54 protein-coding genes are annotated in these 54,002 nt (G+C 53.5%); 25 read left to right on the top strand and 29 right to left on the bottom strand.

Translation table 11 applies throughout. The features are described 5' to 3' along the window. A partial coding sequence (locus AC2FNV_RS15610) for a saccharopine dehydrogenase family protein (RefSeq protein ID WP_496773804.1) occupies positions 1-1,058 on the top strand: 1,058 nt, incomplete at its 5' end. A 243-nt stretch (positions 1,059-1,301) separates the two neighbouring features. Here AC2FNV_RS15610 and AC2FNV_RS15605 read toward each other — a convergent pair. The 5 genes from AC2FNV_RS15605 to AC2FNV_RS15585 all read right to left on the bottom strand — a co-directional run bounded on the left by AC2FNV_RS15605 (position 1,302) and on the right by AC2FNV_RS15585 (position 4,359). Beyond that, positions 1,302-1,601: a DUF1127 domain-containing protein gene (locus tag AC2FNV_RS15605; protein ID WP_170603097.1), complete on the bottom strand. Its 300-nt coding sequence runs from the start codon at positions 1,599-1,601 to the stop codon at positions 1,302-1,304. Then, positions 1,564-1,791, bottom strand: coding sequence for a DUF1127 domain-containing protein (locus AC2FNV_RS15600; protein WP_170603095.1), 228 nt, complete (start codon positions 1,789-1,791; stop codon positions 1,564-1,566). The genes AC2FNV_RS15605 and AC2FNV_RS15600 overlap by 38 nt, the downstream gene beginning before the upstream one ends. Positions 1,792-1,961: 170 nt before the next feature. After that, positions 1,962-3,041: a hypothetical protein gene (locus AC2FNV_RS15595; RefSeq protein WP_170610545.1), complete on the bottom strand. Its 1,080-nt coding sequence runs from the start codon at positions 3,039-3,041 to the stop codon at positions 1,962-1,964. Positions 3,042-3,183: 142 nt separating this feature from the next. Beyond that, positions 3,184-3,501 (bottom strand): DUF3775 domain-containing protein, encoded by a 318-nt coding sequence (locus AC2FNV_RS15590; RefSeq protein WP_170603091.1) that lies wholly within the window; start codon positions 3,499-3,501, stop codon positions 3,184-3,186. A gap of 84 nt (positions 3,502-3,585) precedes the next feature. Continuing rightward, positions 3,586-4,359: a DUF1365 domain-containing protein gene (locus AC2FNV_RS15585; RefSeq protein WP_170603677.1), complete on the bottom strand. Its 774-nt coding sequence runs from the start codon at positions 4,357-4,359 to the stop codon at positions 3,586-3,588. Positions 4,360-4,508: 149 nt separating this feature from the next. On the opposite strand from AC2FNV_RS15585, the gene AC2FNV_RS15580 reads away from it, so the two are divergent. The 3 genes from AC2FNV_RS15580 to AC2FNV_RS15570 are packed head-to-tail and all read left to right on the top strand — an operon-like array spanning position 4,509 to position 6,265. Then, entirely contained in the window at positions 4,509-5,165 is a 657-nt protein-coding gene (locus AC2FNV_RS15580; RefSeq protein WP_170603089.1) for a sigma-70 family RNA polymerase sigma factor, read from the top strand. Positions 5,166-5,175: 10 nt separating this feature from the next. Next, positions 5,176-5,826: a ChrR family anti-sigma-E factor gene (locus AC2FNV_RS15575; protein WP_170479425.1), complete on the top strand. Its 651-nt coding sequence runs from the start codon at positions 5,176-5,178 to the stop codon at positions 5,824-5,826. A gap of 37 nt (positions 5,827-5,863) precedes the next feature. Beyond that, on the top strand, positions 5,864-6,265 hold the full coding sequence (locus tag AC2FNV_RS15570; protein ID WP_367648129.1) for a hypothetical protein: 402 nt from the start codon (positions 5,864-5,866) through the stop codon (positions 6,263-6,265). A 3-nt stretch (positions 6,266-6,268) separates the two neighbouring features. Here AC2FNV_RS15570 and AC2FNV_RS15565 read toward each other — a convergent pair whose 3' ends face one another. The 6 genes from AC2FNV_RS15565 to AC2FNV_RS15540 form a co-directional block, all read right to left on the bottom strand. Then, a complete protein-coding gene (locus tag AC2FNV_RS15565) occupies positions 6,269-7,507 on the bottom strand; it encodes a DNA recombination protein RmuC (protein WP_170479429.1) in 1,239 nt (412 codons plus the stop codon). 52 nt (positions 7,508-7,559) lie between these two features. Further along, complete coding sequence (mutL, locus tag AC2FNV_RS15560) at positions 7,560-9,410, bottom strand: DNA mismatch repair endonuclease MutL (protein ID WP_170603085.1); 1,851 nt, start codon at positions 9,408-9,410, stop codon at positions 7,560-7,562. Between the two features lie 294 nt (positions 9,411-9,704). Continuing rightward, positions 9,705-10,634, bottom strand: coding sequence for a metal ABC transporter permease (locus AC2FNV_RS15555; protein WP_170603083.1), 930 nt, complete (start codon positions 10,632-10,634; stop codon positions 9,705-9,707). After that, the gene (locus tag AC2FNV_RS15550) at positions 10,631-11,836 is read right to left on the bottom strand and encodes a metal ABC transporter permease (RefSeq protein WP_496773799.1); all 1,206 of its coding nucleotides are present in this window, start codon (positions 11,834-11,836) and stop codon (positions 10,631-10,633) included. The genes AC2FNV_RS15555 and AC2FNV_RS15550 overlap by 4 nt, the downstream gene beginning before the upstream one ends. 3 nt (positions 11,837-11,839) lie before the next feature. After that, positions 11,840-12,643: a metal ABC transporter ATP-binding protein gene (locus AC2FNV_RS15545; protein ID WP_170603079.1), complete on the bottom strand. Its 804-nt coding sequence runs from the start codon at positions 12,641-12,643 to the stop codon at positions 11,840-11,842. Between the two features lie 3 nt (positions 12,644-12,646). Beyond that, complete coding sequence (locus AC2FNV_RS15540; protein ID WP_496773796.1) at positions 12,647-13,600, bottom strand: metal ABC transporter solute-binding protein, Zn/Mn family; 954 nt, start codon at positions 13,598-13,600, stop codon at positions 12,647-12,649. 199 nt (positions 13,601-13,799) lie between these two features. On the opposite strand from AC2FNV_RS15540, the gene deoC reads away from it, so the two are divergent. The 4 genes from deoC (at position 13,800) to AC2FNV_RS15520 (ending at position 18,809) form a co-directional block, all read left to right on the top strand. Beyond that, a complete protein-coding gene (deoC, locus tag AC2FNV_RS15535) occupies positions 13,800-14,798 on the top strand; it encodes a deoxyribose-phosphate aldolase (protein ID WP_170603075.1) in 999 nt (332 codons plus the stop codon). A gap of 11 nt (positions 14,799-14,809) precedes the next feature. Further along, entirely contained in the window at positions 14,810-17,143 is a 2,334-nt protein-coding gene (locus AC2FNV_RS15530; RefSeq protein WP_170603073.1) for an aldehyde dehydrogenase family protein, read from the top strand. A 25-nt stretch (positions 17,144-17,168) separates the two neighbouring features. Continuing rightward, positions 17,169-17,978: an SDR family oxidoreductase gene (locus AC2FNV_RS15525; RefSeq protein ID WP_170603071.1), complete on the top strand. Its 810-nt coding sequence runs from the start codon at positions 17,169-17,171 to the stop codon at positions 17,976-17,978. A gap of 96 nt (positions 17,979-18,074) precedes the next feature. Then, positions 18,075-18,809, top strand: a complete 735-nt coding sequence (locus AC2FNV_RS15520; RefSeq protein ID WP_170603069.1) for a Crp/Fnr family transcriptional regulator — start codon at positions 18,075-18,077, stop codon at positions 18,807-18,809. A gap of 5 nt (positions 18,810-18,814) precedes the next feature. Here AC2FNV_RS15520 and AC2FNV_RS15515 read toward each other — a convergent pair whose 3' ends face one another. From AC2FNV_RS15515 to AC2FNV_RS15485, 7 genes are all read right to left on the bottom strand, one after another. Beyond that, positions 18,815-20,119 (bottom strand): M16 family metallopeptidase, encoded by a 1,305-nt coding sequence (locus tag AC2FNV_RS15515; protein WP_170479448.1) that lies wholly within the window; start codon positions 20,117-20,119, stop codon positions 18,815-18,817. Then, a complete protein-coding gene (locus AC2FNV_RS15510) occupies positions 20,116-21,456 on the bottom strand; it encodes a M16 family metallopeptidase (RefSeq protein WP_170603067.1) in 1,341 nt (446 codons plus the stop codon). Before AC2FNV_RS15510 ends, AC2FNV_RS15515 begins: the two co-directional genes overlap by 4 nt. An 80-nt stretch (positions 21,457-21,536) precedes the next feature. After that, positions 21,537-22,052 (bottom strand): DUF3035 domain-containing protein, encoded by a 516-nt coding sequence (locus tag AC2FNV_RS15505; protein ID WP_170479452.1) that lies wholly within the window; start codon positions 22,050-22,052, stop codon positions 21,537-21,539. Between the two features lie 50 nt (positions 22,053-22,102). Further along, complete coding sequence (gene lspA, locus AC2FNV_RS15500) at positions 22,103-22,579, bottom strand: signal peptidase II (RefSeq protein ID WP_170479454.1); 477 nt, start codon at positions 22,577-22,579, stop codon at positions 22,103-22,105. Further along, positions 22,579-24,168 (bottom strand): bifunctional phosphoribosylaminoimidazolecarboxamide formyltransferase/IMP cyclohydrolase, encoded by a 1,590-nt coding sequence (gene purH / locus AC2FNV_RS15495; protein WP_170603065.1) that lies wholly within the window; start codon positions 24,166-24,168, stop codon positions 22,579-22,581. The genes lspA and purH overlap by 1 nt, the downstream gene beginning before the upstream one ends. A 22-nt stretch (positions 24,169-24,190) precedes the next feature. Then, positions 24,191-25,930, bottom strand: a complete 1,740-nt coding sequence (locus AC2FNV_RS15490) for a heparinase II/III family protein (RefSeq protein ID WP_170603063.1) — start codon at positions 25,928-25,930, stop codon at positions 24,191-24,193. An 88-nt stretch (positions 25,931-26,018) separates the two neighbouring features. After that, entirely contained in the window at positions 26,019-27,278 is a 1,260-nt protein-coding gene (locus tag AC2FNV_RS15485; RefSeq protein WP_496773791.1) for an RsmB/NOP family class I SAM-dependent RNA methyltransferase, read from the bottom strand. An 89-nt stretch (positions 27,279-27,367) separates the two neighbouring features. Between AC2FNV_RS15485 and AC2FNV_RS15480 the strand changes: the two genes are divergently transcribed. Next, positions 27,368-27,550: a DUF1674 domain-containing protein gene (locus AC2FNV_RS15480; protein WP_170479693.1), complete on the top strand. Its 183-nt coding sequence runs from the start codon at positions 27,368-27,370 to the stop codon at positions 27,548-27,550. Here AC2FNV_RS15480 and AC2FNV_RS15475 read toward each other — a convergent pair whose 3' ends face one another. Further along, positions 27,551-28,411, bottom strand: coding sequence for a LysR family transcriptional regulator (locus AC2FNV_RS15475; protein WP_170603059.1), 861 nt, complete (start codon positions 28,409-28,411; stop codon positions 27,551-27,553). 98 nt (positions 28,412-28,509) lie between these two features. Between AC2FNV_RS15475 and tmpA the strand changes: the two genes are divergently transcribed. Then, on the top strand, positions 28,510-29,646 hold the full coding sequence (gene tmpA, locus AC2FNV_RS15470) for a 2-trimethylaminoethylphosphonate dioxygenase (protein ID WP_170610548.1): 1,137 nt from the start codon (positions 28,510-28,512) through the stop codon (positions 29,644-29,646). Then, positions 29,643-30,233: a (R)-1-hydroxy-2-trimethylaminoethylphosphonate oxygenase gene (gene tmpB, locus AC2FNV_RS15465; RefSeq protein ID WP_170603055.1), complete on the top strand. Its 591-nt coding sequence runs from the start codon at positions 29,643-29,645 to the stop codon at positions 30,231-30,233. The genes tmpA and tmpB overlap by 4 nt, the downstream gene beginning before the upstream one ends. Before the next feature lie 39 nt (positions 30,234-30,272). On the opposite strand, the gene AC2FNV_RS15460 is transcribed toward tmpB, so the two are convergent. After that, positions 30,273-30,965, bottom strand: coding sequence for a DUF2306 domain-containing protein (locus AC2FNV_RS15460; RefSeq protein ID WP_170603054.1), 693 nt, complete (start codon positions 30,963-30,965; stop codon positions 30,273-30,275). Between the two features lie 47 nt (positions 30,966-31,012). Then, positions 31,013-31,822, bottom strand: coding sequence for a 4-hydroxy-tetrahydrodipicolinate reductase (gene dapB, locus AC2FNV_RS15455; RefSeq protein ID WP_170603052.1), 810 nt, complete (start codon positions 31,820-31,822; stop codon positions 31,013-31,015). 90 nt (positions 31,823-31,912) lie between these two features. On the opposite strand from dapB, the gene rbfA reads away from it, so the two are divergent. The 6 genes from rbfA to AC2FNV_RS15425 all read left to right on the top strand — a co-directional run bounded on the left by rbfA (position 31,913) and on the right by AC2FNV_RS15425 (position 36,050). Continuing rightward, complete coding sequence (rbfA, locus tag AC2FNV_RS15450; protein WP_170603050.1) at positions 31,913-32,308, top strand: 30S ribosome-binding factor RbfA; 396 nt, start codon at positions 31,913-31,915, stop codon at positions 32,306-32,308. Next, positions 32,305-33,042, top strand: coding sequence for a phosphodiester glycosidase family protein (locus AC2FNV_RS15445; protein WP_367648130.1), 738 nt, complete (start codon positions 32,305-32,307; stop codon positions 33,040-33,042). Before rbfA ends, AC2FNV_RS15445 begins: the two co-directional genes overlap by 4 nt. Positions 33,043-33,102: 60 nt before the next feature. Further along, positions 33,103-34,008: a tRNA pseudouridine(55) synthase TruB gene (gene truB / locus AC2FNV_RS15440; protein ID WP_170603048.1), complete on the top strand. Its 906-nt coding sequence runs from the start codon at positions 33,103-33,105 to the stop codon at positions 34,006-34,008. Between the two features lie 22 nt (positions 34,009-34,030). Then, positions 34,031-34,534, top strand: a complete 504-nt coding sequence (locus tag AC2FNV_RS15435) for a DUF1643 domain-containing protein (RefSeq protein ID WP_170603046.1) — start codon at positions 34,031-34,033, stop codon at positions 34,532-34,534. A 356-nt stretch (positions 34,535-34,890) separates the two neighbouring features. Then, positions 34,891-35,160: a 30S ribosomal protein S15 gene (gene rpsO, locus AC2FNV_RS15430; protein WP_170479478.1), complete on the top strand. Its 270-nt coding sequence runs from the start codon at positions 34,891-34,893 to the stop codon at positions 35,158-35,160. A gap of 275 nt (positions 35,161-35,435) precedes the next feature. Beyond that, a complete protein-coding gene (locus AC2FNV_RS15425) occupies positions 35,436-36,050 on the top strand; it encodes a dimethylsulfonioproprionate lyase family protein (protein ID WP_170603044.1) in 615 nt (204 codons plus the stop codon). A 57-nt stretch (positions 36,051-36,107) separates the two neighbouring features. Here the strand turns inward: AC2FNV_RS15425 and AC2FNV_RS15420 are convergent, their stop codons facing one another. Further along, the gene (locus AC2FNV_RS15420; RefSeq protein ID WP_170479482.1) at positions 36,108-37,709 is read right to left on the bottom strand and encodes a BCCT family transporter; all 1,602 of its coding nucleotides are present in this window, start codon (positions 37,707-37,709) and stop codon (positions 36,108-36,110) included. Positions 37,710-38,228: 519 nt separating this feature from the next. On the opposite strand from AC2FNV_RS15420, the gene pnp reads away from it, so the two are divergent. Together pnp and AC2FNV_RS15410 are read left to right on the top strand one after the other, a co-directional pair. Then, positions 38,229-40,370 (top strand): polyribonucleotide nucleotidyltransferase, encoded by a 2,142-nt coding sequence (pnp, locus tag AC2FNV_RS15415; RefSeq protein ID WP_170603042.1) that lies wholly within the window; start codon positions 38,229-38,231, stop codon positions 40,368-40,370. 92 nt (positions 40,371-40,462) lie between these two features. Further along, entirely contained in the window at positions 40,463-40,852 is a 390-nt protein-coding gene (locus AC2FNV_RS15410; protein ID WP_170603040.1) for a nuclear transport factor 2 family protein, read from the top strand. A 10-nt stretch (positions 40,853-40,862) separates the two neighbouring features. Here AC2FNV_RS15410 and AC2FNV_RS15405 read toward each other — a convergent pair whose 3' ends face one another. Together AC2FNV_RS15405 and AC2FNV_RS15400 are read right to left on the bottom strand one after the other, a co-directional pair. Further along, entirely contained in the window at positions 40,863-41,498 is a 636-nt protein-coding gene (locus AC2FNV_RS15405; RefSeq protein ID WP_170603039.1) for a DUF1326 domain-containing protein, read from the bottom strand. Between the two features lie 300 nt (positions 41,499-41,798). Continuing rightward, entirely contained in the window at positions 41,799-42,449 is a 651-nt protein-coding gene (locus tag AC2FNV_RS15400) for a peroxiredoxin (protein ID WP_170479489.1), read from the bottom strand. A gap of 212 nt (positions 42,450-42,661) precedes the next feature. Here AC2FNV_RS15400 and AC2FNV_RS15395 point away from each other — a divergent pair, with 212 nt between their 5' ends. Next, positions 42,662-44,101, top strand: a complete 1,440-nt coding sequence (locus tag AC2FNV_RS15395) for an aldehyde dehydrogenase family protein (protein WP_170603037.1) — start codon at positions 42,662-42,664, stop codon at positions 44,099-44,101. A gap of 49 nt (positions 44,102-44,150) precedes the next feature. Here AC2FNV_RS15395 and AC2FNV_RS15390 read toward each other — a convergent pair whose 3' ends face one another. Together AC2FNV_RS15390 and AC2FNV_RS15385 are read right to left on the bottom strand one after the other, a co-directional pair. Further along, on the bottom strand, positions 44,151-44,588 hold the full coding sequence (locus AC2FNV_RS15390; RefSeq protein ID WP_496773784.1) for a glyoxalase superfamily protein: 438 nt from the start codon (positions 44,586-44,588) through the stop codon (positions 44,151-44,153). Between the two features lie 174 nt (positions 44,589-44,762). After that, a complete protein-coding gene (locus AC2FNV_RS15385; protein ID WP_170603033.1) occupies positions 44,763-45,614 on the bottom strand; it encodes a methylated-DNA--[protein]-cysteine S-methyltransferase in 852 nt (283 codons plus the stop codon). Positions 45,615-45,730: 116 nt separating this feature from the next. On the opposite strand from AC2FNV_RS15385, the gene nth reads away from it, so the two are divergent. Beyond that, a complete protein-coding gene (gene nth, locus AC2FNV_RS15380) occupies positions 45,731-46,375 on the top strand; it encodes an endonuclease III (RefSeq protein ID WP_170603031.1) in 645 nt (214 codons plus the stop codon). Next, on the top strand, positions 46,372-47,361 hold the full coding sequence (locus AC2FNV_RS15375) for an adenosine kinase (RefSeq protein ID WP_170603029.1): 990 nt from the start codon (positions 46,372-46,374) through the stop codon (positions 47,359-47,361). Before nth ends, AC2FNV_RS15375 begins: the two co-directional genes overlap by 4 nt. Positions 47,362-47,582: 221 nt before the next feature. Here AC2FNV_RS15375 and AC2FNV_RS15370 read toward each other — a convergent pair whose 3' ends face one another. After that, entirely contained in the window at positions 47,583-48,068 is a 486-nt protein-coding gene (locus AC2FNV_RS15370) for an RNA pyrophosphohydrolase (RefSeq protein WP_170479501.1), read from the bottom strand. A gap of 133 nt (positions 48,069-48,201) precedes the next feature. Here AC2FNV_RS15370 and AC2FNV_RS15365 point away from each other — a divergent pair, with 133 nt between their 5' ends. Beyond that, complete coding sequence (locus AC2FNV_RS15365; protein ID WP_496773781.1) at positions 48,202-50,229, top strand: FAD-dependent oxidoreductase; 2,028 nt, start codon at positions 48,202-48,204, stop codon at positions 50,227-50,229. A gap of 262 nt (positions 50,230-50,491) precedes the next feature. Here the strand turns inward: AC2FNV_RS15365 and AC2FNV_RS15360 are convergent, their stop codons facing one another. Beyond that, complete coding sequence (locus AC2FNV_RS15360) at positions 50,492-50,932, bottom strand: DUF4399 domain-containing protein (protein ID WP_170479504.1); 441 nt, start codon at positions 50,930-50,932, stop codon at positions 50,492-50,494. A 229-nt stretch (positions 50,933-51,161) separates the two neighbouring features. On the opposite strand from AC2FNV_RS15360, the gene AC2FNV_RS15355 reads away from it, so the two are divergent. Further along, positions 51,162-52,067, top strand: coding sequence for a LysR family transcriptional regulator (locus AC2FNV_RS15355; protein ID WP_170479506.1), 906 nt, complete (start codon positions 51,162-51,164; stop codon positions 52,065-52,067). Between the two features lie 50 nt (positions 52,068-52,117). Here the strand turns inward: AC2FNV_RS15355 and AC2FNV_RS15350 are convergent, their stop codons facing one another. Next, complete coding sequence (locus tag AC2FNV_RS15350) at positions 52,118-53,035, bottom strand: hydrogen peroxide-inducible genes activator (protein ID WP_170603025.1); 918 nt, start codon at positions 53,033-53,035, stop codon at positions 52,118-52,120. Positions 53,036-53,130: 95 nt separating this feature from the next. Between AC2FNV_RS15350 and AC2FNV_RS15345 the strand changes: the two genes are divergently transcribed. Continuing rightward, positions 53,131-54,002 (top strand): sodium-dependent bicarbonate transport family permease (locus AC2FNV_RS15345; RefSeq protein WP_496773778.1); only part of this gene is annotated, 872 nt, incomplete at its 3' end.

Here is a 54,002-nt window from a genome sequence, read left to right as displayed (position 1 = left end):
CTATTGAAAAAGCCAAAGTTGAGGTCGGAGACTTAACAAACGACATCCAAGCCTTTGACATCGACGCGCTGGGTTCGGTCCTTGAAAAAGGTGACGTGATCGTTTCCATGCTGCCCGGAGATTGGCATGTCCCGTTGGCGGAACTGGCGATCTCTAAACAGGCGAATTTCGTTTCTTCCTCTTATATTGCTCCAGAAATGCGCGCGCTGGACGATAAGGCACGTGACGCTGGCGTAGCATTGGTGAACGAGGTCGGCCTGGACCCTGGGATTGATCACTTGATGGCCCACGCACTTGTTGATGACTACCGCGCATCGAGCGCATTCGATCCGCAAAACCATCTTAGCTTTATTTCTTATTGCGGGGGCGTCCCGAAAAACCCCAACCCATTCCGATACAAGTTCAGCTGGTCGCCGCTAGGCGTTCTCAAAGCGCTTCGGTCCCCCTCGAAGTCGATCCGAGACTACGCAACGCTGGACGTCGCACGCCCTTGGGATGCGATCAGCAGCTATATCGCTCCGTTACCAATCCCTGAAAGTTTCGAAGTTTATCCAAACCGTGACTCCGTCCCTTTCATGGCCCAGTACCATTTTGAAGACCATTGGCCAGTCAAGGAATTTGTACGTGGCACCTTGCGACTAAACGGATGGGCGGATGCTTGGTCAGATGTTTTTTCCGAAATCGAAACACTGTCCGGACCCGAAGGCGAAACTCGTTTGAAACAAATGTCGGACCAGTTCTGGAGCGAAAACGCTTACGACGAAGGCGAACCTGATCGGGTTGTTCTGTGCGTAGGCCTAAAAGCCGAAAAGGATGGGCAAGAAGTTTGGCACAAAACCTATGTCATGGATGCTTGGGGCGATGATCGTGGCACAGCAATGGCACGACTGGTGTCTATCCCGGTGTCGCTGGCCGTCGAGGCAGTATTAAACCGCGAAATTCCTGTTGGGGTACACGCTGCGCCCAGTGATCCGAAACTGGTCAGCCAATGGATGGCGGAAGTCGATAAACTGGCACAACAATTGCAGATCGTAGATCATGTGAAAGATCAATACTAATTTTACATTTCGTGGATCCAGATGGAAACAGACCTCGGCCATTTGCCGAAAGCTGCTTTCTCTCCAATTGTGATTGCCTTCGAATGTCAAAATCCTGACCGAACATCTGATGAGTTCAAAAAATCGGGACTTTAGGTCTGGTCGATCAACCGAATGTATCAATCCAAATAAACGAATGGGCCACTCAAGTATTTTGAACGGCCCATCAAAAAATTAGCTTTGTTAAGGATAAGTGGTGCAATTTTAGATGTACCGATCAATTGTATCCTCGATATCTTTTCGGTTCAGACCAAGCTCGGCCAATTGATGATCAGTCAACCCGTTTAACTGTTGGGCCGCAAACACAATATCCCCTTTGATAGCGTTTATCCGCATTGCTCGATCAAACAACAAAAGGGCACTGGCCAAGGGGGAGTTGTCGGTCGGTGGTATTACATCAAACATGGTGGATACCTCATAACTTTTGAATTCCGACGGGCCGATGAATGTTTTGCCCGTATCGCGGTCAATGACGGTAAGGTCTGTGATTGTAGACGCTTTCATAAGCTTTCCGTTCGATCTGCTCCCGCGGCACACCAATGTCGTCCAGTTGCTGGTCACTCAGCCGTCTGAGTTCATTAACGGTTTTTGAGAATAGCCTGCGACGGAATTGTTCAACCCGAGCTTCGGCAAAATCAGAAAACAGGCCCGCAAAGACACTGCTTTGGGGCGTTACTTTATTGGTATATTCCATTGTTTTTCTCCTCCAAGAATTAACTGCTTTTTTTCTGTACAGTTAAAATAAAGGAGCACTGCCTTAACGACGCCAAAACGACTCATTAAGCTATGTTAATGAAAGTCTGCATCGTAAGAATTGCGGGTTTGGGCGGCCAGTTGGCACAATTCAACTCATGCAATCCGCGATTAGCCTGGGTCTTCGGTTTCAAGTAAGTTTCTGATCAGGAACTGCGCCGCCGGTGGAGTTTCGTCCGATGCAAGCAACGCCTCGAAAGTCGAATTCAGTGTGTCGTCTTCCCAAACATTCACCGCAGCCGCTATCCAGACAACTGACGCAGGATCATCTTCCAGTGTTTGCTTGAAGACTTCAGAGATTTGTTCTCGATGCTCCGGTGCCACAGCTCCTGCATCGGCAAGCGCGCGGATCAAAGCTTTCAGATCGTCCTGCGTTCCATAATTTTCCGCGATCGCGTTTCCAATTTGGGCGACGGCCTTTGACCCATCTGCTTCTATTCCGGCAACGGCCCATTCCCGAAGGCTTAATCCTCCGGTTTTTAAAGAGGATGAGTATTGGGATCGAACAAACTCTCGCGCTTGCGAATCTTTCTGTAACCCAAGCAAACGGATTGCAGCAGGTGCATAAGCATAACGCCCAACGGTTCGCAGATCCTGCCGCAGCACGTCAGTTGAAACAGTTATCCCCAGTTCACGCACAATGGGATAAGGAGCGCGGTGAATTTCTAACAGCGCAGTATCGCGTAACACCCGGTCGTGATGTTCCAGAAAATGGGTAAAGAATTCTATGCGGTCCCGCGAGTCGCTCTGTCCAATGCCCCAGCTTTGCCCACTTGAGCGGACCTGGCTCAAAAATTCAGCACGTTCAGGAGTGACCAAAAAGGCTTTAGACCACTCAGCTGAAAGGCCTCGTCCTGTTTTGTCCAGCAAAGAGGATCCATAAATCATTAAAACTCTTCGGTTCGGATCAGCGCGAAAAGCTGCACGTGTCGAGCTATCCACCAAAAATGGAATTTCCGGTGCCCTCGCAAGTTGGTCGGATGTTCCTTTCAAGACTTTCACGGGAACAAACTTAAATGGATTGTCAGGAGACGGAGCGGCAAGAACGATCACGCGCGACGACAAAATGCGATCTGCCAGAGAGTATTCCGGCAATGTTACGCAAACCCCGCAAGCAAGTGAAGGCCTAGGCGCCAAGAACCCAACCAGAACAATTCCGCAGAATATTACCAACTGCAATGTGCGAAGCATAAATCTGCTCTATCCAAAACGCAGCCTGATAGCTACAGGCCGATCACATACTCCTGTGCCAGCTTACACAAAAACTAAGAGTTCTGCGACATGTTGCAGGTTCATCCCTATTGGATGCTCCCCTTGAACAGCAGAATGGTTTTCACATGAGATCGTTTTCCACGTCTTCCGCCGAAATTCCCAGCGCATCCAGCCCGTTTTCCAAGTGGTCAGACAAGTGTGGAGTCCCGATCAAGTAGTCGGCACAGGGGGTCGAGGCCTCGGTCTTAGCGGTCACAATGGCCTCAGCCAGATCTTCGGCAAAAAAACTTTCACGACCAATCCACATTATTGCGACCAGCTCTGCTTGTTCATCCTCACTCATTCGGTCAATAAAAGCGCGCAACTCGCCTTCTGCACGTTCCAGTTCTCGCCCCATCATCGCAACTTGGGCGACTTTTCTAGCCGAAATCTCCAGCATATGACCAACTCCTGTGTCCGCGGTTTCCATCAATCAAAACCACCATCTCAGGCTTGCGTCTTTGATCTTGAGCAAACTAAACCCCTATTGCTCGCGCGGGCGAGAGATTGGGCAGGAAGGCACGGGTTCTGAACGAAACGGCCGGAATCGGGCATTTTTAAACCAGAGCTTGGCGGCCTGCCAAACTATTAGCGCAAAAACCCGCCTTGCGCCAAACGGGCGTCGGACCAAAGCCCAAAGTATTGTGCGATTTGTCAGCAAATTTCGGGGCCCGGTGAGGGTCGCGATAAGACCACCGTTTTCCCGCGTGTAATCTATCCACACGCCTACCCTTTCCAAACGATAGTCAAACCGAAAAGTGTATACACCTTCGATCTTTTGAAACGGTGAGACATGCATCAGCTTTTTAGCGACGATGCGATCCGAAGGCTGAATTAGCGAAAGGTCTGGTTTGTGACATAGATAGCTGTGGCGGGTTCCGTAGGTATTCGTGACTTCGGCCACAACGGCGTATAGACTGTCATTTTGATCGAAACAGAACCAGAAACTGACCGGGTTAAAAACGTGAGCCAAAACACGCGGTTGCGTTAGCAACACAATCCGAGCGGGCTGGGGAAACTGCAATTCATCAAACCGTTTCCGCAGCCACGCGGCCCCGGTGCCTTTGCCCGGATCGCCACCATGATCGCGATCCCGCCAGTTTGTAATATTTGCCTTGTTGACAGAAAATAAAAACGGCGTTTTCGGCCGACCTTCTGGGTCGAATAGGATGTAGTCCACGGAATAACGAAAGGAGTTTTTAATTGAACCCTTTCGGCCGTGATAAGTATGGCCAGATATATGCTCTATTTCGTTCATGTAGTTTCGATTTTCGTTCTGACCGTAACCTGCTAAAAATACAGAATATTCTGTATAGCGTTTCATACAGTTGTACGAAGTTTAGCGCAGTGTGGATTAAAACAATTAAATAAAGTGATCCGACTTGGGCTGCGGCGCGTATTGTGATTATGTTTACCGAAACTGATATCGCGACCTTGGACACACCGTCGGCTGAGCCTGATTTTGTGCCATCCAAGTTCGCGCCGAAAAGTGTCAGGGGCAAGTCGGTGAACGGATCGATCAACAGCTGCGATATCCGGCAAGAGTGGGTTCTCCACATCAGACGCATTCGGGACGAAAAAGATCAGTTGGCTTTCGCCGAATTGTTCCGACACTTTGCCCCAAGGGTGAAGGCGTTTCTGATTAAGTCAGGGTCGGACGCAACTACGGCGGAAGAATGCGCGCAAGAAGTAATGGCGACGTTGTGGCATAAGGCCCATCTGTTCGACCCGTCCCGAGCAACGGTTGCAACATGGGTGTTCACGATCGCCCGTAACAAGCGCATCGATGTCCTGCGCAAACAACGCCGTCCTGAACCCGAAGATCTGGGTTGGGGCCCCGAGGCGGAACCTGATCAGGACGATGTGATTGCGCTTCAACAGGAAACCGCGCAGCTGCGTGACGCTATGGCGGCGCTTCCGGATGCGCAAAGAGAGCTGATCCAGAAGGCTTATTTTGGAGACCTGAGTCACCGCGAGATTGCGTCGCAGACAGGGTTGCCTTTGGGAACTATCAAATCACGTATAAGGCTGGCGCTGGACCGCTTGCGCCATGCGATGAATTGAGTTGAATGAGATGAGTAAGGACATAAAACATCACCTGACCGACGACCTGCTGATGGCATATGCAGCAGGATCTCTACCCGAGGCTTTCGACTTGATGGTCGCTACGCATTTGTCGTTGTGTGACCATTGCCGTGCGCAGGCGGAAAGTTTTGACGCCGTCGGTGGGTTCGTTCTAGACGACCACGAGATGCCTCTGCAAATGGGTGAGGAGTCTCTGACTGCAACTATGGCACTAATTGCCAAAGGTGAACCGACACCCAAAACTGTTCGGCCATCTTGCTCCGTCTTGCCGACTCCGCTTCAGGAATATGTCGGCGGTGATGTCAGCGCGATCCGCTGGAAATCAATTGGTATGGGAGTGAAACAGGCAATTTTGCCGACAACGCGCGAGGCGACTGCGCGCCTATTGTTCATTCCCGCAGGGGCCGCGGTACCTGATCACGGTCATAACGGCATGGAACTTACCATGGTTTTGCAAGGCGCGTTCTCGGATGAGGTGGACCATTTTGCGCGCGGTGACGTTGAGATTGCGGACGAAGATCTGGAACACACGCCTGTTGCGGATATGTCAGAAGATTGCATTTGCCTAGCCGTGACAGATGCGCCACTTAGGTTCAACAAGCTGATGCCGCGTCTGTTCCAGCCATTCCTACGGATCTGACGTTTATATCCGGATCGAGTCAAAGAGGTTGCTAAGTGTGAAGTGGTTGTTCGTAGCGATTGTCTTTTCGACCATAGGAGCGTTGGCACAAGCGCAGTCTACCGCTGAGGTAAAGTTTCAACCTGGCAACTACGGCACAATGGTCAACGGCACGATCACCGGGAACGAGTATTTCGACTATACGTTGGGCGCAAAAGCCGGCCAGGAGATGTTTGCTGAACTTAGCGTCAGCGACACTAACGGAAATGGCGTTATCTATTTCAATATCTTGCCACCCGGCAGCGATGGGACCGCGATATATATTGGCTCAATTGATGGAAATACTGCCCGGATCAATCTGCCCGAAGACGGGGACTACACGATTCGCGTTTATCTTATGGGCAACGACCGTGACACTGGGAAAACGGTCGGCTACAATCTGGACCTGTCGATTCAATAGAGTTTAAACTTCGGTTTTGCCTAACGGGACAACGTTGTTGTGATCCTCTGGAACCAGTTCTTCAAAATCAAAATTGTCTAGCCGCTGTGCCCGTCGTCCGGCCTTTTCGGCGCTGATCTTGATGTCCGAGATATCTTTGGCCGCCTGCCCAAAATGTCGATCCAGATTTGTGACGCGTTCACCTAGACGTTCAACATCTTTGTGCAACATCCCCAGCTCCTTTCGGATCGCACCAGCCTGTTCGCGCATCCGCGCATCCTTGAGAATTGCACGCATCGTATTCAACGTAGCCATGCATGTGGTGGGAGAGACAATCCAGACGCGTTTTGAAAAACTCTCCTGCACCAGTTCGGGGAACTTGGCATGCAGTTCCGCGTAAACCGCTTCTGATGGCAAAAACATCAGCGCACCATCGGCCGTTTCGCCGTCCAGAATATATTTTTCTGATATGTCGGTAATATGTTTTCGGACCGTGGTCCTAAACATTTGTACAGCCGACTTAAATTCAGCGTCGCTAGAGGACCCGATCAAAGCCTCATAAGCTTCCAATGGGAATTTGCTGTCGATCACGATTGGGCCCGGCGGATTGGGCAGATTGATCAGGCAATCAGCCCGGCGGCCATTTGAAAGCGTCGCCTGTAACCGGAAACTATCTGCAGGCAGCGCCTTGGAAACGATGTCATTCAATTGAATCTCGCCAAACGCGCCACGGGTTTGCTTGTTGGAGAGGATGTCTTGCAAAGACAAAACATCGCCGGACAACTTAGTTATATTGTCTTGTGCCTTATCGATGGCGGCCAGTCGTTCCTGCAACTGGGTCAGGGAGGTCGCAGTCTGTTTTGACGATCCGTGCAACGATTCCTTCATCCGCTCTTGCATTTCGGCAAGAGCCCGGGTGGATTTCATCGCGTTGTCCGCCAGCCGATCGTTCATCTGTTGCTGTACGGAGGAAAGCCGCGCCTCCACCGTTTGGATCACCTGAACCTGTGCGGTGGCCTGAGTGTCCGAAACATGCTGCAATCCACCGCGCAGTTGTTCCTGCCCTTGCCCCAATTGCTGTACGTGCTGCCCTAATTGGACCATCTGACGGGTAAGCGGTTCAATGTTTCTGGCCGAACGGTTCGCAGCACGCAGCGCCAGAAAAAGCAAAACAAGAATCAAAAATGTCACTGCAACACCAATCAGGGAGGCCATTACCATTGGGTCATTCAATGAGTATTCGGTGCCTGCGATTTCAATCATCTCTACTCGTGTGTTCTTGTTTTATTCTTCATAGCCCTACCAGGCATTTAGATCAACTGCGCCCGAACAGCCTCTCGATATCGCTCAGCTTAAGTTCCACATAGGTCGGACGACCATGATTGCATTGGCCCGAGTGCGGCGTCGCCTCCATCTCACGGAGAAGTGCGTTCATTTCTTCGGCCCGCATCCTGCGGCCAGATCTAACAGAACCGTGGCATGCAACCCGGCTAAGGATCGCCTCGATCCGAGCCTGCACCGCTTGACTTTCGCCCTGATCAGCCAGCTCATCCAAGATGTCTAGAACCATCGCACGGGCGTTGACCTCCCCAAGTACGGCTGGTGTCTCACGCACTGCAATCGCCCCGCCGCCAAAAGGCTCAAGCGTCAGACCAAAACGCGCAAGGTCATCGGCAACAGCCAAAAGCCGGGCGCAGTCAACCTCTGACAGCTCAACAATCTCGGGTATCAGCAAGGCCTGCGCGGCAACACCATTTTCGGCCATCTGACGTTTGAGTTTCTCATAAACCAGTCTTTCATGGGCCGCATGTTGATCGACGATCACCATACCGTTGGCTGTCTGCGCTATTATATAATTTTCATGGACTTGCCCGCGCGCTGCACCCAATGGCAAATCCTCTGTGGGTTCATGAACTTCAGGATCGCCTACCGGCTCGACAACTCTTCCACTGTAGTCGCGGGATAATTCAGCGAATCCTGATTCCTGCGCTTGATAAGCAACTTGTCGCGCCGCCGGGAGTGTTCTGTCCATCTGGTAGACCCTAGCCGGATTAGACGGTATTGGTTCCGGCCGCATGGCACCCAGTGTTGCCGTGGCCACCGTCGAAGAAGCGCGATGTCCGGCCTCGGCCAATGCATGGCGCAGGGCCGAGACGATAAGACCGCGCGCAATGCCCGGATCACGAAACCGCACTTCGGATTTTGCCGGGTGCACGTTCACATCCACTAAGGTTGGGTCACATTCAACAAACAACGCTGCAGCAGGATGACGGTCGCGGCTAAGAAAATCGAAATAGGCTGCCCGCAATGCCCCGGTCAGCATCTTGTCTCGCACGGGTCGCCCATTGACGAAAAGATACTGGGCAACTGCAGCACCGCGGGAATAAGTTGGTAGTGCGGCGTAACCATACAACCTGATACCTTCGCGCGTTGCATCAATTCGCAAGGCGTTCTCGGCAAATTCTCCGCCCAGAATGCGCGCAAGGCGGTTGTGCAACGCGTCGAATAGATCACCGTTCTCGCGGTCCACGCGAAATACCGCTCTTCCCGGGCCTCCGCCCGAAACGTCGCGCAAAGTGAACGCAACGGCAGGCTCGGCCATCGCAAGGCGTTTGACAGTATCGGTGATCGCCTGCCCTTCGGCTCGGTCGGTGCGCATAAATTTCAAACGTGCGGGCGTCGCAAAAAACAGGTCACGCAACTCGACCACTGTGCCCGAGCGCAGCGCTGCAGGTTTTATCGCTTCCATACTGCCGCCTGCAACGTGGATCGAGGCCGCCTCTTCTCCTTCGATACGGCTGGTTATTGTCAGGCGGCCAACGGCCCCCAAAGAAGGCAATGCCTCTCCCCGAAAACCAAACGTATGGATGTTCAACAGGTCTGATCCGTCGATCTTTGAAGTAGCGTGCCGGGACAGGGCCAGCGATAAGTCCCTACCCGCGATTCCGCACCCATTGTCCGTGACGCGAATCAGCGTCTTGCCCCCATCGGCGATATCGATGGCAACGCGGTCGGCACCTGCATCCAGAGCGTTTTCTACCAACTCTTTGACTGCCGAAGCAGGACGTTCGACAACTTCGCCTGCTGCAATTCGGTTTATTGCAGTATCGTCAAGCTGTCGTATCACTGGGCGGTTATCGTTGATATTGGGGTTAGTTTGCGCCATACCCCAAGACCTAGCATATCAGAACGCGATTCTGCCACAGGTTTGAGCGGACGTTTTTACGAAACAAAGGCGCCAAAACGAAAATGTCCGGCCTTTGTGATCACTTCGACAAGGGGGAAGCGAATGTGATCACAAAAAGCCGGACAATTCAACGTGAGTGGTGGTCATCCTGTTAACAATTTAAATTCATCTATCATGAGATTCGAAATAAATCTTATTAATAATTAGTTATTGTTTGTGTTTGGCGAAGTTCAGCCTAAACCACAGCATTGGATTTGGCGTGAATATGCCGAGCTAATTACTGTTTGGCGCCCCTGATCTAGTTCTGCACGGACCGAAAATTGCGCAGATCATCAAAATCAATCCTGAAACCGTCGCAATCATGCCAGCCGCGCTGACCGCATTAAGACCGCCAAGCCAAAGCGGCCCGTATCCCGCAAGCACATAACCTAAAACTGCTGAAACGGTGGCAAAAAAAACGCTCCAAACGACCTGTGTCTCCAGTCGGTTTGTCATCATCCTCGCCGCAGCAGGTGGGCATATAAACATCGCAATTACGATAATTGACCCAACGGCATCAAATGCCGCGACGGCGGCAATAGCGGCAGCTATAACCAGCGCCAGACCTAATCGCCCGGTTCGAATCCCTATCGTACGGGCGAAACCTTCGTCAAAGGTCGATATCTTGAGCGGGCGCCAAAATATCCATGTGAACAGAGCCACTCCAAGAAGCGTCATAGCGATACGAGGAAGTTCCGGTGGCAACCCCGCTAGCGCCTGAGGGTCCAATACGGATTGCCATCCTGTTGCGTCCAACCAAATCAAACTTTCCAGATTGCCATACAACGCATGTTCGACATCCAAGTGCACGGTTGACGTGTCGGTCTGTTCCAGCAGTAAAACGCCTGCAGCAAACATTGAGGTAAAGACTACACCCATGGCCGCGCCGGGTTCTATCTTGCCCAATCTACGGATCGCTTCAATCATCACAACCGACACAATGGCGGCGCCTGCGGCACCCAACATCATTGGCCATGTCGAAATCGCACCCGTCAACAAAAAGGACACGACGATCCCCGGCAAAACAACATGGCTGATGGCGTCACCAATCAGCGCCTGTTTTCGCAATACCAGAAAATTTCCCGGTAACGCGCAAGCGATTGCCGAAAATGTGCCTATAAGCAAAGGTGTAAGGGAAAGGGTTACGAATTCTTCTCCGTTCATGGCTGTATCCCGTGCGGACCGCCAATTCGAAGGTCAATCTCTTCTATCTGGTCTTTTGTCAGTACTGTTTCTATATCCCTAAGCCCATCATAGAGCGCCGCTGTCGCCTCATGGGTCAGATCGGCACGCACAATTTCCCATCTCTTTTCGTCGCGCAATGCCTTGGCTGCGCGCGCACGTCCGGCATCTGTCGCAACACCGTCTGCCCGGGCCAACCCAGCACGGTGGAGCAATCGCAGCGTTAATGGCTCGTAAATCATTTGCCCTTGTGCCAACGCTAACAACCCTTGTCGGATGTGTATGCGGCGTTGAAATTGCACGTGGCGCAAGACGGCTGCCAATACACCTCTTGCCGGTGCCAATAACAGTGACAGGGCAAAAAACCCAAAGCTGACAAGTACAATGATCGGTCCGGTTGGCAGGTCTGGAGTTGATGCCGATATTGCAGCACCCATGTATCCGGCAAGACCACCCGCCATTCCGGCCAACAATACGACAAGATCCGAGCGCTCAGACCAGAAACGAGCCGTCACCGGCGGGATAATCAGCAATGCAACGATCAGGATCAGACCAACAATCTTTAGGCCGATTACAGTTACGGCCATGACCAGTCCCATCATCGCCAGATCGGTTCGATTGACCGCAACACCCCGGGCCGCAGCGTATTCAGGGTCAAAGGCGACCATCATCATCGGCCGTCGAATTACAGTGACCAAGATCAGAGTCGCTGCGCCTCCGATCGCGATTATCAGCGCATCCAGTCTGAGCATTCCTGCGGTAGTACCCAAAAGAAAACCCTCTAACCCAGCCTGCCTGCCAACACCCAGTGATTGAATGATAGTTAGAAGAACAATACCGAACCCAAAGAACACCGATAAAACAGCGCCGATTGCTGCGTCTTCGGCCAAACGTGTATTGTGTGTCAGCCAGTTCATGCAAAGCAGGCCTAGCCATGCTGATACTGCGGAACCCGCTAGCAGCCCTATCAGATTGCGACCATCTCCGCCCAATGCGACCAATAGTAAGAATGCAAGACAAACTCCGGGCAAGGTCGCGTGGCTGACCGCGTCGCTTACCAGTGCTCTTTTTCGCAGGAACAAAAATGTCCCAGTTATCCCTGCAGCAACGCCCAATAAAGTCGAACCGATGGCTACCAGCGTGGCGTTATAGCCAAGCTGCAAGGCCAAAGCATCCCAAAGCATGATTTATCCCAGTACGCCCGAAATCTGATCGATCTGGGCTGTTGCCAACTGCCCGCCGTAAGTTGATTGGAGTGTCTCGGCGGTAAAGGCCTCAGCGACCGGCCCCTCTGCGACCTTGCGCGTATTGATCAGAAAAACGTGGTCGAAATACTCAGTGACTGTTGCAAGGTCGTGATGCACGACAACGACTGTCTTTCCAGATGACTTGAGTGACTTGAGCACACCAATGATTGCTTTTTCTGTGGCAGCATCTACTCCGGCAAACGGTTCATCCAGCAAGTACAGATCTGCTTCCTGCGCCAATGCTCGGGCCAAAAACACCCGCTGTTGCTGACCACCAGACAATTGTCCAATCTGGCGATCCCCGAAATCGCGCATGCCGACTCGATGAAGACAGTCCTTCGCATGAGATTTGTGGCGCGCCCGTACGCGGCCCAACAGTCCCAACTCGCGGGAAAGACCCATAAGGACCACATCGATAACACGGGTCGGAAAGTCCCAGTCGACACTGGCGCGTTGAGGCACGTAAGCTATTCTCGAACGTTGCTGGTCAAGTGGCCGCCCGTAAACAGTTACCAGCCCGGACAACGGCTTAACAATTCCCAGCGCTGCCTTTAAAAGGGTCGACTTACCCGCTCCGTTTGGTCCAATAATGGCAGTCATCGCACCCGGTTGTACGGTCATGTCCACTGAGAACACCGCAGGTTTCTGCCCATAGGAAACGGTTAGGCCCCTTACGGCCAGCGGACTGTCACCGGGGCCGCGGTCTTCAACGGTAATTCCCTGACTGCTAACCAAGTCTAACATCGATCAGAACCCCGCTGACAGCTTGTTATTCATACCGCCCGTCGGCACATCACCACCAAGTGCGCTTGCGATAACTGTGATGTTGTGATCCAGCATGCCGATATACGTTCCTTCGTACGTGCCGGCCTCTCCCATCGCATCCGAGAATAATTCACCACCGATTGCAACCGCATGTCCCTTTGCTGAAGCACCTTCGATCAATGCCCGCATAGAACGGTCAGACACCGAACTTTCGACAAACACGGCTGAGATCTTGCGATCAACTAAAAGATCAACCAGTTCTCCAATCCTGTTAAGCCCCGCTTCTGACTGGGTCGAAATGCCCTGAATACCCAAAACCTCGAAACCAAAGCTGTCGCCGAAATAGCCAAAGGCGTCATGAGCGGTGACCAACACCTTACTGTTATCAGGGACACTACCCAGGGTATCCTGCGCATATTTCGTCAACCGGTCGAGTTCGGCCAAATGGAGCTGGGCATTGGACGCAAAAGATTCCGCGGCCTCGGGTCGGGCCAATGTCAGCGCAGCCTGAACCTCTAAAACTACATCCCGCCACAAGTCCGGCGTCATCCACACATGTGGATCGAATTTGTCGGCATAGTCATCATGCACCCGCAGTTTCGAAGGGTCGACACCTTCTGCCACAGCAACCACAGTCCGTTTGCGTCCGAGGTCGTGAAAAAAGTCTTCCATCTGTGCCTCCAGATAAAGACCGTTCCACAAGATGAGATCGGCGCGCGTCATTGCGACGATATCGCTGCGAGTCTGGCGATAGGCATGAGGATCCACGCCAGGGCCCATCAATCCCCTGACCTCAATTTGCTCCCCACCGACTTGGCGCGCAGCATCAGCAATCATCCCAGTCGTTGCGACCACCTTCAAAGGCGGTTGCGCCCAAACCGCAAACGGCAGGGCAGCGGTAAATGCTAATGCGGCGACAAAACTGCGGCGAATCATCTGTGATCCTATTCTGGTGTTCTCTAGAGGCTAGAATATGCGAACCATTCGCAACTAAGTCAATGCTATTGAGAATTATTCGCAAGAAAGAAGAGGATTTTTTCCAATTGGTCAAAATATCGCCATCTATCCTGCCGGTGGTCTTCCATTTAAGCCAAACCCATGCGATTTTGGCTCAAACCTCCCATAGGACGTGAAGATGGATACGCAGAGCTCAGAAAGCCCAGTGCGCACGGCGCATCTGCCGCAGGTAACGGAACCCAGAAACCCCGGCACCGAACTTGATTTGGATTGGGTACGCGCCGTTCAGGCCAACACCTCGGCGATTGAGCGGCGTGCTGCAACTTTGCCTGGTCGCCGCTCGGTCAAGAAAGAGCATCAAGCCGCTTGGCTGCTAAAGGCGGTCACAATGATCGACCTGACCACCCTATCAGGCGATGATACCGTGGGCCGTGTTCGCCGGTTGTGTGCAAAAGCGCGACAGCCAGTGGCAACTTCGATTTTGAACGCTTTAGATATGCCACCTATCACAACAGGTGCGATTTGTGTCTATCACGACATGATAGAGACGGCCGTTGATGCGCTCAAAGGGACTGGCATTCCGGTTGCTGCCGTTTCAACCGGGTTTCCAGCGGGGCTTTCGCCGTTCCACCTGCGCGTGGCTGAGATCGAAGAAAGCGTAAAAGCCGGAGCTGAAGAGATCGACATTGTCATCTCACGCCGCCATGTGCTGTCGGGCAATTGGCAGGCTTTGTACGATGAAATGAAAGCATTCCGCGCAGCCTGCGGCGATGCCCACGTAAAAGCAATCTTAGCGACGGGAGAGTTGGGCAGCTTGCGAAACGTCGCCCGTGCCTCAGTGGTGTGCATCATGGCTGGAGCCGATTTCATCAAGACCTCGACCGGAAAGGAAAGCGTCAACGCGACGCTGCCTGTCTCGCTGGTGATGATAAGGGCGATCCGGGACTTCTATGACCGCACCGGATATCGTGTCGGATACAAACCTGCAGGAGGAATTTCCAAAGCTAAAGACGCGCTGGTTTACCTGTCGCTGATTAAAGATGAGTTGGGTGACCGTTGGCTTGAGCCTGATTTATTCCGCTTTGGCGCGTCTTCGCTGTTGGGGGACATCGAGCGACAGTTGGAACACTACGTCACCGGGGCTTACTCGGCTGGCTACAGGCATTCGATGGGCTGAGGGCAAGAACAATGACAGTCAAAGAAATCTTCGAAACGATGGACTACGGCCCTGCCCCTGAAAGCGCTGCTGAGGCGCTTGCTTGGTTAGTCGATCAAGGTGGCAAGTTTGGTCACTATATTGATGGCGCGTTTACTAAACCCGGTAATGGATTTGAAAGCCGCAACCCTGCGACCGGAGAAGTGCTTGCCAAGTTGACACAGGCGAAACAGACGGACGTGAACGCGGCAGTTGCTGCCGCCCGCAAAGCTCAACCAAAATGGGAGAAGCTAGGCGGCGCGGGCCGAGCACGTTATCTCTATGCCATCGCCCGTCTATTGCAGAAACACTCACGTCTGTTTTCTGTACTTGAGAGTATGGATAACGGCAAACCCATCCGTGAATCCCGAGACATCGATATACCGTTGGTGCAACGCCATTTCTATTACCACGCAGGTATGGCACAGCTCATGGAGAGCGAGTTGCCTGAGGCAAGGGCGCTGGGAGTTTGCGGTCAGATCATCCCTTGGAACTTCCCTTTGCTGATGCTCGCCTGGAAAGTTGCTCCGGCGATTGCAATGGGGAACACGGTGGTTCTGAAACCAGCCGAGTATACCTCGCTGACCGCACTATTGTTTGCGGATATCTGCACACAGGCCGGCCTCCCGAAGGGCGTTGTGAACATTGTGACCGGCGACGGCGCGGTGGGTGAGATGATCGTCGCCTCGGACGTAGACAAAATCGCCTTTACTGGCTCGACGGTTGTTGGACGGCGTATACGTGAAGCGACCGCAGGTTCGGGCAAAGAGCTAACATTAGAGTTGGGTGGCAAGTCCGCCTACATCGTCTTCGACGACGCCGATCTCGACTCAGCCATCGAAGGATTGGTCGATGCGATCTGGTTCAATCAGGGTCAGGTCTGCTGTGCGGGTTCTCGTCTATTGGTGCAAGAAGGCATTTCAGACCGCTTCCACGAGAAACTGCGCGCCCGCATGGATAAACTGCGTGTCGGCAACCCGCTGGACAAATGCATCGACGTCGGCGCGGTCGTGGACCCGGTGCAGTTACAAACCATCAAAGCCATGGTGGATCGCAACACGGCCGGTCACGTTCATCATGCGGCTTGCGAGCTGCCCGAGAATGGTTGCTACTACCCGCCAACGCTGATCTCGGGGCTGGAGACCTCGGACCCGTTGATGCAAGAGGAAATATTTGGACCGGTGCTGGTTTCATCAACTTTCCGTACCCCGGCTGAGGCCGTAGAATTGGCCAACAACACCCGTTATGGGCTGGCTGCAACAGTTTGGACCGAGAACGTGAACCTCGCCTTGGATATCGCCCCCAAGCTTGTTGCTGGTGTGGTCTGGGTAAACGCGACGAACCTGTTTGATGCAGCGGCCGGGTTTGGTGGGGTTCGTGAAAGTGGGTTTGGTCGTGAGGGAGGCTGGGAAGGCTTGACGGCCTACACGAAGCCGAAGGGCAAGGCTAAACCATTGACAAAAATCGAAGCCATTCTTGGCGAAGGCGCTCCTGTTGACCCAATTGACCGCACCGCAAAAATGTATGTCGGCGGTAAGCAAGCTCGGCCAGATGGCGGCTACTCTAAACCGGTCTGGGGCAAGTCCGGCTTGCTGGGCCACGTGGGCCTTGCCAACCGCAAAGACGTGCGCAACGCGGTCGAGGCCGCGTCAGGTGCCAAAGGCTGGTCGAAAACCACTGGCCACCTGCGCGCGCAAATCTTGTATTATATCGGCGAAAACCTCTCGGCCCGCGCTGATGAATTCGCTGCCCGCATCGATTCAATGACCGGCAAAAAAGACGGTGCAAAAGAGGTTGAGGCCTCGATTCAGCGCTTGTTCACGGCCGCTGCTTGGGCGGACAAGTATGACGGTCAGGTGCATGGCGTCCCGATCCGTGGTGTGGCCATTGCCATGAAAGAACCTGTGGGCGTAATTGGCACACTTTGCGCCGACGAGACACCTCTTTTGGGGTTGGTTTCAGCCATGGCACCGGCGATTGCGATGGGCAACCGGATTGTTCTGGTTGCCTCTGAACCTTACCCACTGGCTGCGACCGACTTCTACCAAATTTTAGAGACTTCAGATGTTCCCGCAGGCGTCGTCAACATCCTAACCGGGAGCCATACCGAATTGGCAATGCCGCTGGCCTCGCATCTGAATGTTGACGCCGTCTGGAGTTTCTCGTCATCAGACTTGTCGAAAGAGATCGAAGTCGTTTCGGCCGGAAACTTGAAACGGACCTGGGTCAACAACGCGACGACATTTGACTGGAGCGTGGACCAATCCCGCCGGTTCTTGCAGGCTGCAACTGAAATCAAGAACGTCTGGGTGCCCTACGGAGAGTAGGGTTCTCGCATTCCGGGAGGCCTATATGAACTTTGCAGGAAAATCAGTTGTCGTCGTTGGCGGTACCAGCGGTATCAATCGAGGTATAGCGGAGGCGTTTGCCGCCGCTGGAGCCAAGGTCGCGGTGGCAAGCAGATCGCAGGAAAAAGTCGATGACACTGTTGCAGCCCTAAGGGTTGCAGGCGCTGAAGAGGCGATCGGTGAGGTTTTTGACGTCCGCGACCACGAGGCAGTTGCCAGCGCCCTAAAGCGGTTTCACCAAGATTTCGGAGAATTTGATGTACTCGTCTCGGGTGCGGCCGGCAATTTTCCTGCATTGGCGGCGGAAATGTCGGTCAATGCGTTCAAGGCTGTGATTGACATCGACTTGATGGGAACGATCCATGTGATGAAAGGTGCTTATCCCTATTTGAAACGCCCCGGTGCAAGCATCATCAACATTTCAGCCCCGCAATCCTATTTACCATATGAGGGTCAGGCTCATGTCTGTGCAGCCAAAGCCGGTGTGGACCAGATCACGCGCACTCTATCGATGGAATGGGGCATGGAAGGTATCCGCGTGAACTCGGTTGTGCCCGGATTTATCGAAGACACCGAGGGCGCCAGACGTTTGGCACCCACGCCGCAAGCCGGAGAACAACTGCGCAAAGATGTGCCGTTGGGTCGTTGGGGGACGACCAAAGACGTAGCAGACGCATGCCTGTTTCTCAGCTCGGATATGGCCAGCTATGTAAGCGGCACGGTTCTTGCAGTTGACGGAGCATTGTATCAGCGCGGGTCTGGCAAGTTTGGTCAAATGATGGGTGATATGCTGCGGGCGCAGGTTAAAGCCTAGTCAAAATCACCGATAACATGTGAACTTGTTCATATACATGACCACATGCTGCGTTCAACTTGTCACTCAATTGATGTGAGGCAGGCTGGAAACAACATGCTGAGTTTTCCCTTAGAATTCCCCGCGTTGATGCAGCTGATTACCGCAATTGGCGTATTCGGCGCTGGGCTGTATATCTTGAATTACTTTCTGCTGCAGATTGGCGTTATCAGGGGCACCGGAATTGCCTATCCCTTGATGGTTATCGTCGCGGCGGGTTGTGTGTTGGTTAGCATGTCCGAAGATTTCAATCTGGCCGGCGTTATTATTCAAATCACTTATATCGCGATTTCAGTAATGGGACTGCTCCGCGGATTTATCGCATATCACTTTGTCAGGTTTTCCGAACCGGAAAAGCGGTTTATCTCGCAATACCTGGATACCATCAAACCCCATCAGGCACGACGCCTTCTGAACACTTCCAAAGTAATGAAATTCGAACCCGGCGACGTCCTGATCGAAGAAGGGCACACTTCGGATTTCTTGGGTTTTTTACTCAGCGGCCGAACTACTATTCTAAAAGGCGGCAAAGTCATAAACGTATGCAGTGCTGACGAAATTTTGGGGGAATTAACGTTTGGTCTTGGACTTCCGGCTACAGCAACGGTTCTTGCTACCCAGCCGACCACTTGTCTGGTTTTTGACGGTCCCCGCCTGATCCGATTGCTGCGGCGAAACAGTCAACTAGACGCAGCCTTGAAGGCGGCACATTTCCGGCACGCGCGGCAAAAACTGCTCAACAGCAACGTACACACGGTAGCAGCGCAAAACCGGGCCGCCGCCGCGGCCTGACCGATTTAACCATCTAGACCTTCGGGTTTACCCACAATAGTGAAATGCAAACCATCAGGGTCGAGCAACTCAGATGCAACGCGGTTCACATCTTCAAGCGTCACTGCGTTAACTTTGTCGTTGCGGGTGGATATATAATCGATCGGCAAATCTTCCATTTGCATGCCAACCATAATCCCCGCAATCTGGCCATTACCGTCAAACCGAAGCGGATAGGCACCAGTCAGATACGTCTTGGCATCTTCCAGCTCTTTCTGGGTGACACCTTCGGCCGCTGCTCTAGCCCACTCAGCACGGATCACATCAACTGCCTCTGCTATGCGATCATTCGCTGATGAGACCGAACCCAAATAAACTGACGCTAAGTCCTTGGGCACCAGATAAGTCGCAATTCCATAGGTCAGCCCACGTTTTTCGCGTACTTCTTGCATCAGACGGCTTTCGAACCCGCCACCGCCCAAAATGTGATTCAGTATAAAGGCTGGAAAGAAATCCGGATCATCGCGGTCGATACCTTTTTGGCCAAATAGAGCCACGGATTGTGGCGTGTCAAAGTCCACCACGCTGACGCCGCCAGCGATTGTCACTTCGGCTTTTGCAGGGATCGGCTTCCCTTCAGCGGGCAGGTCAGCCAGCAAATTGTCCAATAAGGCACCTAGTTCTTCGGCAGTGATGTCTCCAACAGCTCCGACGTACAGACGATCCCTTGCAAAAACGCCTTCGTAGGCTGCGATCACATCTTCTCGTGTCAGGACCGACACGCTCTCGATCGATCCTTTGCCTTCAGTGCCGTATGGGTGATCACCATATGCCATCTTCGCAAAGTTGAGACCGGCAATGTCGTTAGGATCAGTCTGGTCGGATTTCAGCCCCGACAAAACCTGGGCGCGAACCCGCTCCACAGCATCGGGATCGAAACGCGGCTCGTGAATCGTTGTATGCAACAGATCAATTACCTCATCTCGGTTCTCAGTCAGAAACTGAGCTGAGATAGACACAGTGTCGTCCGTGGCATTGTACTGAAACGAAGCGGCCAGAGATTCAAGCTCGCGCGCGTATGTTCGCGCGTCCATGTCGCCAGCACCTTCCTCGATCAAACCGCTCATCAGATACACAGCTCCACGCTTATCCGGTTCATCCAGCGATGTTCCGCCACGAAACCGCAATTCGAGCGCCGTGAAAGGTATTGAATGATCCTCGACCAACCAAGCCTTGATCCCACTTGGCGAAGTGACTTCTTTTATTTCGATCTCTGCTAACGCAGGCAGGGCAATCAGGCATGAGACCAAAACCGCTATTAAGCGTTTCATTGCGTCACCTCATCATCGCGCATCAGCCATCCGGTTACCGAAGATTCACGTTGCAGCACATCGCGTGCAGCGGCGATGATTTCCTCGCCTGTTACTGCCTGCAGAATATCGGGCCATGCTTGCACATCTTCGACCGTCAACCCGCTAGTAAGCGCACGCCCGTACCGATTGCCAATCCCGTCTACGTTATCGCGCGCGTAGGTTTGTGCGGCCCGCAGCTGCATCTTGATCCGCTCTAAGTCAACTGGGTTCACACCTTCGGTAATGAAATCTGCGACGACTTGATCCATCGCGTCTTCGGCCTCCTGCAAAGAGACCCCTTCGGCAGGAACAACGATCAGGTCGAACGTCGTATTATCCAGAGAAACGCCTCGATAAAAAGCGCCTGCGTAAACCACCATCTGCTGCTCGAACTGCAACTTTTCGTTCAGGAAAGATGTAGTGCTGCCACCCAATAGCTCAGCCAGCAGGAACAATGCAGCCGCTTCTTCCTGCTCACCCGGATTGCGTTCGGGGGCCAGATAACTGCGCTGTACATAGGGTTGTGCAACCCTGGGATCCTTGTACGTCAGACGACGCTCGGCTGTTTGCGGCGGCTCTTGCGAACGAATGCGCTCTGGCAGGTTCGGATTAGCTGGTATCAAACCATAGTGTTTTTCTGCGAGCGCCTTTACCTCTTCTGGCTCGACATCGCCGGTAACAACCAAAATGGCATTGTTGGGTGCATAATGTGTTTCGTAAAACGACAATGCATCATCCATGTCCAGCGTCTCCATCTCATGTCGCCAGCCGATGATCGGCACACCGTAGCGATGGTTGAGGTACTGCGCCGCGCTCATCTGCTCGCCAAACAAGGCGCGTGGGTTATTTTCCGTCCTTTGGTTACGCTCTTCAAGAATGACATCCCGTTCTGTGGCGATGTCATTTTCTGTCAGTTGGATGTTGCGCATCCGATCCGCTTCCATCTGCATCATCAGTTCGAGCCTGTCCGATGCAACACGCTGGAAATACGCAGTGTAGTCGTAGGAGGTAAATGCGTTGTCATTACCGCCATTGGCCGCGACAGTTGCCGAGAACTCACCCGCCGCCAAGTCATCCGTGGCTTTGAACAAAAGATGTTCAAGAAAATGCGCTACGCCAGAAGAGCCAACAGGTTCGTCCGCGGAACCGGCACGATACCAGACCATATGCTGTACGACAGGGGCGCGGTGGTCTTCTATCACAACTATATCCATGCCGTTATCCAACGTGAATGTCGTGACCGCCTCATGTCCTTCGCCGGCTGCCAGAGGGGTTGCGACCATCAGGGCCGCTGACAATGCAAGGGCCCTTAGCATGGGGCATCCTCCGTTTCGTTTCAGGTCACAAACTACGGTGGTGCGGTCCAGGTTCAAGGGTGATGACGAAAAGTTAAGAATTATTCATCCGGTGGGGACGAAGGCGTCTCAATACCGCGTTGCCTTGCCGCTCGGGTCTGTGCATGGGGATCGATCGCTTGCCGTTCGTAAACTTGCGCGTAGCGATCGACCGGGAACAGCCGCAGTCCCGTCCAGCGTCCACGGCGCTTGCGGAATTCGTCATCTTCCTGCCTAACCAGCTGTCTTGTGTTTGCCGGAACGCCATATCTGCTTGACGCCGTTACCAGTGCGGCGTCCCCTGCCGGTATCGCCGCATTCGGGTTCAGTGCCGACTCGCTACCACCCAATGCAACAACGGCATCGGCCTTTGGCGTCGGATCAGTCAAATTTGCGCCGCCAGGGGTAGGGGCAGGAAGAAAAGCGTAATCCTGAGGTTGGGTCAACGGCTTGACCGGCAGCACAGAAAACTCATCAGGACCCGGACCCGGTGGTTGCAGGTCCCGCAAGCCAGATTTGGAGCACGCCGCCACCGCAGCAGCGAGCGTCAAAACAATAATGGCGTGCGGCGTCCGCATTCGTTTCTCCAGCAAGTTTCAGGAGCTTTTATCGCATAATATCGAACAGGTCACGAGGGCTTTTTCGCGTCAAACAGGACAAGTCCCAAAGCGCCTGCAAAAACGAACACATCGGCCAGATTGAAAACAAAAGGGTTATCAATTCCGCAGCAGGACATGTTCAGAAAGTCCAGTACATAGCCGTAGATCATACGGTCGAGGACATTTCCCAATGCTCCACCAATCAAGATGCCGCCACAAAGCAACATGAGGCTTGAGGGCGACGAGCGGCGAAGCCACACAAAAACACCAATACAAATGGCTAATGAAACACCAATCAGTGCCCAACGCGCCGCTTCGCTGTTTCCCTGAAACAGGCCGAAATTGATGCCTCGATTCTCTCCGTATCGAAACACTAGCAGCGGCGGCAGCACATCTATACCACCGGGCTGATCGGCCACGCGCATCATGTGAACAACCACATACTTGCTGATCTGATCGATCAGAAATGTGGCCAGACCAGCCCAGATAAGAACTCTATACCGCATCAGTGCCGGAAATGCCGCATGCCAGTAAAAACCATTGCAAGCCCAGCCTCGTCTGCCGCCGCAATCACTTCGTCATCGCGCATCGAACCGCCTGGCTGGATAACGCAAGTTGCACCTGCTTGAGCGGCTTCCATTAGACCGTCGGGGAAGGGGAAGAATGCGTCAGATGCCACAGCCGAGCCGATGGTCAACGGTTGCGACAGACCCAAGGTATCTGCCATGCGCTCAGCCTTTTTAGCAGCTATAAGGGCCGAGTCGACTCGACTCATCTGGCCAGCGCCCACGCCGACGGTTGCGCCATCTTTGACATAAACGATTGCGTTGGACTTGACGTGTTTAGCAACTTTCCATGCAAACAGCAGGTCTCGCATTTGCTCTTCGGTCGGCTCATTCTTGGTAACGACCCTGAGGTCGTCCATGCCGACAAAACCGTTATCCTTGTCTTGGACCAGCAAACCACCTGCGACCTGACGCACGGTTTTTGCGGCTGCGGTCACGTCCGGAAGGCCTTCGGTCGTCAACAGACGCAGGTTCTTCTTGGCCGCAAAGATCGCTTTGGCTTCATCCGAAGCACCGGGGGCGATCACGACTTCGGTGAAAATCCCGGTGATTTCCTGTGCGGTTTCGGCGTCGAGCGGTTGGTTCAGTGCCACGATCCCGCCAAAGGCCGAGGTCCGGTCGCAGTCGAAGGCTGCTTTGTAAGCCTCTAACAAGGTGGCGCCTTTGGCCACGCCACACGGATTGGCATGTTTGATAATCGCACAGGCTGCCTCTTCAGCCGGGTCGAATTCTGCCACCAACTCAAAAGCGGAATCTGTATCATTTATATTGTTATAGCTCAGCTCTTTTCCCTGATGCTGAACAGCAGTGGCTACTCCGGGGCGGTTGGTACCATCCGTGTAAAAGGCCGCCTGTTGGTGACTGTTTTCGCCATAGCGCAAGGTTTGTTTCAACTTGCCAACAAAAGCACGGCGATTGGGCGCATCCAGCTGCAAGGCGTCGGCCATCCAGTTTGAAACTGCTGTGTCATACGCTGCAGTGCGAGCATATGCTTTCTGGGCCAACCATTGGCGGAAACCCAGCGACGTTTTTCCGTAGTTTTCTTCTAATTGATCGAGCAGCGACGAATAATCTTCAACGTCCACCACAACATTGACAAATGCATGGTTTTTGGACGCGGCACGGATCATCGCAGGACCTCCGATATCGATATTCTCGATGCACTCGTCGTAGTCCGCACCTTTTGCCACCGTTTCCTCGAACGGATAGAGGTTCACGACTAGCAGATCGATTGCGCCGATGCTGTGTTCTTCCATGGCTGCGACATGAGTCTCATTGTCGCGAAGTGCCAAAAGTCCGCCATGAACCATAGGATGCAGAGTTTTGACCCGGCCATCCATCATCTCGGGGAAGCCTGTTATCTCGCTTACGTCTTTCACCGCAAGTCCAGCTTCACGCAGCGCATTGGCCGTGCCGCCGGTCGATAGCAATTCTACCCCACGTTCAGCCAGCGCCTTGCCCAGCTCGATCAGCCCGGTTTTATCGGAAACGGAAAGCAACGCGCGGCGCACGGGGTGAAGATCGGTCATGGGTCCAAAGGTCCTTTTGGCGTCAGTCAAACTCGGGCTCGTCCCGGTGCAGGTCGCGTACGGCATAGGCTGTATCCTGGGCCTTGCTCAGCGTCCACCGGATGCGCGTCGCATACTCCATTGCGCGGCCGGATAGAACGATCTGTTTTGTCGCGCGGGGCTTTAAACGACCTTTTTCAAGATAAACGCTTGGTTCAACAGACAATTTCCCTATGCGGTCATGACGAAAAACCCAAATCTCTCCACTTTTGAGCGCCATAGACACCGCCGCGCCCCCCAGATCCAGCGCAGCATCAACATCAGGATGAAGGTGAAATCTTATGTCGAAAGTAATTCCCTTCAGGCCGGACGCATCCAAGGCCTTATCGAACTGGCGTTTTGCCTTGTCCGTTGCGGTTAGCAGAATATCCTCACCTGTTAGTTCCCGGCCGTCAAATCGCAGCTCAAAAGTGCGCGCATGGGTCAGTCCGAACACTTTAGCATAGCCATCATGTCCCACCATAAACCGATAGCCTTCAAACGCATCTTCAGTATCAATTGGCACGCTACGAGGGCCATCAATTAGGGCTTCATTCATAGTTCCGCGGGCTGGTGCGGCTAGCCGGGCACTAGAATACCCATCCAAGCTTAGCGTCGAATGCGATGGCGTTGCCCGACCGGCGCGCCTCCATTCCGGGCCGAAACTACTGCCGGATCCGCAATTCACAATCAAAGGCCGACGGCCCGACGTCAGCTCAAAAGCAAGTGTCGACGCATGGGCATTGTACGATGCGGCACCAGTAGGCGGCGTGCTTGCATCAACGATAACCGTGGTTCTGGCAGCGTTCATTCGGGCGAACCCCATGGACAGACCGGAACTCGGTTTAGGCTTCACGCCACTTTGAGCCAGCGCCTGATCTAGTCGCCCGTCTATCCCGCGTCCACCTCCGTGAAAACGCGCCAAACCGCCATCCGCGTGACGCAGGTTACGCAAGGTTGGAGCGATACGCTTTATTGCATCCGTCTGAGCGGCCGGAGTGCCCCGGCCAACTTCGCTAAGTGCTGCGGATGTCCACGACAATAACGTGAAAACCTCCAACAGCTCCTCCGGGTTGCGGGTGGCGATTCCGCCTTGAGCATCTACTTGCCTGTCACATTCACGTGCAAGGGCGCGCAAAGCGGGATCGGCAATTTGTTCCAGTCCATCCAAAGCGAGACCGGCCTGAACCAGACCGGCCAGGGCCTCAAATCTAGGCAGGCCCGGCGTTGCTGCAGACCAACGCTTTGACAAAAACCATGTCTGTTGCGTCAGCGAGCGGAAAAATAACTTACTTTGCGCCTCGTCCATGCCACGCAAAAGGAACATACCGTGGTAAATCCAGCGAAGCACGCGCCGCCCGGTCAGGTCTGGCGCCCAACCGTAACCATGGCCGTTTCCATGTGATTCGATCCACCCCCAAACCCAACGCTGCGCCTTGTCCCGGGCTCGCATATCGCCAACGGCAGCCAAATCATCCAACCAGGAAAAACCATGCCGTTCGTCATCAAACGCCGCGCTAGGTGCGGGGACGTTCCACAAATCTGTATCTTCGGCCTCGACCAGATAGCCGGCGAAAAGAAGGTTTCCGGCAATAAGTTGTCGACCACGCGCAAAGGACCCGACGGTACGAGGTTCTGGTTGCCCAACAAACCCGGAAACAGCTCTACGCCTCTGGCTCAGCCGTGCGTAAAGACGGTTCTGAAACCGCGTCCATCGGTTTGCCATGGTGTCCGACTTTGACATGCCGCTCGTTACTCTGCCCCTGACGCTCTGATGGCGTCTGAACCAACGATAGACGGGTCTGGACGTGAAGTCATCGAAAAGAGTGCACTCAGACGGATTTGTTGAGGCATGCGATGTAGAACCCATCCATGCCACCCAAGTCAGTCCAGTAATCCGGACGCAATCGAAGGCCACCTTCGGCAGTGATCCATTTGGGGTCTACACCAGGCACATTCAACGCATCAGAATCCACCTGCATATCAGCGTGCCGTTCCAAAGCTTCTTCAATCTGTACTTCGCCCTCATCCGGCAACAATGAGCAGGTGCAATATACCAAACGACCACCTGGTTTAAGTAAGGTCCACGCGTGATCCAGCATTCGAGTCTGCAGATCGAACAAGGCATCGAACTCGGACCCGTCCTTGGCATAGGGCAAATCAGGGTGACGTCGGATCGTACCTGTAGCTGAACAAGGCGCATCCAGCAGAATCGCGTCATATTGCCCATGATGATCAAGCGCGTCGCCAGTAATCACATTGGCAGAAAGGCCTGTACGAACAAGGTTCTGCCTAACCCGCTCAAGCCGAATTTCTGAGACATCCAACGCCGTGACATCGGCGCCGGCCGCCGCCAATTGGAGTGTCTTTCCGCCCGGCGCGGCACAAAGATCCAAAATCACTTCATTGGCCTTGGGCGCCAGGACGCGAACTGGAACTGCAGCAGCGGCGTCTTGCACCCACCAATCCCCGCCCTTGAATCCTGGCAACGCGGAAACCTGCCCTGCATTCTGTAACCTGACTGTCCCAGTCGGTATCGTCTCACCGCCGGGGCTTTGCCCGCCCGGTTTTACTGTCACATCAAGGGGAGCACCGGTAAAATGCGCCTGTTCCATGGCATTCACAGCGCCCCTGCCCCATGCCATGACAAGAGGCTGGCGCAACCAATCAGGCAACCGCGGAACCCGCATGCGCGGCCAAGCCTCCGGCCCCTCAGCCGCCACCTTGCGCAAGACAGCGTTTACCAACCCTTTTAGCCGTCCGTGTTTGCGTGAGCGTCCAACGATTTCAACCATCGAATTCACAACACCGTGGGCCGCCTCACCTTGGCACAGCTCCACTGTACCTACGCGCAGCGCGTTATGTACGGTTAACGCGGGCGTACGTTTTAGGTGATTGGCCAACAACCGATCCGCGCGCTCCAAGCCACGCAATGTTTCAAGCACCAGCCGTTGGGCACGGGCGCGATCCTCCGGGCCTAACTTGTCAAGAATTCCCGCATTCAGACATTCCGAAAGCAACCGACCTTCGCCCAATATTTGATCCAGCAAATAGATTGCGCTGCGTCGCGCGGCAGTTGCGCTGTCGGACATTGACTTGCCTTTCGTGTAACCTTTGCCCGTATTGCCATCTGCGGACGAGGGCGTATATCAAGCCCATGCCTGAAAAGGAACCCGATGGTATGAGTAACAACAACAAAGACCTTCCACCTGCTGCCCAACGCGCCTTGGCCGAGGCCGAAGAACGCCGCCGCGAGGCTGACACAAAGGCAAAACCTCAGCCGAAGGAATTGGGCGGTCGCAAGGGGCCGGACCCAGCCCGATTTGGTGATTGGGAGAAGAAAGGCATTGCCATCGATTTCTGATCAATGAGGGGCACGTAGTACCTCCAGAAAATCCTCGATCAATGATCGTTGCCTTTTGGATCTCGCTCTATCCTCTGGCCAGGTCAGCCAGTAACCGTCACGTGTTTCCAATTCAGGCATGTTTAACTTTCGCAATTGACCTGACTTCAGGTGGCCAGAAGCAAGTGGCACCGATCCCAGCACAACGCCCATCCCTTGACGTGCCGCAGCAATCGCATGGCCCATCGAATCGAAACTGATATGGGCCTGAGGCAACTCCTGCATCTCTGAAACTTTAGCCCAATCGCGCCATCCCGGACGCTCTCCGCGCTGTTCGACCAGCGGCGCGCCCCAATTAACGCCATTAGCCGCCATTGGGGTAAGAACTTCAGGTGCGATTAATACCGCCCCGCGCCCCGCCCAAGCCCCACGGCCATATCGGATCTGTAACCAGGTTTTTTCTTCTTCCAATGACGAACGGCGGGCAACCGTGTCCGTCATTACTCGGACTTTGGGCCGCAACTCAAGAAAGCTGGGAAGACGCGGTATAACCAGCGCATAAATGTGCGATGACAACCCAGCCACCCTAAGTTCGCGAGGCGACTTTCCGAACAGGTCTTCGGTGTTTCGTTCCAACGCCTGAAGGCTGTCTTGCACCAAGGGCAAATAGCTTTCGCCTTCGACAGTCAAAGATACGCCGCGGGCTTCACGCACAAACAGGGTGCGACCTAACCATGCCTCGAGATTGCCAATTCGCTGACTAACAGCGGCCTGCGTTAGCCCGAATTCCCGCGCTGCGGCGGAAAAGCCACCCAATCTCCCTGCCGCCTCGAATACCCGCAACCAATCCAGAGGCGGCAAGCCAACCTTATTCTTAGCCATCAATTTTTCTTGGCCTTTATGCCAATAAGGATTAATTGTCGTAATGTCATAACCCGGTTATTTCCTCAACCAAAGTTTGCACTGAACTGGAGATACCGATGCTGCGCCATGCCACTCATGATGGCTCCGTTGTAATCGTTGAATTTTCTGAGGGGCAACAAGCCCGTTTTCACGGCATTTGGCTGCGCGACAACGCGCTGGATCCGGAAACCCGGGCGCCCGGCAATGGCCAGCGACTGATCACTATCGGAGATATACCGTCCAATTTACGCGTGGCAGACGCTAATATTGAAAACGGCAATTTATTGGTCACGTTTCAGCCCGAAGACAAAACTGTTACCTTCCCCAGTGGTTGGTTGAAAAATCATGTCTATGACTGCCATCGACCTAATACCGTCGGCAGGGTCGCCCCCGGCATAACGACATGGCAACGAGGGATCAAAGCGCCAAGTGCCGATTGGATCGAAATTCACACCGATCCTACCGTCAAGTGCGACTGGCTGGCCGCAATTGCCGAGTTTGGATTTGCAAAGCTGACAAACGGCCCGATTGAACCCGAGTCTTTGCTGAAAGTCGCTGACTTGTTCGGGTACGTGCGTGAAACTAATTACGGTCCCTATTTCGAAGTTCGGACCGAAGTAAATCCTACCAACCTCGCCTATACTGGCTTGGGACTGCAGGCGCATACCGATAACCCTTATCGCGATCCCGTACCTACCTTACAGATACTTTATTGCCTTGAAAACAGCGCCGAAGGTGGCGACTCGATCGTTGTAGACGGATTTCGTGCGGCCCAGCGCCTGCGCGATGAAAACCCAGAAGGGTTCAACCTGCTTTCGAGCCATCCCGCAAGGTTTGAATACAAAGGATCCGACGGTGTCTGCTTGCAGTCGCGCCGCCCTATGATCGAACTTGCACCAGATGGTGAACTTATAGCTATCCGGTTTAACAATAGGTCCGCCGCACCTTTGATCGACATTCCATTTGAGAAGATGGAGGGTTACTATGCCGCCTACCGCCAGTTGGGCGAAATCATTGATGACCCGGATATGGGAGTGTCATTCAAGCTGGAACCGGGCGAAAGTTTTATCGTTGACAACACACGCGTTCTGCACGCGCGCCTGGGTTACTCCGGAGCTGGGTCTCGCTGGTTACAGGGGTGCTATGCCGACAAGGATGGTTTGCTGTCGACCTTGGCCGCATTGCAGGTAACCCGGACTGAGGCGGCAGAATGAAGCCGGATTTCCAGAACCTGAACCGCGACAACATCGTAGCTTTTATTGCAGACATCTTCGAACGCCGAGGTGGTGAGGAATATCTCGGCGAACCAGTGACCATGGCCGAACACATGCTTCAGGGCGCCACAATCGCCGAACAAAACGGTATGTCCGAAGAAATTATCGTAGGCGCATTGTTGCACGACATTGGGCATTTCACATCCGAGTTCGGAACGTATCATCCCGACGATAAAGAGGACCGCCACCATGAAGACGCGGGCGCACAGGTTCTGGAACAGTTTTTTCCATCGGTCATTACAGATTGTTGCCGTTTTCACGTGGCGGCCAAAAGGTATCTCTGTGCAACCAAACCTGAGTACTTTAACCGATTGTCCTCAGCCTCGGTCCATACACTGGACCTTCAGGGTGGACCGATGAACGCCGAAGAAGTTGCAGAATTTGAAACCAACCCAAATCTTAAAGAAATCATTCAGGTGCGCTATCTGGATGAGGCAGGCAAGATAGCCGACATGAAGACTCCGGATTTCACCCATTTCGCGCCTATGGTGCAGCGGATGGTAGATAGGCATCTTGGCGCGGGTTAAAGGTTGCCGTTCAGCGTACCGAAAACCAGCCAATAGTGATTACCAGGCTCCCAGACGCTTCGGCAAGGTTCCTTGATGGGCATCGCGGTGCGCCACGATCCAGAACTGGACGGCCACCAGATACGGCAAATAGAAGGCAAAATTCTGTATAAGATCGAATGGGCCTGAAAAGTCGGGCTCGGACCAGAGACCTCCGGTCAGCAAATACCACAGAGTGTAGTGCACCCGGTATAACCAGGAACCCAGCGCGAGCCAAAACAGGCGAAGTGCCCACTCCCAGTGCCCCTGCCTATTTCCAATAAAGACCATCCGCGCCAGCATCAGCGCGGCGGTAAAGAGGCAAAAACCATATATGAAAAATGCCGCAGACATAAGCGGTCCGCCAATGGTCCCACGCAGAGGAATATAAACCATTCCAGCCAGCCCGGTGGTCAATGCCAAGACAACCAGCAGCGAGCCGATACCGCGATGAAATGAAATGTTTCGCAGCCGAATGCGCCCGACCATCTGCAACGGCACCAAGGCCACCAGCACCGACCCAGCAGTGATATGCAACATCATCGCAGCGTTGCCGACTGATTGGTCGGCGGCAAAAAGATAGGTTTGTCGCCACGGAAAGGCGGAAAGACCCACCGTGATCAACTCAAATGCATGCGCAAGAAAAGGCAGCAAGGTCAGATAAAAAACCGTAAGTATTACGACCGTAACAATGCCTGACTTTGATAACCACATGTTGTGATCATATCGTCGATTGACGCTTCGTCCATGACAGAGAAACGTTAGAGGCCCAATACATCTATCATGTCATATTGACCCGGTGCCCTGCCTTGCCCCCAAAGCGCGGCTTTCAGCGCACCGCGAGCAAAAATCGCACGGTCTGAGGCCAGATGACGCAAAACAATGCGTTCACCGGGGGCCGCGAACAACACGTCGTGCTCACCTACGACGTCTCCGCCTCGGATGGCGTGGAAACCGATGTCGCCACGTTTGCGCGCACCGGTGATGCCGTCGCGACCTCGATCCGAAATATCCGCAAGTTTAACTCCACGTCCTTCGGCGGCGGCCTCTCCCAACATCAGTGCGGTGCCCGATGGCGCATCGACCTTGTGGTGATGGTGGGCCTCGGTAATTTCGATGTCGAAGTCTTCATCCAGCGCGGCGGCAACCTTTTTGGTCAGTTGCACCAGCAGGTTCACGCCGAGGCTCATGTTACCTGCGCGTACGATTACGGCATGACGCGACGCTGGTTCCAATGCAGCAATCTGTTCTTCTGTCATGCCGGTAGTTCCGATGACATGCACGCAGCGTGCCTGCGCCGCCAGCGCTGCAAACTCAAGCGTTGCCTCGGGCGAGGTGAAATCAATTATGGCCTGCGCCTGCGCAAATGCTTCCAAGGGGTCATCCGTCACTTTTACACCAAGCGCTTGCCCGCCCATCGCCTGACCTACGTCCTGTCCGATCCAGTCATGTCCCTTACGCTCTACCGCGCCTACAAGACGTGTATGATCGTTATCAGCAACGGTCTTGATCAGCATCTGCCCCATTCGGCCCGAGGCCCCTGTGATAACGATCCCGGGAATATGGGTCATTGCGCTGGTCCTTTCTGTCAGTCGGCTCAAAGCCTCCTACCCGGTTAAGGGCCGCTTGGCAAAGCCCTGCTTTGCGCTTAGATCGGTGGTATGGCAAAGAATAAGTTTCACGATGGCCCCGGGCCTTCCCAAAGACAATTGCGCGTCGGCGAATTGATCCGCCGTACCTTGTCCGAGGTACTTTCACGCGGCGATGTCCATGACCCCGACCTAAACCGTATGTCGATCACCGTAGGCGAGGTCCGCACGTCACCGGATTTAAAGATCGCCACCGCTTATGTGTTGCCGCTAGGCGGCAAAGGGCAGGAGGACGTGATTGACTTGCTGGCCCGCAACAAGGGCGAGTTGCGGCGCATGGTCGGTAAGAAGGTCGGGCTGAAGTTCTCCCCCGATCTGCGCTTCCGGCTTGACGATACTTTTGATCGGCTGGAGGACACCCGGCGGATGTTTGAACAGGACGCGGTGCGCCGTGATCTGGACGAGTGATCCGCTTATTTGTCATTTTGGTTGCGCTGATCTGGGCTGCTCAAGCTGCGGCGGTCACCTGTGAAAAGCTGATGCACGAAGATAAACGTTATACAGTCTGCGAAGTGGACGCAGCATCAGAAGACCTGCGCCTTTTTCTGTACGACGAAGATGGCGATCCGCTTGGGCATTTTTCGTCGGTCAACGAGGCGTTAAGTTCCAGCGGCAAACGCCTTGCGTTTGCAATGAACGCCGGAATGTATCACGAAGACCGCGCGCCTGTTGGCCATTTCGTAGAAGATGGTGTTGAAATTATGCGGGTCATCCCAAACGCGGGGCCAGGAAATTTCGGTCTCTTGCCAAACGGAGTATTCTGTATCCGTCCTGGCCGCGCGGATGTGTTCGAAACCCTGGACTTCGTCGATCAAGCACCCGAGTGCCGTTTTGCCAGTCAGTCCGGCCCTATGCTGGTGATTGATGGCGATCTTCATCCGCGCTTTCTTTCCGATGCAACGTCTCGATATATTCGCAACGGCGTCGGTACCAGCGCAGATGGTACTCGTGCAGTGTTTGCCATTTCAGACGATTATGTGACGTTTCACGAGTTCGGCCGCTTATTTCGCGATGTGTTGGAAACGCCTAACGCGCTTTTCTTTGACGGTAACATTTCACGCATGTACGACCGTGCAGGGAACCGCTCGGACGTTGGGTTTTCGTTGGGGCCAATTGTTGGGGTGGTCGAAGACTTACCCTGAATTTGACAGCCAAGTTGTGATTCGTTAGGCCGCGCGCCTCAGAATAGTTCAAGGTGCAAGATGGGACGCAAACGCAAGGGTCGCGATATTTCCGGCTGGCTGGTGGTTGATAAGCCTGCGGGTATGACTTCGACCGCCGTAGTCAACAAAGTTCGTTGGGCTTTAGATGCTAAGAAAGCCGGTCACGCAGGCACGCTGGACCCAGAAGCAACAGGTGTTCTGGCCGTTGCCTTAGGCGAAGCGACCAAAACCGTGCCATACATCACCGATGCCCTGAAAGCTTACGTTTTTACCGTGCGCTTGGGGCAGGCCACCAATACCGACGATGCCGAAGGTGAGGTTATTGCCGAAAACTCTGCGCGTCCTTCCGATAAGGAAATCAAACAGGCGCTCACATCCTTTTTGGGTGAGATAATGCAGGTGCCGCCCAAGTTTTCGGCCGTCAAAGTCGATGGTCAGCGCGCCTATAAACTTGCCCGCGAAGGCGAGGATGTGGAGCTGTCGGCCCGTCCGCTATGGGTTGAGGAACTGTTGCTTATTGACCGGCCTGATCCAGATCACGTGGTTCTGGAGATGACTTGCGGTAAAGGCGGTTACGTACGTTCAGTAGCCCGTGATCTTGGCGCGGCACTTGGATGCCATGGCCACGTCAAAGAATTGCGTCGAATCTGGTCCGGCCCATTCGAGGCCGAGGATGGACTGAGCGTCGAGCAGATCGACAGGTTGGCCAAAACCACTGCTTTGGAGAAATATCTGCATCCGTTGGAAACCGGGTTGAAAGATTTGCCCGAGCTTAAGTGCACACCTGAAGGTGCCGCACGATTGCGCAATGGCAACGCGGGTATGGTAATGGCATCTGACGTGGCATATGGCGACGAGGCTTGGGCCTCATTGGACGGCAAAGCCGTCGCGGTAGGCATCTACAAATCCGGAGAATTGCATCCCAGCCGGGTGTTCGTCTTATGAAAGCCATGTTACGCGAAAGGACATGATCACTCGATCCCATACAAAGGGCGACGCACCCTCGACCGCAGTTTATTCGGACTGCGAGAAATATCGTTATAGTCTTACCCGCATCTGGAACACGCGGGGGCGTAAGGCTTTATTCGTAATGCTGAACCCATCAACCGCAACTGAAATTCAAAACGACCCGACGGTAGAACGCTGCGAACGAAGGGCGCGTGCGCTTGGATTTGGTGCTTTTCAAGTGACCAACATTTTTGCCTGGCGTGATACCGATCCACGCAAGATGCGAGCTGCTATCGACCCAGTTGGGCCTCAGAATGACGAGGCCATTCTGAACGGTGTTGATTGGGCCGATCAGGTCATCGCCGCGTGGGGTACACACGGCTCACATCTGAATCGCGGTTATGCTGTCGAAAACCTGCTGCGCGATACCGGTCAACCCCTGTTTCATCTTGGGCTTACCAAAGACGGGCACCCAAAGCATCCACTTTACATCGCATACTCTCAAAAACCCGAGCGCTGGTGAATGCGTTTCCGATCTGCTTGTTTGGCCCGGCAGTAAAAGCGGGCGCGGTATTCGTGATACCAGGCGAAGGCGCCGCCGAAATTTATTTCGACCTCAAAACCCAAAGCCGACTCGGTCAAAATCATAGATTTTGAGGTTGGACAGGACATACTATTGATTGCCTGGGACGCCGCGAACGAAGGTCACCTAGAGGTTTTGGTTGCCATGGGCACCATTCAAAGATTCCTTTTGCCATTTGAGGCAAATGCGCCTATACGCGCCCATCCGCATCGGAATCGGTGCGGTTTTCTCCATGGGCCTGCGCTGGACGACATCCCGGCCTGCGCCATTCACTCTAACCATTAAAGGAGACCCCGATGTCGATCACTGCCGCTGAAAAAGCACGCGTTATGAAAGAATTCGCAACTAAAGAGGGCGACACCGGCTCACCCGAAGTTCAGGTTGCTATCTTGACCTCGCGCATCAACACCCTGACCGAACACTTCAAGACCCATAAGAAAGACAACCACGGTCGTCGCGGTCTTTTGAAGATGGTGGCGCAGCGCCGTAAGTTGCTTGACTACCTGAAGGGCAAAGAAGAAGCGCGCTACCAAGACCTTATCCAAAAGCTGGGTATTCGCCGTTAATCGAGCACTGCTCGATTTTTGGTTTACTAACCAACTTTTACATAGTTCACGCCCGCCATTGAGGTGGGCGTGTTTGTTTTTGCCCTAGGGGTTATATGGCACTGTACCCATTTTTAGATTGCTCGCAGGCACTTCTAGGAACCGACCCAAATGTGGTGCCTGCGGTGTCGCCTCGATTATTATGATTGTACGATTCCGACCCGTGCCAGTCGCAAAAATTGCAGAAGTTCAAAATTTGAATTGTCAAATGGTTACGTCATTAAGGGTCGTGCGCCATGTACCAAGACAATCCATTTCACGAGATGCTGCTGGCTATTTCTCAGGTCTATTTGACCGAGGATAATCCAATGGGTTCTTTTACTGCGCAGAGACTTCTCGATGCGCCAGCTGCCATAACGCATGACCCAGTTTTACCTTGTCTCATGGATGAAAGTATCCGAACTGTGCTGTCAGAAAGCCGGCATTTTGCGGCGGCTGCCGTTCTTGGCGCTCAGACTTTGATTCCGTGGGGGTCAAACCCCGTCGAAGGAAATACAGAGGTGGGTGTCGCTGCGATGATTAGCGTTGCTACCCTGCTTGGGCCGGATGGCCCTATTCCAGCTCCGGACGTTCGGCTGGGATTGGTTTATATGCGCCCGAACAGTTATTATCCGCTCCATCGCCATGATGCGGATGAAACTTATGTCGTGATAGCAGGACGAGCGATTTGGACTGCGGGCGATGACATCCGAGTGCGCGGGGAAGGCGATATGATACATCATCCCAGTCTCATGCCACATGCCTTTCGGACAGGCCCCGAAGGTTTCGTGGCGCTTTGGCGTTGGAGCGGCGACATAAACACACACTCTTATGCTTTCATGGAAAGTCCAGAAACAGACCTTAAAACTTGAGTCAAAAGAAAGAACGCCCGCCAATTGACGGGCGTTCTTGATTGTTTGAACGTTACGCTACATCTTGGAGCGTTCAGATTTCAGTGCTAGCCACAGACAGTAACACATGATCAGAACGACCAATGTGAACGGGATACCTGTTGACACAGCCGCACCCTGTAGCGCGCTTAGGCCGCCTCCGAGCAGCAGCGCGATGGCCACCAGACCTTCGAGAGTACACCAGAATACCCGCTGTACCACCGGCGCATCCATCTTACCGCCTGCCGTGATCGTATCAATCACCAATGAGCCAGAGTCCGATGAGGTGACAAAGAACACCACGATCAGGATCAACGCTATAGGAGCTATGATGCCGTACAACGGCAGCTCCTTTAGGAACCCAAAAAGCGCACCCTCAGGCGCGTAGCTTTCGATCACCGTCGCGCGGACACCGTCGGCGCCACCCGCATTCAGCATGTCGATTGCCGCACCGCCGAATGTGGACATCCACAGGGCGCAAACCGCAGTTGGGGCTAACAAGGCGCAGATCACAAATTCACGAACTGTGCGACCTTTAGAAATGCGGGCGATGAACATCCCGACAAAAGGCGACCACGCAATCCACCAGGCCCAGTAGAACGTTGTCCAGCCATGGAAGAAACTGGTGTCTTCACGCCCGAATGGGTTCGAGAGAGCTGGCAACAACCGCACATAATCTGTCATGACACTAAAGTAACGCGAGATGGCGGTGCCAATACCGGTAACCACGATCACAAACAGGAAAAGGCCAACGGCCATGATCATGTTGATCTCGCTCAGCCTCTTTACCCCGGCATCCATGCCCATAAGAACCGAACCTAATGCAATCATCGTGATACCTATGATCAATAGAACAACGACTGTCGGACTTGGTGCGATTCCGAAGACTTCGTTAAGGCCCGCCGCAACTTGCTGTGCACCAAGACCAAGCGAGGTCGTCAGGCCAAACAAAGTGGCAAATACCGCCAAAGTATCGATTATGTGACCCCACCAACCCCAGACTCGTTCGCCAAGAATTGGATAGAATGCAGACCTTAGGGTCAGCGGAAGACCAAGATTGTAGCTGAATATCGCGAGCGCAAGGCCTACAGCCGCATAGACTGCCCAACCCTCAAGCCCCCAATGGTGAATGGTGCCCACAACGCCGATATATTCGTTGCCCGGAACCGCGATATCAATGCCCAGCGGGCGCGCTCCGCCGTCTTCGGCAAAGTTGTAATATACCGGTTCCAGAACGCCAAAAAACAGCAGTCCTATCCCGATGCCCGCCGCGAACATCATCGCTATCCATCCGGCATATGAATAGTCTGGTTTGGCGTCTTTGCCGCCGATCCGAACACTACCCACAGGCAGGACGATCAGAACAAGGCAGAAAAGAGTGATGATGTCGACCGAAAGGACGAGGAACCAGTCGAACGTGCTTGTCAGCCAGGGTCGGAGCCACCCGAAAAAGGCGGCCGCCGCCTCTTGATTTGCTAGAGAAATCAAAACAAACGCAAAAATCAGGATGCTTGAGATCAGAAAAACTGGATTGTGAATGTCCAGCCCAAAAGGTCTTACGTTGTCCTGCCCCAGTTCATATTCGGTTTCAAAGTCGTAGATCCTTGGATCCGGATCCAGCATTTTCTTGGATTGTGCCATTCGACTGTCCCTTGTTGTTTCATTGAACAAAACGCCAAGCATTGAGGCCGAAGGACGGGTTAAGAATGTTTCCAACTTGACGCATTTCCGTCAATTCGACCCTGAGGTGCACAGCAACATGTTACACTGGCTAACAAATTTCGCAAAATGCATTCATTTTTAGATATGTTAGCGGCGCTACTGGAGGGGAAATAAAGTCGAAATTTCAGGTCAAGAATGTCGTTCTGAGTCCTGCTGTGATGTATCGTCTACTTGGCGTTTTGGAACTTGAAGCGCTCTTTCTTTCACTCTCTGGCACAGCCTGTATCTGTTTATCGGGCGGGGCTGATCGCGCATAGCCGGCTCAAAGAAACTCGCATCTTTCCAAAGCTATCAAACTGCTGTATGGGCCATCCATCTGAGACGTTGTGCCCTGACCCCGGCACTCGAACGGAAGATAAAATGGGGTCGGCGGCAATGGGGCCGCCACGCAAACGGGAGACCCGCAGGGGCGGGAGTGCTCTCATCTAGGATACGCATATGTTTGATGTAACAAAGAAATCGATTCAGTGGGGCGAAGAAACGCTGACACTGGAAACCGGTAAGGTTGCCCGCCAAGCCGACGGCAGCGTGATCGCCACGCTGGGCGAAACCAGCGTCATGGCGAACGTGACTTTCGCAAAAGAACAAAAAGCAGGTCAGGATTTTTTCCCGCTGACCGTTCATTATCAGGAAAAATACTATGCCGCGGGCAAGGTTCCGGGCGGTTTTTTCAAGCGTGAAGCGCGCCCGACCGAAAAAGAGACACTGACGGCGCGTCTGATCGACCGTCCAATCCGTCCGCTTTTCGTAGACGGTTTCAAGAACGAAGTTCTGGTCATGTGCACCGTGCTTAGCCACGATTTGGTGAATGATCCCGACATTGTTGCGATGATCGCGGCATCGGCTGCCCTGACCATCTCCGGTGCGCCGTTCATGGGCCCGATTGCTGGCGCTCGTGTCGGTTTCGTTGACGGAGAATACGTTCTGAATCCAACGGTTGACGACATGCAGGATCTGCGCCTGAATCCGGAACAGCGTCTGGACCTGGTTGTTGCCGGCACCAAGAACGCCGTGATGATGGTAGAGTCCGAAGCGTACGAACTGTCCGAAGCAGAGATGTTGGGTGCAGTTACCTTTGCGCACGAACAGATCCAGCCAGTAATCGACCTGATCATTGATCTGGCCGAAGAGGCTGCAAAAGAGCCGTTTGACTTCCAGGCGCCGGACTACTCCGAACTGTTCGCGGCCGTTCAGTCCGCAGGTGAGCAGCAGATGCGCGCGGCGTTCGCAATCACCGACAAGCAAGAGCGTACTGCCGCAGTTGCAGCGGCTCGCGAAGCTATCAAAGAGGCTCTGACCGAAGAACAGCTGGAAGACGCAAATCTTGGGTCTGCAATGAAGAAGCTGGAAGCGGGCATTCTGCGCGGCGACGTTGTGAAAGGCGGAAAGCGTATCGACGGTCGCTCGACCACTGATGTTCGTGCAATCGAAGTCGAAACCTCATTGTTGCCGCGGACTCATGGTTCCGCACTTTTTACCCGCGGTGAAACTCAGGCGCTGGCTGTCACCACGCTTGGTACAGGCGATGACGAACAATTCATCGATGCGCTGCATGGCAACTTCAAGTCCAACTTCCTGCTGCATTACAACTTCCCTCCATATTCGGTTGGTGAAGCTGGTCGCGTTGGACCTCCGGGACGTCGTGAAATCGGCCACGGCAAGCTAGCGTGGCGTGCACTGCAGGCGGTTCTGCCTGCTCCTACTGACTTCCCCTATACCGTTCGCGTGGTGTCAGAGATCACGGAATCCAATGGCTCATCCTCGATGGCTTCTGTTTGCGGCGGTTCGCTATCGATGATGGACGCAGGTGTTCCGCTAAAGGCTCCGGTCGCCGGCGTCGCGATGGGTCTGATCCTGGAAGACGATGGCTCTTACGCGGTTTTGACAGACATTCTGGGTGACGAAGACCATCTGGGCGATATGGACTTCAAAGTTGCTGGTACAGAAAACGGCATCACGTCGCTGCAGATGGACATCAAAGTGGCTGGCATCACGCCTGAGATCATGGAGACAGCTCTGTCGCAGGCTAAAGAAGGCCGGATGCATATTCTAGGAGAGATGGGCAAGGCCCTTTCCGAGACCAACGAATTTTCGGTCCACGCCCCACGCATCGAGACCATGAACATCCCGACAGACAAGATCCGTGAAGTGATCGGGTCGGGTGGTAAGGTTATCCGCGAGATCGTGGAAACTTCGGGTGCCAAAGTCGATATCAACGATGACGGTGTGATCAAGATTGCGTCTCCGGACGGTGAATCGATCAAGAAGGCTTACGAAATGATCCACTCGATCGTGGCCGAGCCGGAAGAGGGTCAGATTTACACCGGCAAAGTCGTCAAGATCGTCGACTTCGGTGCCTTCGTTAACTTCTTTGGTAAGCGCGACGGTCTGGTGCATGTGTCCCAGATCGAAAACCGCCGCCTGAACCATCCGTCGGATGTTTTGAAGGAAGGTCAGGAAGTAAAAGTCAAGCTTCTGGGCTTTGATGATCGCGGTAAGGTGCGCCTGTCGATGAAGGTTGTCGATCAGGAAACCGGCGAAGAGGTCGTTCCCGAAAAGAAAGAAGAAAGCGCAGAGTAATTTGCCCCGCTTTCAACTAACAAAGGCCCCGGCGCAATGTCGGGGCCTTCCTTTATGTTACAATGCCGTCGAGCCCACAGGGAGAGATGGATATGACGGATACAAATCGGATCGATGACCTTGCGCTGAGATATTTGCAGGCCATCGAAAGCGGCGATCTTTCCAAGTTGCTGAGCTTATTCGCCGACGATGCAACGGCAACTTCGCCGATATCCGGAATGCAGCCTGCTCGGGACTTTTATTCCAACGTGATGCAGATCACGAGCAACCGGTCCACAGTTCACAAGAATACCTTTGCGGACACTGCGGGCGCCCCTCAGATGGCGGTGCATTTCGACTACACGCGAACCATCCGCAACGGGCACCCCGAAACCATCGAATGCGTCGACCTGTTTGAACTTACTGATGACCACAGCAGCTTTAAGTCGGTCAAAATCATCTACGACACTGCACCAGTCTTGGTAGATTTTGGCGAAGCTTGACGATCCGTTTTTAGTGGGCGACCCCTGACGGGCCATGTTTCAGCACATGCCATTGTCCATAGCTGTCGTTAAGGTCCAACTTAATGGCCGCATCCGCCTTGGTCGACGCACTGCCAACTTCGGCAATTGTAAATTCGATGCCGCCCGGGATATCGATGCGCACTCGGTGTTCACCTCCACCGTGCGGTGCTTGAATCGGTCGCCCCGTCGACTTCAGCACGTCATCAATAGATATTTCGGCCGTACGGCCCTCGATATCGATGTTGAAGTCAATGGGTAAATAAAGAGTTTCGTGGATGGTCTTGCACATCGCCCGGAATACAAACCAATGAGTAGCCATTTCTTCGGTTTCCTCACCATGAAAGACCTTTTCAAGCGCACCGCGCTGAGCCTCGGTCGCCTTTGGATCAATAATTACCTGCATTTCTCCGCCGCCTTCAAAAATCGGGCCGGGCCAGGCATATATCAGTGCAGCCTTCGCGCCGCTGAGATCCGTGTCGTCAAAATGTCCTTTTGCGACTTCAAGCACCTCGAAGCCACGGCAATGTCCGTTCGTTGGCAACTCTTCAAACTGACATGGGCAGGCATAACCACAATTGCAGTTACCAAAACTATTTCCTTCAATGTACCAGTCTGTAATTGGCATGGCTTTCTCCTGTAAAGCACGGTCGAAATCCCGATGTTTGACAGTTGCGGCCTGTATAAATGTCTGCCGATTGCACCTTAGCACGGTTTGACATGCAGTTCGAACTATATCCGCTGCACCAAAGAATAAGATACATCAGGCGAAAATGTGGATTGAGTCTTTAAGCAACGTTAGCCTTACTTGACTGCGCAACGGTTTCGGGACCGAGAAGCCCATGAAAACAGCCCCGGTTCGCCAAATTCCGCGCGTTCCATTTTGGATAGAAACACGCGGATGTTTTATCGAAAAAAGCCGCGCTTATCAGGTCGGCGCCTTGGTCTTGCGTAGGTAAGGGAAAATGGTTTCGAACTCGCCGAATTTCTCCTTCGCCTCATCATTTGACACAGCAGGTGGAATGATTACATCCTCACCGGGCACCCAGTTCGCCGGTGTAGCAACGCCTTTCGAGCTCATCTGTAGGCCGTCTAAAGCACGCAAAATCTCAGCGAAGTTTCGGCCCACGGTCATAGGATAAGTCATCGACAACTTTAATTGCTTGTCGGGCCCGATGATAAAGACAGAACGCACAGTGGCGCTGTCAGCAGGGGTGCGGCCATCAGGCAGGTAGGCTTCGGCAGGCAGCATGTCGAAAGCCTTTGAAACTGCCAAGCCATCATCTGCAATAATCGGAAAGCCTGGATTGGCGTTGCCATAGGCTTCTATGTCTTTCTTCCATTTTTTGTGGTCCTCGACTCCGTCAACAGACACACCAATTACTTTGGTGTTACGCGCGGCCCACTCATCGTTCAGCTGCGCGACAGCCGAAAATTCGGTGGTGCAGACAGGCGTAAAATCCTTGGGGTGCGAAAATAGAATAGCCCAGCTGTCACCGATCCAGTCGTGAAACTGAATGGTGCCCTGATCTGTTTCAGCGGTAAAATTTGGGACGGTGTCGTTGATGCGCAAACCCATGGTGCATCTCCTTTCCTGCAAAAATCCGAGTCGGATGGCGTAAACCTAAACACTTTGTCCAGAGGTTAAAGCGTCCATAAGGATTTTCTGGGCGTATTTCGCCAAAAATCTCCAAAATAATTTGATCAAATTATGCACTTGCCCCGCCCTATGGCCGATGACAAAGTGGCCCGGAAACTGGCCATGAGGCCAAATGTTCAGGAGGACGCGCCATGATCGAAAGACGCAATTTTTACATCGATGGCATGTGGGTTGCCCCGTCGGAAGCAAACGATTTTCACGTAATTAATCCTTCTAACGAGGAGCCATGCGCAACAATATCCTTAGGCTCTCAGGCTGATACAGATGCAGCCGTCGCTGCGGCCAAGGCCGCCCTGCCCGGATGGATGGCCACCCCGGTCTCGGATCGAATTGCTTTAGTTGAAAAGCTGATCGACATTTACCAGTCCCGAACTGAAGATTTGGCGCAAGCAATGTCGCTTGAGATGGGGGCGCCGATTGACATGGCTCGCACGCAGCAAGCAGGAGCGGGTACATGGCACCTTAAGAACTTTATTCGCGCCGCCAAAGAATTTGAATTTGAGCGTCCATTGGGCAATCACGCTCCGAATGACCGGATCATTTACGAGGCCGTCGGCGTGGCCGCCCTGATAACGCCATGGAATTGGCCAATGAATCAAATCACGCTTAAGGTCGGCGCAGCGGCGATTTCGGGGTGCACAATGGTGCTGAAGCCATCCGAACAAAGCCCATTGAATGCAATGATTTTTGCCGAGATGATGGACGAAGCAGGGTTCCCGCCAGGCGTATTCAATCTGGTCAACGGCGATGGCGCGGGCGTAGGCTCGCAGCTGTCGGCGCATCCAGACGTGGACATGGTCAGCTTTACCGGCTCAACCCGTGCAGGAACTGCAATTTCCAAGAACGCGGCAGATACGCTGAAAAAAGTGCATTTGGAACTGGGTGGTAAAGGCGCAAACGTGGTATTCGCCGACGCCGATGAAAAGGCAATCAAGCGTGGCGTTCTGCACATGATGAACAACACGGGTCAAAGCTGTAATGCGCCCAGTCGAATGCTGGTCCAGCGTCCGGTTTATGATCAAGCGGTCGAAACCGCCGCCGAAGTGGCCAACAAGGTCACCGTGGGCAGCGCCGCGGAAGAGGGTCGGCATATCGGACCCGTAGTTAACGAGGTCCAATGGAACAAAATTCAGGACCTGATCCAGAAGGGTATTGATGAAGGCGCGCGCCTTGTCGCAGGCGGCACGGGACGACCGGAAGGCTTGAACAAGGGCTACTATGTGCGACCCACTGTCTTTGCCGACGCCAACAATCAGATGACCATCGCGCGCGAGGAAATTTTCGGCCCCGTTCTGACGATGATCCCTTTCGAAACTGAAGAGGAGGCTATCGAAATAGCCAATGATACACCCTACGGTCTGACGAACTATGTCCAGACACAGGACGGCTCACGCGCAAACCGTATGGCGCGGGCGTTGCGGTCAGGGATGGTCGAGATGAACGGCCAATCGCGCAGTGCTGGTTCACCTTTTGGAGGTATGAAACAGTCGGGCAATGGGCGCGAAGGTGGCGTCTGGGGCCTGGAAGACTTTTTGGAAGTCAAAGCTGTGGGCGGTTGGGCAGCAGAGTAGCTTTTGAACACAGGGATCGGGCGAGGCATTTTTGATGCCTCGCCTTATCTCAGATTGGCCGTACCAACAACTGAGGCTTTCCGTCTGAAGTGCGCCGGTGGGACCGACCGTCCCAACCGATACTACCGGTTACGCGCTGTCGTAGTGACGAAAAACTGTCAAACCGAACCACATCGACTGGTTGGTCGAATTGTAGAGTTATTCTGCGACTGCTTCCGTCGCCAAGCATGGTAATGCCGCGAATTTCAGCCGTGAACGGTTGCCCCAAGTACTGACCTTCAACCCGATCACCTACACCAAATTGCATTCGGTTTTCGACCTTTGCAACCAACGTATTCCAGTCGCGGGCACCGTGTTGATGGGCTAGCATCTCCAGCGCCGCGCTATGTGAGAGAGAGACCCCGGCGCTTCGCAATTTCTCTCGCAAGCGTTTGGCCTGTGTCTTGAGCTCCTCAATCTGAGGAGCCGTCTTGGATGATGTCATCATCTGCCTCTTTTCCTATAGAGGGCACGAAATCAGGACGGGGCTCACATTACCATCCGCGTGCCGTGAAAAGACAACAGATGTTCAGCTTGTCGGGTTTCACCAAAGCCATAGGCCGTGAGCGGCAGGGGACCCGAACCTGCTGCCCCATTTGGCATTGGATCGCCTTACTGTCAATCAGGCATCGGCCTGCGCGGCTTCATATGCCAACATCGCCCGCTTTACGGGCAAGCCCCAGTGATAGCCCCCCAATCCACCCGATTTGCGCAACGCACGGTGACAAGGGATCAGCCAACTGACCGGATTTCGTCCAACAGCTGTGCCCACCGCGCGTACCGCCTGTGGTGATCCAACGCGCTGTGCGATCTCGGAATAGGTGGTCACCTGACCAGAGGGAATGTGCATCAAAGCCTCCCAAACCTTAATCTGCAGTGGTGAGCCGATCAGATAGAGCGGTGTCGGTTCAAGCCGGTCGCTGGCCGCACCGAATGCGCTTAACACCCAAGGGCGCAGGCGCATCGGGTCCTCGACAAAGTCGGCCAATGGCCAACGGGACAGCATATCAGCCATCGCGTCTTCTTCTCCAGTTTCAGCGCCAAAAGCTATGCCGCAGATTCCTTTGTCAGTGGCCATAACCAAAGCAGGTCCAAACGGACTATCGAACCAACCCCAATAAATGGACAGGCCCGCGCCGTTTCTGGCGTATTCGCCGGGGCTCATGGATTCCCATTTCAAAAACAAATCGTGCAAACGCCCACTACCGGACAGGCCGACGTTGTGAGCGGTTTCCAGTGTGGTGAAACGTTCGCGCAATAACGCTTTGGCGTGACCAAGGGTTAAATATTGCTGATATCGCTTGGGCGAAACACCCGTCCAGCGCGAAAACAGCCGTTGGAAATGAGCTGGGCTCATGTCCATCTTGTTGGCCAACTCCTCCAGGCTCAGTGTCTCGCCACCTTGATCGATTAAATCAATCGCGCGTCGCATTACGTTATAGTGATAGCCGCTTTCGGGGTTCTGGACGTTCATGGGCCTTACCTTTCTGACTGGGTAAAACATAGCCTGTCGGCTCTATGTTCGCGACCCGGAAGTTGCGCAAACCTTAATGCTTGTATCAACCCTTCAGGGACGTCATTAATGCCCGAATGACCAAGCAACTCGGATATCATCGGATCCGCGAGATCTTTGAGCGTTTTCACGACGCCGACCCTGAACCTAAGGGTGAGTTGGATCACGTAAACGTCTACACTCTGGTTGTTGCGGTGGCGTTGTCGGCGCAGGCAACTGACGCCGGTGTGAACAAGGCCACTCGGGGACTTTTCCAAATTGCCGATACACCACAAAAAATGTTGGACCTGGGCGAAGAAGGTTTGATTGAACATATCAAAACCATCGGTTTGTTTCGACAAAAGGCCAAGAATGTCATCAAGCTCAGCCGCATTCTGGTCGAAGACTATGGCGGCGAAGTCCCGAACTCTCGCGCAGCGCTGCAATCTTTACCCGGCGTTGGCCGGAAGACTGCCAATGTAGTGCTGAACATGTGGTGGCGATATCCGGCTCAAGCTGTGGACACCCACATCTTTCGCGTCGGCAATCGGACCGGAATCTGCCCGGGTAAGACAGTCGAAGCAGTCGAGCGCGCAATCGAGGACAATATACCGACCGATTTCCAGCTACATGCACATCATTGGCTGATCCTGCATGGCCGCTATCACTGCAAAGCTCGAAAACCACAATGCCAAACGTGCATCATCCGTGATCTTTGCGATTTTGAGGATAAAACCTTATGAAAACTTACCAGCTTGTCGGCATTGGAAATGCCGTTGTTGACGTGATTTCCCAGGCCGATGACAACTTCCTGGAACTCATGGGAATTGAAAAAGGCATCATGCAACTGATCGAACGTGATCGGGGCGAGGTGTTGTACGCAGCAATGGAAAGCCGCGTACAAACACCGGGTGGCTCGGTTGCGAATACAATTGCCGGTGCTGGCGCGTTGGGGCTGGATGCGGCTTTTATCGGACGCGTACATGATGACGCCTTAGGTCGGTTCTATGCCCGAGCAATGAACGAGGATGGCGTCGATTTTGTTAATCCACCTGTTCCGGGTGGGGAGCTTCCGACCTCTCGTTCGATGATTTTTGTTTCGCCGGATGGCGAGAGGTCAATGAACACTTACCTGGGAATTTCGTCCGAGCTTTCTTCGGCAGATGTCTCGGTCGAGGTCGCTGGCAATAGCCAGATCATGTTCCTTGAAGGGTACTTGTTCGATAAGGAAAAGGGTAAGGCGGCCTTTCTTGAGGCTGCCCGCGATTGCCATAAAGGTGGCGGCAAGACCGGGATTGCTATTTCCGACCCGTTTTGCGTGGAACGCCACCGTGTAGATTTTTTGTTGTTGATCGAGAACGAACTGGATTTTGTCATAGGTAACGAGGCCGAGATCAAATCGCTCTTCGAAACCGAAAACTTGGAAGAGGCCTTGGCTAAAACGGCGCAGATATGCCCGCTTGTCGTCTGTACCCGCTCGGGCGACGGTGTAACTGTTCTGAACAAGGGCAAGCGAGTTGATGTGCCCGTTGAAAAGATCGTGCCAGTTGACGCGACAGGTGCAGGTGATCAGTTTGCGGCGGGCTTCCTGTTCGGAATGGCGACCGGCCGCGATTACGAAACCTGCGCACGAATTGGCAATGTCTGCGCCCGTGAAGTCATCAGCCATATCGGCCCGCGACCCGAGGCAAACATGCTGGAACTTTTGCGAGCGGAGGAGTTGCTCTAAGCTGGACCTTCGCAGACCGGTAACTGTATTTTGCTCACCGTTTCTGACGGTGCCTGCGCTGAATAATTTACTGAGTTTTTCGGTTGTGGTTTCGCGCATTGCTACACAACCTATCGGCAGCGCTACAGCAGTAATAGCTCAGGCATGAAGCAAGTGGACACATTGGCAAGGCTAAATGTGTTGCACTCTTCTTGTGATATCCGGAAAATGCTTGGGCAAATTTATCTGAGATGCGTATCAAATTCAGCTATAACCTGCCTGTAAACGTCTCGTTTGAAAGGCACGATTTCTTCAATCAACCGTTCAGGGTCCTGCCACTTCCAGCTGGTGAACTCTGGGTGTTCAGTTTCGATTTCGATCTGCGTATCTCGGCCCAAGAAACGCAAAAGGAACCATTTTTGCTCCTGCCCACGAAAACGTCCCTTCCAGATTTTTGGAACTATATCATGCGGCAAATCATAGGGCAGCCAACCGTCTGTCTCGGCGATGATCTCAACCAGATCCGAAGTCACACCGGTTTCTTCCCACAACTCTCGCAAGGCTGCTTCACGTGGGTCTTCTCCCTTGTCCACGCCGCCCTGAGGCATTTGCCAGGCGTCTTTGTGGCGATCATTTCGCTGGCCGACAAAAATCTTGCGGTCGGCATTCATCATCATCAGTCCCACGCAGGGACGATACGGAAGTTTGGCGATTTCATCCCGTGTCATGCGCGGCCTCATCTTGTGTTTGCCCAACGTCTAACAAGCGACAGAACCGCAGCAAAGGGGGTGACGTCAGGTTTCGCGTGACACCAGCGCCGGACAAGGCGATGGTCCCGTCTGAATCAGGGAGAGTTTCGCCATGACTGCGTACCCAAATATGTTGGCCCCGCTGGATCTGGGATTTACCACGTTAAAGAACAGGGTTCTTATGGGCTCGATGCATACTGGGCTGGAGGAAACCGGCGACTGGAACCGGGTCGCGGAATTTTATGCCTCACGCGCTCGTGGCGGTGTTGCGTTGATGGTGACCGGAGGGATCGGCCCAAATTTGGAAGGATCAGTGCTGCCAGGTGCGGCAATGATGACAACCGAAAAGGATGTTATCAATCACGCCATTGTAACGGATCGGGTACATCAGGCGGGCGGTAAGATCGCCATGCAAATTCTGCATGCCGGGCGATATGCCTACGGACCAAAATGCGTGGCGCCCAGCCCGGTTAAATCTCCAATCTCTCCGTTTCCGCCAAACGAATTGGACGAAGACGGTATCGAAAAACAGATCAGCGACATCGTGAACGCGGCCGTTCTGGCGCAACAAGCGGGCTATGATGGGGTCGAAATAATGGGGTCCGAGGGGTATTTCCTCAACCAATTCATTGTGACGCATACCAACAAACGCACTGACCGTTGGGGCGGCTCTTACGAGAACCGGATGCGTTTGCCGATTGAAGTCGTGCGTCGCACCCGAAAGGCCGTAGGCACAGACTTCATCATAATATACCGCTTGTCGATGATAGACCTGGTACCAAATGGCTCGACCCATGACGAAGTGGTGCAATTGGCGCAAGAGGTCGAAAAGGCCGGGGCTACGATCATCAATACTGGGATCGGTTGGCATGAGGCGAGAATACCCACAATCGCCACCAGCGTACCGCGTGCGGCGTTCGCGTGGGTGACAAAAAAGCTGATGGGCAAGGTATCGATTCCAGTAATCACTTCAAATCGTATCAACACACCCGAGGTTGCAGAAGAAGTCTTGGCGACCGGTTGTGCCGACATGGTGTCTTTGGCGCGGCCCATGCTTGCAGATGCTGACTTTGTGACAAAGGCGATGACGGGCCAAGCAGCCAAAATCGCGCCTTGTATAGCGTGCAATCAAGCTTGCCTGGATCACACGTTCAGCGGAAAACTGACGTCTTGTCTGGTCAATCCACTTGCCTGTCATGAAACGGAACTGGTTATCGGGGCGGCTGACGCCAAAAAGAATATTGCCGTTGTAGGGGCGGGACCAGCTGGACTTTCCACAGCGATGACAGCCGCTCAACGGGGGCACAACGTGACACTCTTTGATCGGGCCGCGGAAATTGGTGGTCAGCTGAATTTGGCCAAACAGATTCCGGGGAAAGAAGAGTTCTGGGGTCTAGTGGACTGGTACCGAACTATGATTGCAGACCTTGGCGTAGAGGTTGAGTTGAATCGTGATGTGAAGGCACGCGATTTGACCAGTTTCGACGAGGTAATCATTGCGACGGGCGTCATCCCGCGTGACCCGAAGATTCCCGGGCAGGAGCACGAGAGTGTCCTTAGCTATATAGACGTTTTGCGCGAAAAAGCCCCGGTTGGTGACACGGTCGCTGTAATAGGCGCAGGCGGCATTGGGTTCGATGTGTCCGAGTTCCTGCTGGATGACGGTCACAGCCCAACCACCGACCTGCCGCTTTGGATGAAAGAATGGGGTGTCACTGATCCCGCGGAACATCGTTCAGGACTAGCTCCTGAAGGGCCTCAACCCGAAGCACCCGCGAGGCAAGTAACTTTACTGCAACGTAAGAAGCAGGCCCACGGCAAAGGTCTGGGAAAGACAACCGGCTGGATTCACCGAACGGCACTGAAAATGAAAAACGTGAATTTTGTCGGTGGTGTGAACTATGAACGTATCGACGATGATGGTTTGCATGTCAGTCTTGGTGAAGAACGCACAGACCCGACGTTAATCGCCGCGGATACTATTGTTCTATGCGCAGGCCAAGTTTCGGACCGTACTCTTGCAGATGAACTAATCGAATTGGGCATTACACCGCACATCATTGGCGGAGCTGACGTCGCCGCTGAGCTGGATGCAAAGAGGGCAATCAATCAAGGTACGCGGCTGGCTGCGACGCTGTGATCCGGCGGCAGGGTTTTTCTGTGCTTTACTTAATACTGATGAAAATCGCAGGCTCGTGCTCTGATTGGGGTCCATCGAAGTGATGATTTCACGCCTACGGCGCAGCGCGTTGCCGACTAAGCTCTCTTCGCGGCCATTGCCCCTAGAAACGAGGTAGTTTGGGCGGCAATCACTATTTCACGCGGCGGCTTGCATGCTGTCGTGACTGCCTTGTGATTTGCCTAACCCTCAAAGTGTAACAGCCATTGATCGGCATGAGCAATCATTCGACGTTTATTGTTATCACATCCGAAACGACTGGCGGAGAATGCGGCACATGTCCTGCGTCGCCCAATACCAGTTGCAAGGTGTGCACCCCAGAAGGAAGATCAAGCGTCACCTGAGTTTGTCCGCCACCAAAGTGCATATGATTGTCGTCCGAGGGCAGTCCATACGCCAGTTCATCCGCACCGTCTTCACCCTGCCCAAGAGGTGGGCGATCCACAAGAAGATGGTGATGACCCGTGTTTTCGGCTTCGGTTCCCGCTGGTGCAACACCCATACCACTGAGACCAAAGACCACAGTTACTGGTGATTGAACGGTATCACCGTCGGACAAATTGACGAAATAGACCTTCGCATCCGGGTTGGACGGTGTTTCGCCGCCAGCCCATCCAATTAGAGGCGACAGGATCAGTGCGAATGACAAAGTTATTGTTTTCATCTTCTTCTCCTCGGTCACAAAAAAGCCATTCTCATACTAGCACGATTATACGAACTGCTTGAATTCTTCAGATATTATGCGAGGCGAGGAGTTATCGGCCTGCCACTTTCGCCGTTTCCTAAGCGCAAACGATCCTTTTCAAAACCCTGATATTATCCCATGTCTGCCAAGTTCTCGCCCAGATTGATCGCAATATTGGGACAACGAACAGAACACTTGGGGAACGAGAATGGACCGACTAACCGAAATGGAGGCATTTTCCAATGTAGTGGACCAAGGTGGTTTCACCGACGCTGCTAAGAAAATGGGAATCTCCAAATCGGCTGTATCCAAGCACGTATCGAGCCTTGAAGCGAGATTGGGTGCCCGGTTGCTGAACAGGACTACACGTCGTGTTTCACCAACCGAAATCGGATTGGCCTATTATGACCGCGCGCGGCGCGTACTGAATGACGCCGGTGAGGCGGACGCGCTTGTTACCTCAATGCAGTCTGATCCGTCAGGGCTACTGCGCATCAGTGTAGCAACCGATTTTGGTGTAAACCACTTGTCGCCGGTGCTTTCCGAGTTCCTTTCTGCCTATCCCGACATCACTGTGAACATGGTGTTGAACAACCGCTATGTTGAACTGATTTCTGAAGGATTCGATGTCGCGGTACGTATTGGCGAGTTGGAAGACAGCACATTACGCGCCCGTAAATTAACTGAAACAGTTAAGCGTATGGTCGCTGCTCCGAAATATATCGAGGATTTCGGACATCCACAGAAGATCGACGACCTGAATGAACACAAACTTCTGCATTACTCCAGCCAATCCTCGGGCAATGTCTGGAAATTGACAGCTCCCTCAGGTGAAAAGCGTCAGGTACGTACCGCTGGTTGGTTGAGCGTAAACGACGGTCAATCGCTTTTGAATGCCGCGATCTCGGGGCTTGGGATCGCGTATCTGCCCAGCTATTTATATGCAGATGCCCTGAAAACTGGCGAAGTTGTGGATGCGATGCCGTCGCTGCCGGACGAGGTGCAAGGTATTTTTGCGGTGTATCCTCCTGGCCGTTTCACACAACCGAAAGTGCGTGCGTTTATCGATTTTCTCGTCGATTCCTTTTCAGAAAAAGGACCGATGGACTGGTAAAATTCTCCCTACGGCAACTTCCAACCCGCGCTTCACGGCGCGGGTTTTTTTTAATCTCCGAGAATGGACATTCCCATTCCCCGCGCAACAGACCGCAAACTCTGAGTCAGAACCCTTTGACCCGGCAAAGGACCTTCGGTACTGCGTGTAAGCATTGCAATATCACGATTGGCGTTGGTAACTTTTAAAGGTCGCAGGCGAACTTCATCACGGTAAATTCCCTGCCGACGTGCGTAGAGATCAGGAAGCACTGCAACGCCAATTCCCGAGGCGGCCATAAGGACAATGGAGTCTAGGGTAGTGCCTTCGTATTCATCAGAAACGACACCTCCGCACTCTGCCGCCAAGGCGAAAACGATGCGCGATAGTCGGTGGCTTTGGTCTAGAGTCAGGAAAATTCTATTTTGCAAATCCTCTGCACCCACGCCTTGAAGGTCCCGTGCCAACGGATCATCCACTGCAGTCGCTATCCAAAGAGGTTCGTTAAAAAGGCGTTCCTGAACAGTGTTGGGATGGTCTTCAGGGGTCGAGATAATGAGGTCAAACCTCCCCGACTTTAATCCATGTTCAAGGTCGCGTGTGTTTTCCTCGCGAACCACGATACGTAATCCGGGACGAGCATGATGTACTTCCTTGATAACTTGGGGCAGTAAATACGGTCCGATCGACGGTAAAACACCCAGGCGCAAACGCCCACCGACAGGAGCGTCGCTGACCATTGCATGCCTTAGATCTTGAACGTCGACCAGAATTTTCTGCGCGCGTTCTATGAAATCCTCACCCTTGGCTGTGGTTTGAACACCGCCACGGCTGCGTTCAAAAATCCGGATACCCAGCTCTTGTTCGACGGTGGCAATTTGGGCCGAAAGGCTGGGCTGGCTGACGTTTAAAACTTCAGCCGCCTGACTGAACCGGCCAAGGCGACTGACCGTCACAATATATTCCAGTTGACGAAGTGTTGGGCGCATTTCATAGTTTCAAACTAATTGAAAGTTAATAAGATAATATTTTGCTAATTGAAATTCGCAAGGCATCTAGCGTCAACCAATGTTAGGAGCCGCAAATGCCAGGCGTAATAGACACGCTTTCCAGCAATCTACTGGTGCCAACCATACTGTTTTTTGCTCTGGGTTTGCTTGCTGCTTTCGCCCGCAGCGATCTGTCGATACCGACAGGCGCAGCCAAGTTTATGTCACTTTATCTGCTGTTGGCCATAGGTTTCAAAGGCGGTAGCAGTCTTGCTGAACATGGTATCCATTGGGATTTATTTCTTACGCTATTGGGTGGTGTTGCCCTGTCGTTTGCCATTCCATTTGTTGCATTCGGATTGCTAACAATAATGACTCGATTGGACGCGCTGAACGCAGCCGCAGTGGCAGGCCACTATGGATCTATCTCGATCGTGACATTTGTAACTGCCGTTAGCCTTCTTGATCTGGTCGGGTTACGTTACGACGGTTTCATGGTCGCTGTGGCCGCTGCGATGGAGGTGCCAGCAATCCTTTCGGCTCTGTGGCTCGCGCACAAGTCAAGTAACAGTGGCCTCCGCGATGCAGGACTTTGGCGTGATTTGCTGGCCAATGGATCCATTGTTCTTTTAACAGGGTCATTTCTGATTGGCGCGATCACCGGTGGCAAGGGAATGCAAATGATTGCACCTTTCATCGTTACGCCATTCACTGGCATATTGTGCCTGTTCCTGCTGGACATGGGGCTTTCTGCGGGACGCAGCCTGATCCGCAACCGCGATAAGTTATCGATCGGTCTTTTCGCCTTTGGTTTGGTCATGCCCTTATTAGGCGCATTCATGGCATGGGCCGCAGGCGCGTTGATCGGATTGCCTCAAGGAAGTCTGTTTCTTTTCATGGTTCTCTCTGCATCAGCATCCTATATAGCGGTGCCCGCAGCCATGAAGATTGCCTTGCCCAAGGCAGA

It is taken from the genome of Ruegeria sp. BHSA163 (genome assembly GCF_059613365.1).
This window is presented reverse-complemented; position numbering and strand designations above follow the sequence as displayed.

Excerpts from the sequence above, each read along its gene's own strand:
- AC2FNV_RS15605 (WP_170603097.1), bottom strand. The coding sequence starts at position 1,601 with ATGAAAGCGTCTACAATCACAGACCTTACCGTCATTGACCGCGATACG.
- AC2FNV_RS15600 (WP_170603095.1), bottom strand. The coding sequence starts at position 1,791 with ATGGAATATACCAATAAAGTAACGCCCCAAAGCAGTGTCTTTGCGGGC.
- AC2FNV_RS15595 (WP_170610545.1), bottom strand. The coding sequence starts at position 3,041 with ATGCTTCGCACATTGCAGTTGGTAATATTCTGCGGAATTGTTCTGGTT.
- AC2FNV_RS15590 (WP_170603091.1), bottom strand. The coding sequence starts at position 3,501 with ATGCTGGAGATTTCGGCTAGAAAAGTCGCCCAAGTTGCGATGATGGGG.
- AC2FNV_RS15585 (WP_170603677.1), bottom strand. The coding sequence starts at position 4,359 with ATGAACGAAATAGAGCATATATCTGGCCATACTTATCACGGCCGAAAG.
- AC2FNV_RS15580 (WP_170603089.1), top strand. The coding sequence starts at position 4,509 with ATGTTTACCGAAACTGATATCGCGACCTTGGACACACCGTCGGCTGAG.
- AC2FNV_RS15575 (WP_170479425.1), top strand. The coding sequence starts at position 5,176 with ATGAGTAAGGACATAAAACATCACCTGACCGACGACCTGCTGATGGCA.
- AC2FNV_RS15565 (WP_170479429.1), bottom strand. The coding sequence starts at position 7,507 with ATGATTGAAATCGCAGGCACCGAATACTCATTGAATGACCCAATGGTA.
- mutL (WP_170603085.1), bottom strand. The coding sequence starts at position 9,410 with ATGGCGCAAACTAACCCCAATATCAACGATAACCGCCCAGTGATACGA.
- AC2FNV_RS15555 (WP_170603083.1), bottom strand. The coding sequence starts at position 10,634 with ATGAACGGAGAAGAATTCGTAACCCTTTCCCTTACACCTTTGCTTATA.
- AC2FNV_RS15550 (WP_496773799.1), bottom strand. The coding sequence starts at position 11,836 with ATGCTTTGGGATGCTTTGGCCTTGCAGCTTGGCTATAACGCCACGCTG.
- AC2FNV_RS15545 (WP_170603079.1), bottom strand. The coding sequence starts at position 12,643 with ATGTTAGACTTGGTTAGCAGTCAGGGAATTACCGTTGAAGACCGCGGC.
- AC2FNV_RS15540 (WP_496773796.1), bottom strand. The coding sequence starts at position 13,600 with ATGATTCGCCGCAGTTTTGTCGCCGCATTAGCATTTACCGCTGCCCTG.
- deoC (WP_170603075.1), top strand. The coding sequence starts at position 13,800 with ATGGATACGCAGAGCTCAGAAAGCCCAGTGCGCACGGCGCATCTGCCG.
- AC2FNV_RS15530 (WP_170603073.1), top strand. The coding sequence starts at position 14,810 with ATGACAGTCAAAGAAATCTTCGAAACGATGGACTACGGCCCTGCCCCT.
- AC2FNV_RS15525 (WP_170603071.1), top strand. The coding sequence starts at position 17,169 with ATGAACTTTGCAGGAAAATCAGTTGTCGTCGTTGGCGGTACCAGCGGT.
- AC2FNV_RS15520 (WP_170603069.1), top strand. The coding sequence starts at position 18,075 with ATGCTGAGTTTTCCCTTAGAATTCCCCGCGTTGATGCAGCTGATTACC.
- AC2FNV_RS15515 (WP_170479448.1), bottom strand. The coding sequence starts at position 20,119 with ATGAAACGCTTAATAGCGGTTTTGGTCTCATGCCTGATTGCCCTGCCT.
- AC2FNV_RS15510 (WP_170603067.1), bottom strand. The coding sequence starts at position 21,456 with ATGCTAAGGGCCCTTGCATTGTCAGCGGCCCTGATGGTCGCAACCCCT.
- AC2FNV_RS15505 (WP_170479452.1), bottom strand. The coding sequence starts at position 22,052 with ATGCGGACGCCGCACGCCATTATTGTTTTGACGCTCGCTGCTGCGGTG.
- lspA (WP_170479454.1), bottom strand. The coding sequence starts at position 22,579 with ATGCGGTATAGAGTTCTTATCTGGGCTGGTCTGGCCACATTTCTGATC.
- purH (WP_170603065.1), bottom strand. The coding sequence starts at position 24,168 with ATGACCGATCTTCACCCCGTGCGCCGCGCGTTGCTTTCCGTTTCCGAT.
- AC2FNV_RS15490 (WP_170603063.1), bottom strand. The coding sequence starts at position 25,930 with ATGTCAAAGTCGGACACCATGGCAAACCGATGGACGCGGTTTCAGAAC.
- AC2FNV_RS15485 (WP_496773791.1), bottom strand. The coding sequence starts at position 27,278 with ATGTCCGACAGCGCAACTGCCGCGCGACGCAGCGCAATCTATTTGCTG.
- AC2FNV_RS15480 (WP_170479693.1), top strand. The coding sequence starts at position 27,368 with ATGAGTAACAACAACAAAGACCTTCCACCTGCTGCCCAACGCGCCTTG.
- AC2FNV_RS15475 (WP_170603059.1), bottom strand. The coding sequence starts at position 28,411 with ATGGCTAAGAATAAGGTTGGCTTGCCGCCTCTGGATTGGTTGCGGGTA.
- tmpA (WP_170610548.1), top strand. The coding sequence starts at position 28,510 with ATGCTGCGCCATGCCACTCATGATGGCTCCGTTGTAATCGTTGAATTT.
- tmpB (WP_170603055.1), top strand. The coding sequence starts at position 29,643 with ATGAAGCCGGATTTCCAGAACCTGAACCGCGACAACATCGTAGCTTTT.
- AC2FNV_RS15460 (WP_170603054.1), bottom strand. The coding sequence starts at position 30,965 with ATGTGGTTATCAAAGTCAGGCATTGTTACGGTCGTAATACTTACGGTT.
- dapB (WP_170603052.1), bottom strand. The coding sequence starts at position 31,822 with ATGACCCATATTCCCGGGATCGTTATCACAGGGGCCTCGGGCCGAATG.
- rbfA (WP_170603050.1), top strand. The coding sequence starts at position 31,913 with ATGGCAAAGAATAAGTTTCACGATGGCCCCGGGCCTTCCCAAAGACAA.
- truB (WP_170603048.1), top strand. The coding sequence starts at position 33,103 with ATGGGACGCAAACGCAAGGGTCGCGATATTTCCGGCTGGCTGGTGGTT.
- AC2FNV_RS15435 (WP_170603046.1), top strand. The coding sequence starts at position 34,031 with ATGATCACTCGATCCCATACAAAGGGCGACGCACCCTCGACCGCAGTT.
- rpsO (WP_170479478.1), top strand. The coding sequence starts at position 34,891 with ATGTCGATCACTGCCGCTGAAAAAGCACGCGTTATGAAAGAATTCGCA.
- AC2FNV_RS15425 (WP_170603044.1), top strand. The coding sequence starts at position 35,436 with ATGTACCAAGACAATCCATTTCACGAGATGCTGCTGGCTATTTCTCAG.
- AC2FNV_RS15420 (WP_170479482.1), bottom strand. The coding sequence starts at position 37,709 with ATGGCACAATCCAAGAAAATGCTGGATCCGGATCCAAGGATCTACGAC.
- pnp (WP_170603042.1), top strand. The coding sequence starts at position 38,229 with ATGTTTGATGTAACAAAGAAATCGATTCAGTGGGGCGAAGAAACGCTG.
- AC2FNV_RS15410 (WP_170603040.1), top strand. The coding sequence starts at position 40,463 with ATGACGGATACAAATCGGATCGATGACCTTGCGCTGAGATATTTGCAG.
- AC2FNV_RS15405 (WP_170603039.1), bottom strand. The coding sequence starts at position 41,498 with ATGCCAATTACAGACTGGTACATTGAAGGAAATAGTTTTGGTAACTGC.
- AC2FNV_RS15400 (WP_170479489.1), bottom strand. The coding sequence starts at position 42,449 with ATGGGTTTGCGCATCAACGACACCGTCCCAAATTTTACCGCTGAAACA.
- AC2FNV_RS15395 (WP_170603037.1), top strand. The coding sequence starts at position 42,662 with ATGATCGAAAGACGCAATTTTTACATCGATGGCATGTGGGTTGCCCCG.
- AC2FNV_RS15390 (WP_496773784.1), bottom strand. The coding sequence starts at position 44,588 with ATGATGACATCATCCAAGACGGCTCCTCAGATTGAGGAGCTCAAGACA.
- AC2FNV_RS15385 (WP_170603033.1), bottom strand. The coding sequence starts at position 45,614 with ATGAACGTCCAGAACCCCGAAAGCGGCTATCACTATAACGTAATGCGA.
- nth (WP_170603031.1), top strand. The coding sequence starts at position 45,731 with ATGACCAAGCAACTCGGATATCATCGGATCCGCGAGATCTTTGAGCGT.
- AC2FNV_RS15375 (WP_170603029.1), top strand. The coding sequence starts at position 46,372 with ATGAAAACTTACCAGCTTGTCGGCATTGGAAATGCCGTTGTTGACGTG.
- AC2FNV_RS15370 (WP_170479501.1), bottom strand. The coding sequence starts at position 48,068 with ATGACACGGGATGAAATCGCCAAACTTCCGTATCGTCCCTGCGTGGGA.
- AC2FNV_RS15365 (WP_496773781.1), top strand. The coding sequence starts at position 48,202 with ATGACTGCGTACCCAAATATGTTGGCCCCGCTGGATCTGGGATTTACC.
- AC2FNV_RS15360 (WP_170479504.1), bottom strand. The coding sequence starts at position 50,932 with ATGAAAACAATAACTTTGTCATTCGCACTGATCCTGTCGCCTCTAATT.
- AC2FNV_RS15355 (WP_170479506.1), top strand. The coding sequence starts at position 51,162 with ATGGACCGACTAACCGAAATGGAGGCATTTTCCAATGTAGTGGACCAA.
- AC2FNV_RS15350 (WP_170603025.1), bottom strand. The coding sequence starts at position 53,035 with ATGCGCCCAACACTTCGTCAACTGGAATATATTGTGACGGTCAGTCGC.